This is a genomic window from Streptomyces sp. NPDC045846 (assembly GCF_056431605.1).
In genome coordinates this window covers 1-53,409 of record NZ_JBWKKJ010000016.1, presented here as the reverse complement: position 1 = coordinate 53,409, position 53,409 = coordinate 1, and the positions used below count along the sequence as shown (strand labels likewise).

61 protein-coding genes and 5 pseudogenes (1 of these 66 only partly in view) are annotated in these 53,409 nt (G+C 69.4%); 38 read left to right on the top strand and 28 right to left on the bottom strand.

Annotated features, from left to right (window positions below):
- A protein-coding gene (locus AC07F3_RS34705) for a LysR family transcriptional regulator (RefSeq protein ID WP_479118600.1) crosses the window boundary here: on the bottom strand, positions 1-853 show its 5' portion. The gene continues 92 nt to the left of window position 1, outside the view; the window shows 853 of its 945 coding nt (coding positions 1-853); the start codon lies at positions 851-853; the stop codon falls past the left edge of the window.
- 89 nt (positions 854-942) lie between these two features.
- Here AC07F3_RS34705 and AC07F3_RS34700 point away from each other — a divergent pair, with 89 nt between their 5' ends.
- Together AC07F3_RS34700 and AC07F3_RS34695 are read left to right on the top strand one after the other, a co-directional pair.
- Complete coding sequence (locus AC07F3_RS34700) at positions 943-1,863, top strand: zinc-binding dehydrogenase (RefSeq protein WP_479118599.1); 921 nt, start codon at positions 943-945, stop codon at positions 1,861-1,863.
- The gene (locus AC07F3_RS34695; RefSeq protein WP_479118597.1) at positions 1,860-2,852 is read left to right on the top strand and encodes an alpha/beta hydrolase family protein; all 993 of its coding nucleotides are present in this window, start codon (positions 1,860-1,862) and stop codon (positions 2,850-2,852) included. The genes AC07F3_RS34700 and AC07F3_RS34695 overlap by 4 nt, the downstream gene beginning before the upstream one ends.
- A 284-nt stretch (positions 2,853-3,136) precedes the next feature.
- On the opposite strand, the gene AC07F3_RS34690 is transcribed toward AC07F3_RS34695, so the two are convergent.
- A complete protein-coding gene (locus AC07F3_RS34690) occupies positions 3,137-4,018 on the bottom strand; it encodes an NAD(P)-dependent oxidoreductase (RefSeq protein WP_479118596.1) in 882 nt (293 codons plus the stop codon).
- A gap of 96 nt (positions 4,019-4,114) precedes the next feature.
- On the opposite strand from AC07F3_RS34690, the gene AC07F3_RS34685 reads away from it, so the two are divergent.
- The 5 genes and pseudogenes from AC07F3_RS34685 (at position 4,115) to AC07F3_RS34665 (ending at position 7,219) form a co-directional block, all read left to right on the top strand.
- Positions 4,115-4,477, top strand: coding sequence for a winged helix-turn-helix transcriptional regulator (locus AC07F3_RS34685; RefSeq protein WP_479118595.1), 363 nt, complete (start codon positions 4,115-4,117; stop codon positions 4,475-4,477).
- Positions 4,478-4,682: 205 nt separating this feature from the next.
- Complete coding sequence (locus AC07F3_RS34680; protein ID WP_479118594.1) at positions 4,683-5,246, top strand: TetR/AcrR family transcriptional regulator; 564 nt, start codon at positions 4,683-4,685, stop codon at positions 5,244-5,246.
- Positions 5,247-5,350: 104 nt separating this feature from the next.
- The gene (locus AC07F3_RS34675) at positions 5,351-6,295 is read left to right on the top strand and encodes an NAD-dependent epimerase/dehydratase family protein (RefSeq protein WP_479118592.1); all 945 of its coding nucleotides are present in this window, start codon (positions 5,351-5,353) and stop codon (positions 6,293-6,295) included.
- Between the two features lie 66 nt (positions 6,296-6,361).
- Positions 6,362-6,595, top strand: a pseudogene (locus AC07F3_RS34670) (NucA/NucB deoxyribonuclease domain-containing protein); the annotation flags it as partial.
- A gap of 120 nt (positions 6,596-6,715) precedes the next feature.
- On the top strand, positions 6,716-7,219 hold the full coding sequence (locus AC07F3_RS34665; protein WP_479118590.1) for a hypothetical protein: 504 nt from the start codon (positions 6,716-6,718) through the stop codon (positions 7,217-7,219).
- Positions 7,220-7,343: 124 nt separating this feature from the next.
- Here the strand turns inward: AC07F3_RS34665 and AC07F3_RS34660 are convergent, their stop codons facing one another.
- Positions 7,344-7,724: an Imm32 family immunity protein gene (locus AC07F3_RS34660; RefSeq protein WP_479118588.1), complete on the bottom strand. Its 381-nt coding sequence runs from the start codon at positions 7,722-7,724 to the stop codon at positions 7,344-7,346.
- A 280-nt stretch (positions 7,725-8,004) separates the two neighbouring features.
- Between AC07F3_RS34660 and AC07F3_RS34655 the strand changes: the two genes are divergently transcribed.
- Positions 8,005-8,796, top strand: a complete 792-nt coding sequence (locus AC07F3_RS34655) for a maleylpyruvate isomerase family mycothiol-dependent enzyme (RefSeq protein ID WP_479118587.1) — start codon at positions 8,005-8,007, stop codon at positions 8,794-8,796.
- Positions 8,797-8,902: 106 nt separating this feature from the next.
- On the opposite strand, the gene AC07F3_RS34650 is transcribed toward AC07F3_RS34655, so the two are convergent.
- Positions 8,903-10,159, bottom strand: coding sequence for a sensor histidine kinase (locus AC07F3_RS34650; RefSeq protein ID WP_479118585.1), 1,257 nt, complete (start codon positions 10,157-10,159; stop codon positions 8,903-8,905).
- The gene (locus AC07F3_RS34645) at positions 10,156-10,824 is read right to left on the bottom strand and encodes a response regulator transcription factor (RefSeq protein WP_479118723.1); all 669 of its coding nucleotides are present in this window, start codon (positions 10,822-10,824) and stop codon (positions 10,156-10,158) included. Before AC07F3_RS34645 ends, AC07F3_RS34650 begins: the two co-directional genes overlap by 4 nt.
- A 237-nt stretch (positions 10,825-11,061) precedes the next feature.
- Here AC07F3_RS34645 and AC07F3_RS34640 point away from each other — a divergent pair, with 237 nt between their 5' ends.
- The 4 genes from AC07F3_RS34640 to AC07F3_RS34625 all read left to right on the top strand — a co-directional run bounded on the left by AC07F3_RS34640 (position 11,062) and on the right by AC07F3_RS34625 (position 14,771).
- Positions 11,062-12,099, top strand: a complete 1,038-nt coding sequence (locus AC07F3_RS34640; protein ID WP_479118722.1) for a HAMP domain-containing protein — start codon at positions 11,062-11,064, stop codon at positions 12,097-12,099.
- The gene (pgsB, locus tag AC07F3_RS34635; RefSeq protein WP_479118583.1) at positions 12,099-13,295 is read left to right on the top strand and encodes a poly-gamma-glutamate synthase PgsB; all 1,197 of its coding nucleotides are present in this window, start codon (positions 12,099-12,101) and stop codon (positions 13,293-13,295) included. The genes AC07F3_RS34640 and pgsB overlap by 1 nt, the downstream gene beginning before the upstream one ends.
- Positions 13,292-13,771, top strand: coding sequence for a poly-gamma-glutamate biosynthesis protein PgsC/CapC (locus AC07F3_RS34630; protein WP_479118581.1), 480 nt, complete (start codon positions 13,292-13,294; stop codon positions 13,769-13,771). Before pgsB ends, AC07F3_RS34630 begins: the two co-directional genes overlap by 4 nt.
- A gap of 100 nt (positions 13,772-13,871) precedes the next feature.
- Positions 13,872-14,771: an NlpC/P60 family protein gene (locus AC07F3_RS34625; RefSeq protein ID WP_479118580.1), complete on the top strand. Its 900-nt coding sequence runs from the start codon at positions 13,872-13,874 to the stop codon at positions 14,769-14,771.
- A 111-nt stretch (positions 14,772-14,882) separates the two neighbouring features.
- On the opposite strand, the gene AC07F3_RS34620 is transcribed toward AC07F3_RS34625, so the two are convergent.
- The 3 genes from AC07F3_RS34620 to AC07F3_RS34610 all read right to left on the bottom strand — a co-directional run bounded on the left by AC07F3_RS34620 (position 14,883) and on the right by AC07F3_RS34610 (position 18,980).
- Positions 14,883-16,490: an outer membrane protein assembly factor BamB family protein gene (locus AC07F3_RS34620; protein ID WP_479118579.1), complete on the bottom strand. Its 1,608-nt coding sequence runs from the start codon at positions 16,488-16,490 to the stop codon at positions 14,883-14,885.
- A gap of 938 nt (positions 16,491-17,428) precedes the next feature.
- Positions 17,429-18,133: a restriction endonuclease gene (locus AC07F3_RS34615; protein WP_479118577.1), complete on the bottom strand. Its 705-nt coding sequence runs from the start codon at positions 18,131-18,133 to the stop codon at positions 17,429-17,431.
- Positions 18,134-18,500: 367 nt separating this feature from the next.
- On the bottom strand, positions 18,501-18,980 hold the full coding sequence (locus tag AC07F3_RS34610) for a hypothetical protein (RefSeq protein WP_479118576.1): 480 nt from the start codon (positions 18,978-18,980) through the stop codon (positions 18,501-18,503).
- Between the two features lie 76 nt (positions 18,981-19,056).
- Between AC07F3_RS34610 and AC07F3_RS34605 the strand changes: the two are divergent.
- Positions 19,057-19,149, top strand: a pseudogene (locus tag AC07F3_RS34605) (IS21-like element helper ATPase IstB); the annotation flags it as partial.
- Positions 19,150-19,300: 151 nt separating this feature from the next.
- Here AC07F3_RS34605 and AC07F3_RS34600 read toward each other — a convergent pair.
- Complete coding sequence (locus AC07F3_RS34600) at positions 19,301-19,537, bottom strand: hypothetical protein (protein WP_479118574.1); 237 nt, start codon at positions 19,535-19,537, stop codon at positions 19,301-19,303.
- 343 nt (positions 19,538-19,880) lie between these two features.
- On the opposite strand from AC07F3_RS34600, the gene AC07F3_RS34595 reads away from it, so the two are divergent.
- Complete coding sequence (locus AC07F3_RS34595; protein ID WP_479118573.1) at positions 19,881-20,231, top strand: hypothetical protein; 351 nt, start codon at positions 19,881-19,883, stop codon at positions 20,229-20,231.
- Positions 20,232-20,436: 205 nt separating this feature from the next.
- On the top strand, positions 20,437-20,568 hold the full coding sequence (locus AC07F3_RS34590) for a hypothetical protein (RefSeq protein ID WP_479118571.1): 132 nt from the start codon (positions 20,437-20,439) through the stop codon (positions 20,566-20,568).
- Positions 20,569-20,609: 41 nt separating this feature from the next.
- On the opposite strand, the gene AC07F3_RS34585 is transcribed toward AC07F3_RS34590, so the two are convergent.
- The gene (locus AC07F3_RS34585; protein WP_479118569.1) at positions 20,610-20,975 is read right to left on the bottom strand and encodes a nuclear transport factor 2 family protein; all 366 of its coding nucleotides are present in this window, start codon (positions 20,973-20,975) and stop codon (positions 20,610-20,612) included.
- A gap of 245 nt (positions 20,976-21,220) precedes the next feature.
- Positions 21,221-21,805 (bottom strand): TetR/AcrR family transcriptional regulator, encoded by a 585-nt coding sequence (locus tag AC07F3_RS34580; protein ID WP_479118568.1) that lies wholly within the window; start codon positions 21,803-21,805, stop codon positions 21,221-21,223.
- A 78-nt stretch (positions 21,806-21,883) separates the two neighbouring features.
- On the opposite strand from AC07F3_RS34580, the gene AC07F3_RS34575 reads away from it, so the two are divergent.
- The 3 genes from AC07F3_RS34575 to AC07F3_RS34565 all read left to right on the top strand — a co-directional run bounded on the left by AC07F3_RS34575 (position 21,884) and on the right by AC07F3_RS34565 (position 24,067).
- Positions 21,884-23,041, top strand: a complete 1,158-nt coding sequence (locus tag AC07F3_RS34575) for an FAD-dependent monooxygenase (RefSeq protein ID WP_479118567.1) — start codon at positions 21,884-21,886, stop codon at positions 23,039-23,041.
- 229 nt (positions 23,042-23,270) lie between these two features.
- Positions 23,271-23,543, top strand: a complete 273-nt coding sequence (locus tag AC07F3_RS34570; RefSeq protein ID WP_479118566.1) for a hypothetical protein — start codon at positions 23,271-23,273, stop codon at positions 23,541-23,543.
- 17 nt (positions 23,544-23,560) lie between these two features.
- The gene (locus tag AC07F3_RS34565) at positions 23,561-24,067 is read left to right on the top strand and encodes a DUF2867 domain-containing protein (RefSeq protein ID WP_479118565.1); all 507 of its coding nucleotides are present in this window, start codon (positions 23,561-23,563) and stop codon (positions 24,065-24,067) included.
- A gap of 192 nt (positions 24,068-24,259) precedes the next feature.
- Here the strand turns inward: AC07F3_RS34565 and AC07F3_RS34560 are convergent.
- The 3 genes and pseudogenes from AC07F3_RS34560 to AC07F3_RS34550 form a co-directional block, all read right to left on the bottom strand.
- A pseudogene (locus tag AC07F3_RS34560) lies at positions 24,260-24,397 on the bottom strand (protein-L-isoaspartate O-methyltransferase); the annotation flags it as partial.
- 19 nt (positions 24,398-24,416) lie between these two features.
- A pseudogene (locus AC07F3_RS34555) lies at positions 24,417-24,647 on the bottom strand (protein-L-isoaspartate O-methyltransferase); the annotation flags it as partial.
- A gap of 66 nt (positions 24,648-24,713) precedes the next feature.
- Positions 24,714-24,857 (bottom strand): hypothetical protein, encoded by a 144-nt coding sequence (locus AC07F3_RS34550; RefSeq protein WP_479118564.1) that lies wholly within the window; start codon positions 24,855-24,857, stop codon positions 24,714-24,716.
- 653 nt (positions 24,858-25,510) lie between these two features.
- Here AC07F3_RS34550 and AC07F3_RS34545 point away from each other — a divergent pair.
- The gene (locus AC07F3_RS34545; protein WP_479118562.1) at positions 25,511-26,689 is read left to right on the top strand and encodes a zinc-dependent alcohol dehydrogenase; all 1,179 of its coding nucleotides are present in this window, start codon (positions 25,511-25,513) and stop codon (positions 26,687-26,689) included.
- Positions 26,664-27,920, top strand: a complete 1,257-nt coding sequence (locus tag AC07F3_RS34540; RefSeq protein WP_479118560.1) for an MFS transporter — start codon at positions 26,664-26,666, stop codon at positions 27,918-27,920. Before AC07F3_RS34545 ends, AC07F3_RS34540 begins: the two co-directional genes overlap by 26 nt.
- Positions 27,921-28,245: 325 nt before the next feature.
- Here AC07F3_RS34540 and AC07F3_RS34535 read toward each other — a convergent pair whose 3' ends face one another.
- Positions 28,246-28,791 (bottom strand): helix-turn-helix domain-containing protein, encoded by a 546-nt coding sequence (locus AC07F3_RS34535; protein WP_479118559.1) that lies wholly within the window; start codon positions 28,789-28,791, stop codon positions 28,246-28,248.
- A gap of 65 nt (positions 28,792-28,856) precedes the next feature.
- Between AC07F3_RS34535 and AC07F3_RS34530 the strand changes: the two genes are divergently transcribed.
- From AC07F3_RS34530 to AC07F3_RS34520, 3 genes are all read left to right on the top strand, one after another.
- Positions 28,857-29,792 (top strand): alpha/beta fold hydrolase, encoded by a 936-nt coding sequence (locus tag AC07F3_RS34530; RefSeq protein ID WP_479118558.1) that lies wholly within the window; start codon positions 28,857-28,859, stop codon positions 29,790-29,792.
- 353 nt (positions 29,793-30,145) lie between these two features.
- Complete coding sequence (locus AC07F3_RS34525) at positions 30,146-30,439, top strand: hypothetical protein (RefSeq protein WP_479118557.1); 294 nt, start codon at positions 30,146-30,148, stop codon at positions 30,437-30,439.
- 23 nt (positions 30,440-30,462) lie between these two features.
- Entirely contained in the window at positions 30,463-30,702 is a 240-nt protein-coding gene (locus tag AC07F3_RS34520; protein ID WP_479118556.1) for a hypothetical protein, read from the top strand.
- A 1,257-nt stretch (positions 30,703-31,959) separates the two neighbouring features.
- Here AC07F3_RS34520 and AC07F3_RS34515 read toward each other — a convergent pair.
- A complete protein-coding gene (locus tag AC07F3_RS34515) occupies positions 31,960-32,424 on the bottom strand; it encodes a hypothetical protein (RefSeq protein WP_479118555.1) in 465 nt (154 codons plus the stop codon).
- 390 nt (positions 32,425-32,814) lie between these two features.
- Between AC07F3_RS34515 and AC07F3_RS34510 the strand changes: the two genes are divergently transcribed.
- The gene (locus tag AC07F3_RS34510) at positions 32,815-32,946 is read left to right on the top strand and encodes a hypothetical protein (protein WP_479118554.1); all 132 of its coding nucleotides are present in this window, start codon (positions 32,815-32,817) and stop codon (positions 32,944-32,946) included.
- A gap of 3 nt (positions 32,947-32,949) precedes the next feature.
- Positions 32,950-33,105, top strand: coding sequence for a hypothetical protein (locus AC07F3_RS34505; protein ID WP_479118553.1), 156 nt, complete (start codon positions 32,950-32,952; stop codon positions 33,103-33,105).
- 15 nt (positions 33,106-33,120) lie between these two features.
- Here the strand turns inward: AC07F3_RS34505 and AC07F3_RS34500 are convergent, their stop codons facing one another.
- From AC07F3_RS34500 to AC07F3_RS34490, 3 genes are all read right to left on the bottom strand, one after another.
- Complete coding sequence (locus AC07F3_RS34500) at positions 33,121-34,329, bottom strand: beta-ketoacyl-[acyl-carrier-protein] synthase family protein (protein WP_479118721.1); 1,209 nt, start codon at positions 34,327-34,329, stop codon at positions 33,121-33,123.
- Between the two features lie 8 nt (positions 34,330-34,337).
- Positions 34,338-34,631: a phosphopantetheine-binding protein gene (locus AC07F3_RS34495; protein ID WP_469843295.1), complete on the bottom strand. Its 294-nt coding sequence runs from the start codon at positions 34,629-34,631 to the stop codon at positions 34,338-34,340.
- Between the two features lie 96 nt (positions 34,632-34,727).
- Positions 34,728-36,332 (bottom strand): MFS transporter, encoded by a 1,605-nt coding sequence (locus AC07F3_RS34490; protein WP_479118552.1) that lies wholly within the window; start codon positions 36,330-36,332, stop codon positions 34,728-34,730.
- A gap of 143 nt (positions 36,333-36,475) precedes the next feature.
- Between AC07F3_RS34490 and AC07F3_RS34485 the strand changes: the two genes are divergently transcribed.
- Positions 36,476-37,723 carry a cytochrome P450 gene (locus AC07F3_RS34485; protein WP_479118551.1) on the top strand — a complete coding sequence of 416 codons (1,248 nt, stop codon included), beginning with the start codon at positions 36,476-36,478 and terminating at the stop codon, positions 37,721-37,723.
- 105 nt (positions 37,724-37,828) lie between these two features.
- Here AC07F3_RS34485 and AC07F3_RS34480 read toward each other — a convergent pair whose 3' ends face one another.
- From AC07F3_RS34480 to AC07F3_RS34470, 3 genes are all read right to left on the bottom strand, one after another.
- On the bottom strand, positions 37,829-38,302 hold the full coding sequence (locus AC07F3_RS34480) for a GNAT family N-acetyltransferase (RefSeq protein WP_479118719.1): 474 nt from the start codon (positions 38,300-38,302) through the stop codon (positions 37,829-37,831).
- Positions 38,303-38,503: 201 nt separating this feature from the next.
- Complete coding sequence (locus AC07F3_RS34475; RefSeq protein WP_479118550.1) at positions 38,504-38,719, bottom strand: hypothetical protein; 216 nt, start codon at positions 38,717-38,719, stop codon at positions 38,504-38,506.
- A 772-nt stretch (positions 38,720-39,491) separates the two neighbouring features.
- Positions 39,492-39,860 (bottom strand): VOC family protein, encoded by a 369-nt coding sequence (locus AC07F3_RS34470; RefSeq protein WP_479118549.1) that lies wholly within the window; start codon positions 39,858-39,860, stop codon positions 39,492-39,494.
- Positions 39,861-39,923: 63 nt separating this feature from the next.
- Between AC07F3_RS34470 and AC07F3_RS34465 the strand changes: the two genes are divergently transcribed.
- Together AC07F3_RS34465 and AC07F3_RS34460 are read left to right on the top strand one after the other, a co-directional pair.
- Complete coding sequence (locus tag AC07F3_RS34465) at positions 39,924-40,382, top strand: MarR family winged helix-turn-helix transcriptional regulator (RefSeq protein WP_479118548.1); 459 nt, start codon at positions 39,924-39,926, stop codon at positions 40,380-40,382.
- Positions 40,383-40,787: 405 nt separating this feature from the next.
- Positions 40,788-41,333, top strand: a complete 546-nt coding sequence (locus AC07F3_RS34460) for an RlpA-like double-psi beta-barrel domain-containing protein (RefSeq protein WP_479118547.1) — start codon at positions 40,788-40,790, stop codon at positions 41,331-41,333.
- A gap of 300 nt (positions 41,334-41,633) precedes the next feature.
- Here AC07F3_RS34460 and AC07F3_RS34455 read toward each other — a convergent pair whose 3' ends face one another.
- Together AC07F3_RS34455 and AC07F3_RS34450 are read right to left on the bottom strand one after the other, a co-directional pair.
- Positions 41,634-42,023, bottom strand: a complete 390-nt coding sequence (locus AC07F3_RS34455; RefSeq protein WP_479118546.1) for a nuclear transport factor 2 family protein — start codon at positions 42,021-42,023, stop codon at positions 41,634-41,636.
- Between the two features lie 80 nt (positions 42,024-42,103).
- Positions 42,104-43,342 (bottom strand): MFS transporter, encoded by a 1,239-nt coding sequence (locus AC07F3_RS34450; RefSeq protein ID WP_479118545.1) that lies wholly within the window; start codon positions 43,340-43,342, stop codon positions 42,104-42,106.
- Between the two features lie 100 nt (positions 43,343-43,442).
- Between AC07F3_RS34450 and AC07F3_RS34445 the strand changes: the two genes are divergently transcribed.
- From AC07F3_RS34445 to AC07F3_RS34430, 4 genes are all read left to right on the top strand, one after another.
- Positions 43,443-44,018, top strand: coding sequence for a TetR/AcrR family transcriptional regulator (locus AC07F3_RS34445; protein ID WP_479118544.1), 576 nt, complete (start codon positions 43,443-43,445; stop codon positions 44,016-44,018).
- A gap of 720 nt (positions 44,019-44,738) precedes the next feature.
- Positions 44,739-45,884 (top strand): serine hydrolase domain-containing protein, encoded by a 1,146-nt coding sequence (locus AC07F3_RS34440; protein ID WP_479118543.1) that lies wholly within the window; start codon positions 44,739-44,741, stop codon positions 45,882-45,884.
- Positions 45,877-46,215 carry a hypothetical protein gene (locus tag AC07F3_RS34435; protein ID WP_479118542.1) on the top strand — a complete coding sequence of 113 codons (339 nt, stop codon included), beginning with the start codon at positions 45,877-45,879 and terminating at the stop codon, positions 46,213-46,215. Before AC07F3_RS34440 ends, AC07F3_RS34435 begins: the two co-directional genes overlap by 8 nt.
- A gap of 52 nt (positions 46,216-46,267) precedes the next feature.
- Positions 46,268-46,597 (top strand): hypothetical protein, encoded by a 330-nt coding sequence (locus AC07F3_RS34430; RefSeq protein ID WP_479118541.1) that lies wholly within the window; start codon positions 46,268-46,270, stop codon positions 46,595-46,597.
- 173 nt (positions 46,598-46,770) lie between these two features.
- Here the strand turns inward: AC07F3_RS34430 and AC07F3_RS34425 are convergent, their stop codons facing one another.
- Positions 46,771-47,265 carry an N-acetyltransferase family protein gene (locus tag AC07F3_RS34425; RefSeq protein ID WP_479118540.1) on the bottom strand — a complete coding sequence of 165 codons (495 nt, stop codon included), beginning with the start codon at positions 47,263-47,265 and terminating at the stop codon, positions 46,771-46,773.
- Between the two features lie 206 nt (positions 47,266-47,471).
- Here AC07F3_RS34425 and AC07F3_RS34420 point away from each other — a divergent pair, with 206 nt between their 5' ends.
- Positions 47,472-47,693 (top strand): hypothetical protein, encoded by a 222-nt coding sequence (locus AC07F3_RS34420; protein ID WP_479118539.1) that lies wholly within the window; start codon positions 47,472-47,474, stop codon positions 47,691-47,693.
- Here the strand turns inward: AC07F3_RS34420 and AC07F3_RS34415 are convergent.
- Positions 47,683-47,862 carry a hypothetical protein gene (locus tag AC07F3_RS34415; protein WP_479118718.1) on the bottom strand — a complete coding sequence of 60 codons (180 nt, stop codon included), beginning with the start codon at positions 47,860-47,862 and terminating at the stop codon, positions 47,683-47,685. The two genes, AC07F3_RS34420 and AC07F3_RS34415, sit on opposite strands and share 11 nt — an antisense overlap.
- A gap of 146 nt (positions 47,863-48,008) precedes the next feature.
- Positions 48,009-48,101 (bottom strand): annotated as a pseudogene (locus tag AC07F3_RS34410) (MerR family DNA-binding transcriptional regulator); the annotation flags it as partial.
- Between the two features lie 126 nt (positions 48,102-48,227).
- On the opposite strand from AC07F3_RS34410, the gene AC07F3_RS34405 reads away from it, so the two are divergent.
- The 4 genes from AC07F3_RS34405 to AC07F3_RS34390 are packed head-to-tail and all read left to right on the top strand — an operon-like array spanning position 48,228 to position 51,776.
- A complete protein-coding gene (locus AC07F3_RS34405) occupies positions 48,228-48,638 on the top strand; it encodes a GntR family transcriptional regulator (RefSeq protein WP_479118538.1) in 411 nt (136 codons plus the stop codon).
- Entirely contained in the window at positions 48,635-49,534 is a 900-nt protein-coding gene (locus tag AC07F3_RS34400; RefSeq protein WP_479118537.1) for an ABC transporter ATP-binding protein, read from the top strand. Before AC07F3_RS34405 ends, AC07F3_RS34400 begins: the two co-directional genes overlap by 4 nt.
- Positions 49,534-50,232 carry a hypothetical protein gene (locus AC07F3_RS34395; RefSeq protein ID WP_479118536.1) on the top strand — a complete coding sequence of 233 codons (699 nt, stop codon included), beginning with the start codon at positions 49,534-49,536 and terminating at the stop codon, positions 50,230-50,232. The genes AC07F3_RS34400 and AC07F3_RS34395 overlap by 1 nt, the downstream gene beginning before the upstream one ends.
- Positions 50,229-51,776, top strand: coding sequence for an ArnT family glycosyltransferase (locus tag AC07F3_RS34390; RefSeq protein ID WP_479118535.1), 1,548 nt, complete (start codon positions 50,229-50,231; stop codon positions 51,774-51,776). Before AC07F3_RS34395 ends, AC07F3_RS34390 begins: the two co-directional genes overlap by 4 nt.
- 531 nt (positions 51,777-52,307) lie before the next feature.
- On the opposite strand, the gene AC07F3_RS34385 is transcribed toward AC07F3_RS34390, so the two are convergent.
- Positions 52,308-52,595 (bottom strand): helicase associated domain-containing protein, encoded by a 288-nt coding sequence (locus tag AC07F3_RS34385; protein ID WP_479118533.1) that lies wholly within the window; start codon positions 52,593-52,595, stop codon positions 52,308-52,310.
- Positions 52,596-52,869: 274 nt separating this feature from the next.
- Here AC07F3_RS34385 and AC07F3_RS34380 point away from each other — a divergent pair.
- Positions 52,870-53,409, top strand: a 540-nt coding sequence (locus AC07F3_RS34380) for a dihydrofolate reductase family protein (protein ID WP_479118532.1), incomplete at its 3' end; no start/stop codon positions are given.

Genomic DNA, 53,409 nt, shown 5'->3' with positions numbered 1-53,409 from the left:
CTCCCGCGCAGGCGGCGGTGAGGCTGGTCAGTCCCGGGTGCCCGTTGCCGGTGCGCCACAGCAGTGACCAGGCGTACAGCGGCGTGGGATCGACCAGGGGGACGGAGCTCAGTCCGGGGACCTCCGGCAGTGGCACATCCGCAGGTACCAGTGAGAAGCGTGACGGCTCTTCTGCCACCTCGGCAAGGAAGTGGGCAAGCCCCAGGTTGACGGTCGTCGCCGTGCTCTGGATTCCGAACCGGTCGGCGAACCGGTCGAGGAAGTCGAGCCGGTTCAGCGGGCCGGGCGCCCACAGCACGCTGCCGCGCAACTGGTCCGGTCGCAACGCCGGTTCGGCTGCGAGCGGATGGTCCACGCTCAGCAGGGCATCCACCGGCTCGAGACGGACGAGGCGGTGGGCAAGTTCGGCGGGCAGCGGGGGGTGGACGCGGCCGAAGGCCGCGTCAATGTCGCCGCGCAGCAGTGCCGCCGTCACCGAGGGCAGATCACGCCCGTGCCCCAACGTCAGCTCGCCGGCCCGTCCGGCGACCTGGGCCAGCGTCCGCATCGGCGCATAGAGGTGACCCCAGACGTCTACGCGCAACGGATCCTCCGTGCCGACCACTGCCGCGACAGCGGCGTCTGCGGCGGCCACGGTCCGGCGGGCCGGCAGGAGGAAACGCTGTCCGGCCTCGGTGAGGCGTACGCCACCGCCGCCGCGGCTGAACAGTTCGGTACCGAGCAGGGATTCCAGCCGCGCGATCCTCTTGGACAGTGCCTGCTGGGAGATGGCGAGGGTTCCGGCCGCCCGCCCGAAGTGCAGTTCTTCGGCGGTGCGCACGAAGGCACGTACCTGCGCCACGTCGAGATCCATGGCTCCCACCATAGGTGACAACCAAACGTTGTCGACTGTGCTCGTTCGTTGTTGGATCGCGGGGCGGCCGCGGAGGTTGCATTCTCCCTATGCAAAGACTGATTCCCACGGGGCAAGCGGCGCGGCCGGTCGCCTTCGCCGAGGTCTCCCAGCCCGTGCTGGAGCCCGGTGAGGCCCTCATCAAGGTCGAGGCGATCGCCTTGAACCGGGGCGAGACCTTCCTCCTCGAGCACCCCGGGCCGGGGTTGCTGCCCGGCAAGGACATCGCAGGGCTCGTCGTCCAGGCGGCGGCCGACGGCTCCGGCCCCGGCATCGGCACCCGCGTGGTCGGGCACCCGGCGCAGGGCGGCTGGGCCGAGTACGCCGCCGTGCCCACACACTCCCTCGCGGTGCTCCCGGACAGCATCGACAGCGTACGGGCGGCGGCTCTGCCTCTGGCCGGGATCACCGCCCTGCGGCTACTGCGTACGGCGGGTTCCCTGGCCGGCCGCCGGGTGCTCCTGACCGGCGCCTCGGGCGGCGTCGGGCACTACGTCACCGAGCTGGCCGTCGGCTCGGGAGCCGAACTGACTGCGGTGACGGCCACGCCGGTACGCGGTGAACGCCTCGCCGAACTGGGTGCGACGGTGGTGCACGAGGTCGCGGCGGCTCAGGGACCGTTCGATGTCGTGCTGGAGTCCACGGGCGGGCCGGATTTGCCCATCGCCCTGGGGAAGGTGTGCCCGGGCGGCACGCTCGTCTGGTTCGGCCAGGCGAGCCGCACCCCGGCGACCCTCGATTTCTTCCAGCTCCTCGGCGGGCCCGAGCGCGTCACGATTCAGCACTTCCACTACGCGGGCGCCCCGTACGACTCCGATCTCGCAGCCCTGGTGAGGCTTGTGGAACAGGGCCGGTTGCACCCGGAGATCGGCCGCGTCACCGACTGGGCACATACAGCCGACACCCTGGTCGACCTGCGAGAGCGCCGGATACGCGGCAAGGCCGTCCTGCTGACCGGAGGAGCACGATGAGCGCCACAGAGTTCGCCGCCGCCCAGTGGACACGCGCCACCGGCGCGGGCGTGGACCCTCACGAGTACCGGCGCGTCACCAACGGCCTTGCTTGCGTCGCCGACTGGGGGCCGTCCTTCGTGCGCACCGGACACGACCACCTCCGGCGCGCGCAGGACGCGGCATCACCACTTTCGGAGGGTGAGTACCTCCTTATGGCGGCCCGGTGGTTCCATCTGGCCACCCTGGCGCCGTACCCGGAGGCACATCGTGCCGCCGCCGCGGCGGATCACGCTTTGAGCCAGGCCCTCGCCGTGCTCGAACCCGATGCGCGGCGGGTGAGCGGCGAGGGATTCACCGGCTGGCTACGCGGCCCCGCCGACGCGCCAGGGACCGTGGTCGTCGTCCCCGGCCTCGACTCGGCCAAGGAGGAGTTCCTCGATCTGGTGTCCGCGCTGCTGGCCAGGGGGCTTGCGGTGTTCGCGATGGACGGCCCTGGACAGGGCGTGCTCGCGGCCACCACGACCTTCGTCCCGGACTACGAGCGGGTCGTGGGGCGAGTCATCGACGCGCTCGGAGTCGCACGCATCGGGCTCGTCGGCCTGAGCCTGGGCGGCTACTTTGCGGCCCGGGCTGCGGCGTTGGAGCCGCGCGTGGCGGCCCTCGCCACCGTCAGCGGTCCCTTCCGCCTCGACTGGGAGCAACTGCCTCCGCCCGTACGGGACATCATGGCCGCGCGTACCGGGAGCGCCGACGCTGCCCACGAGTTCGTACGCCAGGTGGATCTCGCCGCCCTGGCATCGCGCATCACGGCCCCGCTGCTGGTCGTGGACGGCGACCAGGACGTCATCCCCGGCGTGACGAACGGGGAGCCCCTGGCTCGTCTGGCACCGCACGGCAGCTACCTGACCGTCCCGCACGGCGACCACCTTCTCGGCAACGCGCGGCCCGACTGGCTGCCCCACCTCAGCGACCACCTCGCTCACACCCTGGCAAGAACACCGGCATGAACCGCTTCACCACAAGGCCGCTTCACGGCGCTGTATTCTGCCGGGTCCCACTGACATGCTCAGGGTCGCTTCATCCATCGGAGTTCACCCCCGCTGCATACCCAACTCCCGCAACGCGTCCAGCTGCTCCTGGTTGAGCTTGTCCTTCCACAGCGGTGTTGGGGATCCATACGCCCGGCTTCACGGTCCCCGGCTCCATCTCGCCGTCGACCGCGACCTCTTCGGCGTGGGCGCGGCGGACCGGCCGGGCCGCGCCTTCCCGCTCGGCTCACTGTAAGTACTGGTCAGTGCACGAGCAGGTCGATCACGCCCGTCAGGTCCTCCTCGCCGCTGGCCTCGGCCAGGCGGCGGTGCATCAGCTCGAAGTAGGGGTTGAGCAGTTCCGGGCTGACGCCCTGCTGCTCGGCGGTGCTCAGGAAGGTCGGGGTGCCGGCTGCCTGCATGGCGAGGGTGGAGACGACGCCCTGGGTGTAGTCGCCGCTGCGTAGCTGGGCGGCGGTCTGGTGAACTGCCGGGGCCATCGCGACGAGCCAGTCGGCGAGCAGCGGGGCAAGCGCTGCGGGGTCGATGTCCTCCTTGCGGATCAGGGCGAAGGCGTGTGCGGCCCCGGCGAACATCCCGTACATGGCGCTGAGCAGGGCCACGTCGTGCAGGGCCGCGAAGCCCGCGTCCTCGCCGACGTAGGTGGTGCCGGCCGGGACAGCCAGGGTCTCCTGGTGCCGCTCGAACAGCTTCCGCGAGCCGCTGTAGAAGACGTAGCCGCCGGCTTCCGGGACGCCGATCATCGGAGGGACGGCCATGATCCCGCCGTCCAGGTAACGGGCGCCGCGCTCGCGGGCCCACTCGGCGCGGGCGCGTGCCTGGGCAGGGGTGCTGGTGGTCAGGTTGACCAGGTCCCTGTCGGACAGGTCGGTGCCGGCCAGCACGTCGTCGATAGAGGTGTCGTCCAACAAGCAGACGACTACCAGGGTGTTCGCCGCGACCGCCTCGGCGGCGCTGTCCGCGACCCGTGCCCCCGCGGCGGTGAGTGCCGTGGCTCGGGCCGGGGTGCGGTTCCAGACGGTGAGTGGGTGGCCGGCGGCAAGCCAGGTATGGGCCAGCGCGGTGCCCATCGCGCCGAGGCCCAGCATCGTGACGGGAGTCTTTTCAACAGTGTTGTGTGCCATGCCGATTAGGCTGGTCGCAGGCCCGGAGGTGATCAAGTACGCACTTGGTAGTGGGTGGTTACTCCGGGGTGAGCGAGCAGGTCAGAGGGGTGGGGCATGACGACGCTGAACCGGCCGGGTGCACCAGACGGCCACGTCTGCGGGATCGACGCCGCGATGGAGGTGATCGGCGGCAAATGGAAGGTGCTGATCCTCTGGGCGCTCCACGAGCACCCCTGCCGCCGCTTCGGCGAACTGCGTCGACTGCTTCCCGGTATCACCGAGAAGGTGCTGGCCTCCCACTTGCGTGAGCTGGAAGCGGACGGCGTCGTACACCGCGTCTCCTACGACGAGGTGCCGCCCCGCGTCGAGTACTCGCTAACCGAGGACGGCATGCGCCTCAACGACGCACTCCAGCCGCTGGCCGCCTGGGGCCGCGAGCGGCCGGCCACTCCAGGGCTGGAGGAGCGGTCAGGCTAGGGTCTGTCAACCGGCGCGGCCAGTGCCACGTCACCGCTGCCTGCCGACGAGCAAGGGTGTGGCCGGCCGGTGCTGCTGGCTCGCGTGGTCCTGTCTCGGGCTCTCTCGCCTGGTGGTCCTGGCCCGGCAGGCTGTGCGGGTCGGGAGTCTGGCGGGAAGCGCCGAAAGATTTGACGCGGAAAAGTGTGAGTGGTTTATTACTCATATGGCGACGACGAGACGGGTGCTCAGCACCGCGGAGGAACGCAGGGAGGCGGTGCTCAGTACCGCGGTCAGCAGCTTCGCGGCTCGTGGCTACTACGGCACCAACACCACCGAGGTGGCGAAGAGGGCGGGCATCTCGCAGGCCTATGTCTACCGCCTGTTCCCCAGCAAGGAGGCGTTGTTCGTCGCGGTCGTCGAGCACTGCTTCGACCTCGTGCGGGACAGCTTCGCCAGGGGGGCGGCCAGGGCACGCGGCAGCGAGCCGCACGAGGTGCTGACGGCGATGGGCGACGAGTACGCCCGGCTCATCGCCGACCGGGACCTGCTGCTGGTCCAGGTGCACGCCCAGGCGGCTGCGGCGTCCGAGCCCGCGGTGCGCGAGGTGGTGCGGCGCAGCTACGCCCGGACCGTCGAGTACGTGCGCAGCGTTTCCGGCGCGGACCCCGGCGCGGTCCAGAACTTCATGGCCAGGGGGGCGTTGTGCCACCTGGTGGTGGCGATCGGCGCCACCGAGGTCGACGCGCCATGGGCGAACACTCTCTCGGCGGGCCTGCGCCACTACTGAGTTCCCTCACCGATCGAGTCTTCATTGCGAGTACGGCCGCGTTACGCGGCCTTTCTTTTGAGCCAAGTGTGAGTGGTTAACCACTCAATTTTGGAGGAGAAGCCATGTCCCAGGAACTGCACGTCGTCCTCGGCGCCGGACCCGTCGGCCTGACCCTCGCCGAGCGGCTCGTCGCCCAGGGCAATCGGGTGCGCACGGTGAATCGATCCGGCGGTGGGGAGCAGATCGCCGGTTCGGTGCGGGTCGCCGCCGACGTGACCGACCGGGCCAAGCTCGCCGAGATCGTCGAGGGCGCCGACGTCGTCTACAACTGCACGCACGTGCCGTACCGGCTGCAGCCGCAGGTGCTGCCCGTGATCCAGGACGCGCTGCTCGACGTGGTCGGCCGCAGCGGCGCGAAGCTGGTCACCGTCGAGACGCTCAACCAGTACGGCCCGACCGGCGGCGTGGCGATGACCGAGCGGACGCCGCTCGCCGCGCCGGGCCCCAAGGGCAAGACGCGCGCCGCGATCACCGAGCGGTACCTGGCTGCCCACGAGCGTGGGGACGTCCGCGTCGCGCTCGGCATGGCGGCCGACTTCTTCGGCCCGCGCGTCCTGCTGTCCTCGCTGGGCGTCTCGGTGTTCCCGGCCGCGCTGGCCGGCGCGACCAGGCTAGGACTGGGCGACATCGACCTGCCGAAGAGCTACACCTATGTGCCTGACCTAGCTGCCGGGCTCGCGTTGCTCGGCTCCGACGAGCGCGCACTTGGCAGGCTGTGGCACCTGCCCGTCGACGGCCCGTACACGACCCGGCAGATTCACAGCATCATCGGCGACCTGACCGGCGAGCCGACGCAGATCACGGTGCAGCGCGAGGCAGAGCCGTTCGGCCCGTTCGACGAGGAGTTCATGGCCGAGTACCGCGAACTCTTCTACTGGCACACCGAGCCGTTCGTCATGGACGACTCGCTCTACACCAGCACTTTCAGTGTCCGCGCCACCCCGATGCGCGAAGCGCTCGCCAAGACCCTCGACTGGTTCGCCCACTCCGTCCAGGAAGGACAGTGACCGTGCAGACCCTCTACACCACCGAAGTGACCTCCAGCGGCGACGGCCGAGGCGGTAGGGTCCGCTCCTGCGACGGCCTGGCCAAATTACCCGTCGAAGGGAGAAGAGTGTGATGAATTCCCCTTCGCCAGCACACTGGAAGGCGCAACGCTCGACGACAACTTCTCCGTCGAGGCCATCCCGGGGCCCGACAACTCGTCCGGAGGCGGTGTCATGAACGCCTTCTACAGCTACCGCAGGATCATCCCGGACGACACCGACAAAGTGAACGACCCCTTCTTCGTCGACGTCGGCTTCTGAACCCGAAATCCGCCAGGCCCCGGCGGACCGAGGAGCCGCAAACCCCAAAACTGTACAACCGTGGCGCCCGGGAAAACTCCGGGTGCCACGGCGCCCTATGGAGCCCAGGAGCCAACTGCAGTGCACCTCAGCAACCCGCCGCACCCCGAACGGATCGCCACCGCGCAAGGCGAGATCCTCGCCGAGCACAACGTGTTCCGGCTCGACGACATCGGATCGCTCCTCGCCCTCGACGAGGACCACGAACCACCCACCCCCCAAGACGAGCTGGTGACGAGAGCCTACGGCGCTGCCATCTTCCGCAGCGCCCTCTCCCACCACTACCCGCAGGTGGACCTGGAGCACTGGTCGGCACGCCCGCCAACGCCAGAAGGCAACTGGGAGGAACACGCCGAGGTCCACCTGGACATCGACGGCGGCCGACTCGGCCTGTCCTCCGGCGTCTCTCGGTTGCCCGGCCCGCACCAACTGACGGTAACCCGCGGCCCTTTCACCCTGGAGGCGTGGTGTCTCGGACGCGGAGCCGTACGCACCGCCACCACCCCAGTCCCGCACGGCGTCGAACGATGGCTGCTGAGGCTGTGGCCCACCACTGGCAGCACAGACGCCAGCCCCCCTGCCTGATACCTGCGTCGGCCGCGAGGCGGCCCAGGCCGCCACATCTGCTGCTCCCAGGAGGAGCCGAGCGGCGCGTCTGGCGCAGCTCAGGCCCACAGGCTCAACCGCGGTGCGGCCGAGGGCTCGTGGCTCACTTCATGAATGCAATCACCAGCGGGTCCGACTCTGGCGCGACGTAGTCGTATGTCGGGGAGTCGACGTGGCAATGATCGCTTGCACCCGCCTCTGAGGCGAAGCCCTCAAGGTTATCGGCGAGGAGGTCGAGAGCTTCCCGCCCTCCCTTGATCCTCAGGACCTGGGCTTCCGTGACGATCGAAACGGTGGACCGCTCCGGATCCTCCCGAACCGCGATCTGCGACAGCGACCTCTCGTAGGGGGAGGGGCGCGGGTTCTCCGAGAGACCAAAGCTTCCGGCTTTCCCCCGCAGCAGCTGCCCGAACGCCAGCAGTCCTTGACGCGTCCCGGAGAGCTCGAGCTCTTTCGTTTCCCCGCTGTACAGAACCTGCAACATCACATCCCCTCCAGCCCGCCGATCGTACCCTCCCCATGGGGGCCACGGAGCTGCACCGGCGTGACCAGGAGGACGCCGGTCATCTCCGGCCGCCCGATGGCCGGCGTCGAAGAATTCTTGGTGTGAAGTCGGGTGGGGAACTCCCTTGGTGTCGAAGGGGGTTCGGTGTCGGCGGTGGTTCGGGCGGATGGTTCGGACGGCGGCGTCGGCGGGCACCGGAGGCAGGTGGCGGCCGGGTAATTCGCTTTCGGCCGTCGGAGTGGGGTGATAGACAGCCGTTGTGCACAAGAATCTTGAATTCCCTGACCTGCTGCGACTGATCGACGAGCGGGCGACGGCCTTCCGGGCCGCGATCGCGGCCGCGCCCAGCCTGGACGTGCAGGTGCCGACCTGTCCCGAGTGGACGCTGTTCGACCTGGCGCAGCACCTGGGCTCGGGCCGCCCGTTCTGGGCCGCCGTCGTCGAGGCCGGTCCGGCCGACGCCCCGCCGGCCGAGGCCGTGGCGGCGCGCGCCGAGGCGCAGGCGCCCCGGGAGCGCGAGGCGTTGGTGGCCTGGCTGGCCTCATCGACGCAGGAGCTGCTGGACACCCTGCGGGAGGTCGGCCCGGACGCTGAGTGCTGGACGTGGTGGGGCGCCTCGCAGTCGCCGCGGACCAGCGGTGCCGTCGCCCGGCACCAGCTCCAGGAGATCGCGATGCACACCTATGACGCCCAGCTCACCGTGGGCGTCGCGCAGCCGCTGCCGGCGGAGGTGGCGCTGGACGGCGTCGAGGACTTCCTGTTCACCTGCTGCGCGTGGTCGGGCGCCTGGCCGCATGAGCCGGCCGTTGTCGACTACCACGCCACCGAGGGCCGCTCGTGGCGCTTCACGGTCGAGGCGGACGGCGCCCGCGCCGTGCGCCTCCCCGCTGCCGGCGAGGGCGAGGGCCAGGCCCCGGCCGATGCTTGCGCCCGGGGCACGGCCGGTGAGCTGGTCCTGTGGTTCTACGGACGCACCCCGCTGGACTCGGTGAAGATCGACGGTGACCGGGACATCTTCGAGCGGCTCTTCGCCTGGGACCCGAACGCGTAAGGCGTTGCCGACGACGCGGGTGCCGTTGAACGTACCGGCGCCGGACTCCCGTCGCGGTGGGCGAGGTGACGCTCGTGCGGAAGCGCCCTGGATCCGCGGGCCAGGGCTACTTGACCCGACTGGGGATCCGCAGGATGAAGCGGGCACCACCGCGTGGGCTCGGCTCGACGGTGAGGGTGCCGCCGTGGGCATGGGCGACCCAGGAGGCGATGGACAGTCCCAGGCCGGTGGATCCCGACCTGCTGTGGAACCGTTCGAAAAGTGAGTCGGCGAGGGCCGTGGGTATGCCAGGCCCGGCGTCGTCGACGGTGACCGTGCCCTCCGGCGTCACGCAGACGTCGATTTGGGAGTGTCGTCCTGGAGCGTGGCCGTAGGCGAGCGCGTTGTCGAGCAGGTTGGCCAGGGCCCGGCGCAGCAGGTCGGAGTCGCCCTCGACAATGACTGGTTCGGCCAGGACGGTGACCTGGTGCGCACCAGTTGGGGTGTCGTCAACAAGAGCCTCGACGAGTTGGTCGAGGCGCAAGGGCTCGCGGGTGATGGTGGCAACACCGGCCACCAGTCTGGCTCGGGTGAGCAGTCCGTCGATGAGGTCGCCCATCCGACTTGCCAAGTGCACCGTGCGGTCGAGTGCCTCGGTGCGCAGGGCATCGTCATGGCGGGCCGTCTCGGCGAGAGCGCGCAGCGACGCGGCGGGGGTGCGCAGGTCGTGGGCGGCATCGGCAAGGAAGGCTTCCTGCTGGTGGAGCGCGATCAGTGCGGGGCGTACCGCCCTGCCGGACAGCAGGTGGCCGGCGATGGACGACAGCGTCACCAGGGCGGCACAGCCCGCCGCCAAGAGGGTTACCAGATGGCGGTGTTCGGCCTCGCTGTCGGCGGTGTCTATGGCGGCGACGACCACACCGCCCAGGGCCTTGTCATCCGGGCCCGGGAACGGGGTGGCGAGCAGCCGTGCGTGGTCACCGTCCGGTGTCTGTGTGTCGGCCCAGGCATCCGATCCACGGCGCACCGCGGTGGCGGCGACCGCCTGGATTGCGGAGGGCGCGACAATGGTGCACGGCTGATGCGGCGGACGCGCCACGGTCAAGTGGCCGGCGGTCCCGGACAGTACGGTCAGGGCCGGGCAGTCGGTCTCCATCGCATCGAGCAGGGGCTGGAGGTTGAGACGGCCGGCGTCGTCGTAGTCGATCAGACTGACCGCGTGGTCGGTCTGCAGGCCCATCGTGGTGTCGAGCTGGCGGTGTGCGGCCGCGCTGTCGCTGTGGATGGCGAAACCTGCCAGAGCGACCAGCCCGACGGCGCTGGCCAGAGAGAACAGCGCGGTGAGCCGCCAGCGCAGGCTACGGATCCGGGCCGCGGCAGTCATCGGCCACTGTCGGCCGACGCCAGCCGGTATCCCACACCACGGATGGTATGGATCACCACCGGCTCGCCCAGTTTGCGGCGCAGTTGGGAGACAAGGACCTCGACGACATTCGAATTCGGCTCGGCCATCTCGTCCCAGCACCGCTCGATCAGCTCACCCCGCGGCACTGCCTGGTCCAGGTGGGCCGCCAGAATCTCCAGAACGGCGAACTCCTTGCGGGTCAGGACCAGAAGCACGCCATCGCGGCGGACTTGGCGCCGCGCCGTGTCGATCTCGAGGCCCGCGACCCGGTGAACGGGCGCGCGGACGATACCCGCGCGTCGGCACAGACTGCGCACCCTGGCCACCAACTCGGGTACCGCGAACGGCTTCACCAGGTAGTCGTCGCCACCACTGCTGAACCCCTCGACCCGGTCGGCGACCGTGTCACGGGCCGTGAGGAACAGCACCGGTACCGTCCGCCCGGCCCGGCGCAGCTCGTGTACGTAACCGACCGCATCGCCGCACGGCAGCATCCGGTCGAACACGACACAGTCGTACCGGGTGACGAACAGGGCCTCATCCGCAGCCGGCAGGTCTGCCACCTCGTCGACTGCCAGCCCGTCCCCCCGCAGTGCCGCAGCCACCGCGAACCGCAGATCAGCGTCGTCCTCGACCACCAGTATGCGCACGGCCGACACAATAGCCGCCCGCGCCTCATCAAAACTTCAGGCTCTTCCCAGGATCCTGCAACGGCACCAACACCGGTGCAACGGGAGGGGATTGAAAGTGCGACCTCAAGTCCAGAACATGTGCAGCTTACGCCGGGGTTCGACGCGGTGAGCAGGAGTGCCGCAGCCCGCTCGGGCCGCACGCGCAGGCTCGCCTCCTCGGTATGGGTTCCCTGGACCTGCGGCGTGCTGATGCTGCTCACCGTGGCGGGGACCGCGCTGGCCCTGGGCGGCCGGGTCAACCGGGGCGTGACCGTCCCCGCGGCCATACTGGACAACCAGCAAAACGTCACGGCCGCCGCGGCGCAGCACGTCAGGCGTGCGCTGCACGCCGGCGAACTGGACCTCGCCCAGCTCGCGGACGGGCTCACCCTGGGGTCCGACACGGCCAGGTTCGACAGCCAGGTCAAGGACTTCAAGCAGCGGTACGGGCGCTACCGCAGTGTCTACGTGCTGGACTCGGCGCGGCGCGTGCTCGCCCGCGCCGGGACCACGGCGCATCCAGACCAGGTGCCTGTCGCTCCGACCCGCGCCGGCAGCAGCGACGCGACCTCCATCGACAAGGTGCCGGTGGTGGTCCAGTACGCGCCGTTCAAGTACGGCAACAACAGCAGGGCGGTCGCCGTCGCCGAATATGACCTCGCCAAAATGCAGCACGCATTCGATGCCGTCCGACCCGCCACCGCATGGGTGGTTGATGCCCAGGGAGAGGTGCTCGCATCGACGGCGGGCTTCACCGCGTTCCAGCTCCTGGCACGTGACGAGCTGCGCCGTGCGGCGCGCATGGACAAGCCGGTCGTGTCGATGGGTGACGGCAGTTCGGATGCCCGCGACATCGTCGCAGCCGCACCGGTGCACGGTGACGCGAAACACCCCGGACCACCGTGGCGTGTGGTGACCGCGCGCAGCGTCGACACCGTTCTTTTGCCCCAGACTCAGGCGCGCGACCAAGCCATCCTGCTGGCACAGACGTTGACCGTGGTCACCCTCTGCGTGTTCGGCTGGCTGTACGTGGTGTGGCTACGGCCTCTGCGCCGCCTCGTGCGCGATGCGGAGCGCGTGGCCGACGGCGGACTTCACGACGCCATCGAGGTGCGCCGATACGACGAACTGGGCCTGGTCGCCCGCGCACTTGAGCAGATCCGCGCCGCGATAGCCGCTGATGCCTCGATAAAGGGCGGTCCCGACCGGACGCGGGTGGCTGCCGGAGCGTCCCGGAAGGTGCCGTGATGGCCCACTATCTGTACGGCGTTTTCGCGCTGGCCCTGCTGGGTCTCTTCCTGGCCGGTGTGGTGGAGCGGCGCCGTCACGAACGCAATCTGGAGCGCATTCCGGTGCGGATCCTGGTCAACGGCATCCGCGGCAAGAGCTCCATCACCCGCCTCACCGCAGGTGCTCTGCGCGGCGGGAACCTGAGGGTGGTGGCGAAGACGACAGGCACGGCGGCCCGGTTCATCCACCCGGACGCCACCGAGGAACCGGTCTACCGCAAACACGGGATCGCCAACGTCGTCGAGCAGATCGGCATCGTCCGCAGGGCAGCAGCGGCGCGCCCGGACGTCCTCGTCATGGAGTGCATGGCCGTCCAGCCGGCGCTGCAGGAGATCAACCAGAAGGTGCTGGTTCGTTCGACGATCGGGGTGCTCTGCAATGTTCGCGAGGACCACCTGGAGGAGATGGGGCCGACCCTGGACGATGTCGCGCGGTCGCTGGCACGCGCCATGCCGGACGGCGGGGTGTGTGTGACCGCCGAGCGCGACCGGCGTGCCCTGCTGCAAAGGGAAGCGTCCCGTCGCAGCTGCCAACTCCGCGTTGTCGAGCCTGAGTCCGTGTCCGACGAGGAGATGGCCGGATTCGGCTACACCACCTTCAAGGAGAACGTGGCCATAGCGCTGTCGGTCGCGGCCGAACTCGGTGTGGACCGGGCATCGGCGCTGCGCGGTATGTACGAGGCCCCGCCCGACCCCGGAGTGCTCACCGTCCAGGACTACCGGACGCAGGACGGCACCGTGAGACTGGCGAACGTCTTCGCCGCCAACGACCCCGAGTCCACGGTCATGAACGTCCGTCAACTGGTCGAGTCCGGCCAGATCGAGCCGCCCTTCATCACCCTCATCAACTGCCGCCCCGACCGGATCGACCGCAACGGCCAGATGGGGCGCATCGTGTCCGCACTCGACACCGACACCCTGGTGCTCATCGGGCACCCGACCAGATCCGCGCGGGATGCCGTGCCGGCCGACTGGCCGGGACGGATTCTGGACCTCGGCGGGCCCCAGCGGGATCCGGCCCAGATCTGGCGCGCCATCAGCGACCAGGTCAACGGCACGGCCTCGCTCGTGACGGTGGGCAATATCCATGGCCAAGGAGAACGCTTGCTGGAGCACGTCGGATCCCTCGCGATCGGGCAGGGGAGCGACCGGTGAACGCTCCGCTGTCGGCCGAGGTCGCGACCCTGGGCCTGGCCATCGGGCTGCTGTTCGGCCTTGGCTGCTATCTGGTGACCAACCTGTCCCCGGGCGGCATGATCACGCCGGCCTGGCTGGCGGTCACCCTGGTCCAGGACTGGCGCCGGATCCTGCTGATCGCCGCGGTGACCTGCCTCACCTGGGCCGCTGCCGCCGCCGCCCGGAAGGTCGTCATCCTCTACGGCAAGCGCCTGTTCGCCAGCGTCGTCCTGCTGGGGGTGTTCCTTCAGATGACGTTCTCGCTCTTCCTGCTGAAGGAGTATCCGCTGCTGTTCACTCATCAGACCCTCGGCTTCATCGTCCCCGGACTGATCGCGTACCAGTTTCTTCGGCAGCCGGTCCTGGCCACCGCCGCGGCCACCACCGCCGCCACCGCACTCACCTACACCGTCCTCGCCAGCGGACTCCTCCTCCACCTGGCGGACTCGCCATGACAGGAGACCGGCGGACGACCCCCGCGACCGCCCAAACCCTGTGGTGCAGACCGGAGTTGCTGGTCGGCATTCTGGTCCTCGCCCTGTTGCGCTGGCCTCGGTGGTGTTCGTGGTCGGCAGCGGTGGCGACACCCCGCGGTTGGAACGGCTGGCCGGAACCCTGCGCAGCGTCGTTCGCGACGACCGCGGCCGAACCTTGGCTGTGCTGACCGAGGGCGCCCGCACGGTGGTGTTCACCGGCCCGCAGCGCACGTTCACGGAACCGGACACGACCGCGGCCACCGTCACCACGAGCGCCGTCGTCCGCCTCGCGCCGCAGCCGTGGCACTGGGATGCACGGCACGAGGAGTGGTTCCAGGGCTGGCTCGCCACCGCCCTGACCACCAGGGAGCCCGACGTCCTGGACATCGCGACACAGTACGTCCGCGGCGCAGCCGACCAGCGCGACGGGAAGGGCATCCGGTTCGCGGGCCAGGCTGCCTACGGCCCGATGGGAGACGACGACGAGCGACGGGCAACCGCCGACTTCACCGACTACCTCGGCATCGGCTGGACATTTGCGAACGGGCGCCATCGCGAACCCAGGAGCGACTTCTACGGTTCGCTGGACTGCTCCGGCTTCGTCCGCACCGTCTACGGGTACCGCTCCGGCTATCCGCTGGAGTTCGGTCGGCCCACCGGCCGGGCACTGCCACGCCGGGCCGTCATGATGGCCGAGGACGGTCCCGGCGTCACCGTCGTCCCCAACACCCACCGGCAAGCCACCGACCTTGCCCGGCTTCAGCCCGGGGACCTGGCGTTCTTCAACGCCAGCCCCGAAGCCGGACGCCAGGTCGACCACGTCGGCATTTTCCTCGGCCTCGACTCCACGGGACACCACCGCTTCATCTCCAGCCGAAAGACCGCCAACGGCCCCACCATGGGCGACAAGGGTGGCGCGTCCCTGCTCGACGGCGCCGGCCTTTACGCCCGTGCCTTCCGCTCCGCAAAGCGACTGTGACCAGTGCCGAAGGCGGTGTCAGTGATCCGAGTAGGCTCTGCGATGCGGTAGGGGTCGGCCCGCGGACGGGAGAGGATGCTCAGCTGTCCCGGTGCTGCGGGCGTGCCCTGGCTAGTGGTTGGTGCCGGCGCGCTGTGTTCGCGGGAGGCTGGGTGGTTGGTAGGCGATGATCCGGCTGCCGGCGGCGACGTACACCGTGTGATTGGCGATGGAGACTCCGTTGCTGGCCAGCGCGGCCACGGCGTCGATCGCCCCGTCGATCGCCAGGGACCGGCGGAGGATCTGAAGGCCGGTCCGCGCGTCGTAGGCGTCGAGGAAGCCGGTGGAGTCGGCCGTGTACACGACTCCGTCCGCGGTGGCGGTCGGTTGGTAGTGGATGCCGTCACCGACGGGTGAAAGCCATGAGGCGGTGCTCGCGTCCGGTTGGAAGGCAACCATCAGTGTGCCGGGGGACACATCGGCATACACCTGGCGGGCCGCAGGGTCGTAGGCGGTGGAGCCGCCGTTGCACACCAGACAGCCGACGCCGAGCAGGATCCGGCGCTCGGCTTGCATCGAGTCCGCCCGGACCACGTGATAGACCCCGGATTTCTGCAGCTCGCCGATGAGCAGTGCGCCGTCCGGGCCGCGCAGCAGGTTCGGTGCGGCACCGAAGTCCAGGTCCTGCTGCAGGCAGGCCACGCTGTCGCGGGCTTCCTGGAACGGGGGGAGGAAAGGCGGGAAGGCCGGGAGCGTGGGATCCTCCGGGAGGAGCATGCAGGTGGGCCGCGCCAGATCGCGCACGATCGGGGCGTACTGGTCGATCAGCCCCTTGTAGGAGGCGACGATGGTGCCGAAGGTCGGCCTGGTCTGGGCCAGATCGATCTTGAGGATGGCGTTGGTCCGCGGATTTTCGTGCTGCTTGCTGAAGGGGTTGCCGGTCCCGACGTACGCGTATCCGGTTGCCGTGTCCACCGCGGGAGTGCTCCAGATCCCGCCGCCGGCGTCACCGGCCAACTGGTCGGCTTCCGGGATGGTGTTGTTGTGCTTGAGGAGGCGGCCGTCGGACTCGCGCAGGATGGTGAACCCGCCCTGGGCGGTGGGTACTCCTTCCGGGCCGGAGAAGCCCACGATGACGGCCCCCTGATACACGATCGGGGTGGCGTGGGTGTAGGCACCGGGCTGCGAGTCCAGCGGGGGGCTCTGCCACAGCCGGCTGCCGGTCTTTGCATCCAGCGCCAGTACGTATGGCCCCCCGGACTTGTTCACCGCCACGAACACCTGCCGCTGGTCCACGGCTGCCGTCGAGACCACGACGCCGGCTCGGGCGCCCGTCTCGTTGACGGTGAGATCGATGTGGGTGCGCCACACCAGGTGGCCGGTGTTCGCGTCCACGGCGGCGACGTCGCCGGCGGCATCCCCCATGTACACACATCCCTGTGCGACGGCCGGTGTGCCGGCGATGTCCTCATAGCCCACCACCTGTGAACGGTTGCCGGTGTCGTAGACCCAGCGTGGTGTGAGGGTGGCGGCCTTGAGCGGCGGCAGGTCGTGTTCGTCCTGCTGTGTGCGCGTGTTGGCGTAGTCCCGCCCGTACATCGGCCAGTCACCTCCGGGCGCCGCCGAGCCCGAGCATCCCGCTGTGCCCGGTGCCGCCGCCCCCAAGGGGGCCAGTGCACTGCCGAGAATCATCACCGCGACCGCGGCTACCGTCATGACCGGCCTGGCGAGTTGTCGCATGGCGGACCTCCTGACTCGAAGTGGGGCTGAGCACGATGCGGGGGCCCTCGGGCCGCGCGGCGTCGGAGACCGTGGACGTGCCGCCCGACGCCTGCTCAGTGCGGACGCCGTCCCGGCGGACGCCGTCGGCTCCGGTCGGCCTCGCATACCGGCGCACCGCGTATGCGCACGGCCGGACAGGTGCGGTGGACGCCGGCTGATGCCGTCCCGGCCGCAACTGCGACGGTGACCGTGCTCGTGGGGGTCAACGATGCCGAGTCCATTACTGGCGGCTCCCTGCCAAAGGGTCTTTCCTTGCGCCGCACGCACGAGCCGGGATGCGTACCGCAGATCGGCGCAGCAGGGCACCCAGGACCACCAGCGTCAGTCTCCTGCCGGCCGCCCATTGCACAGCAGACTCGACTGAGGACGGCGTATGTAGGGAGTCTGCGCCGAGCAGCCAGATCTGCCCATCCAGAGGAAAGGGCGCACAACAGCGCTCAACGGAGTGCACCCCGGCGCAGCGCCGCGCACCGGAGCCCGCGCGTGACAACAGTCGTGTACCGAGGGCGGCGTGCAAGAAAGAGCAGCTGCGCCAGTCGTGATCGGCATCTTGGGAGGGAGGGACGAACGGTTTTCCCGCGCAGAGCACGACGGCCGTGATCCAGCTGCGGACGGCGGCGCAGACACAGAGGCCGCCTATGACGGTGTCGCAGCCGCGGCCGTCCGCGACGACGCTGATCGAGTGGCGGACGGTGGACCCGAGGACTGGAACCCGCATCCCGCCTGAGCGGTGGGGTGGGCCCGGGGCGCATGTTCCGTCACCGGCGCGAGCCAGCCACCCGCCCCGGCGAGTGGACACCGTTCCTCGCCCCCGACGGCGCGGACCACCCGCTGCGCGCACCGCACGGCTACGTCAGCGAGTGCAACACTCTCGCCGTTGCCGCGGTCCCGGCACCTCACCGCGCGGGGAGCTCCCACGGAGCTGGGCCCGTCCCGTTGTTCCAGGCGCCCAGCGACGTACCGTCGAAGCAGAGGATGGCGCACTGTTCTGCATAGCCGAGGGCGGGGTCCGTGAACTCGCTGGTGGTGACCACCACGGCCAGTTCGGCATCGTGCACCGCGTAACAGGTGCCGCCGAAGCGCTGGAGGTCCTGGGAGCCCACCTTGTGGCCCGGCGCGTAGCACTTGCACTGGACGACGAGCCTGCGGCCGTCCGGCGTGGTGGCCAGGACATCCGCGCCGAGGTCGCCCGCGCCGCCCACCACTTGGACGTCCGAGCAGCCGTCGCGCTCGCACAGCCGCGAGATTGCGTCCTCGAAGGCGAACGGGTCGATGTCGGCGCAGTCGGCGGCCTGCGGGGCGCCGACGGTGGGCGGCAGCACGGGCGCCGGCTGCTCCGGCGCCGTGACGAGCGCCGCTCTGCGCGCCGCACGGCGCACCCGGCCGATGCGTATCGCCGCGGTGGACAGCAACAGCAGGGCGAGCAGCGCGAGGACGGCGCCCAGCGGATCCGTGCGCGGCGCGACGGCTGTCCTGAACATCAGCGCCACCCCCCAGACCACGAGAGCCACCAGACCGAACCCGAGCGAGGTGGTGCGCAGACTGAACGCGTGACGCCGACGCTGTGCGACGGCGGGGTGACGGCGGACCGGCATCGTCATGGGAGGGCTCCTTCGGACTGCGGACTCGTGGCAAGGCGGACGGACAGCGAAGCAACCTCACACCCAGCAAGATCACTTCCGTGTCCATCTGCCCGCCCGCACCCCATCCACGCAGCCCCGGACAAGGCCCCATCAACCACCGTGCTCCGTATGCCGGGTGGTGTACGGGGCGCGGCGAGTGAGTCGGGCCGGCCGCGAAGGCCAGGCCGAGCGCTCAGTGGTGAGCGGGGGTTGGTTCGCCACGCTGGAACGGGAGTTGTGGCTCGGGGCGGTGCCCCGCGGCTGGCCGAACCGAGTGGTGGACCCGGTCCCGGGTGAGCGTGCTGATCTCCGTTGCCTGGTGGCGCTCAGGCAGGAGGAGCGACGCTCAGGTGGGGTTGTGCGACGGCGCCTGGGGCCACAGTTGCAGCAAGTACTGTTCCGTTCCTTCGTGCTGGGTGAGATCGGCGTGCGGCGTTGAGGTGGCGGCGATCTGCTGCGCCTGCTGGCGTCCGCGGAAGGAGAGGCGTGCGTGGTGGTCGCCTTCCGGGACTGGGATGTCCCAGGCGCCCCTGGTGCGCTCCGAGATGACGAGTAGTCCGGTGGGGAATTCCATGCGCAGGTCGCGGTGTCCTTCCCAGGCCTCGGGCAGCGGGGGTTCCGCGTCCCACGTCTCGATGCGGAGCTTCACCTTGAACTGTGACTGGGCGGGCACCACGATCACTTCGTAGCCGTTGCTTGCAGCAACATTGAGGGACGCGGGGGTGATCAGATCGTTGTCACGCACGTCGAAATCCGCGTCGTACAGGTCGAATCCGCCGTAGTCCGGCATCACAAGGGTTTCGTACGAGGCCAGCTGTTGCGTCAACTCTCACTCTCCAGCTCCGGGACTGTGGCCATTGTGTGTGCCGTTGCCGAGGATCAGCTCTGGGCTTTGATGGAGTTCCGTCGCTTCGAACGAGGCTTTCACCCGCTGGAGCAATCCCTTCACCGACCCAAGGCTCTGCGTGGCCATCATTGACCGATTCACCTTCGGCAGCTTGCTGTCCTGGCCCTGGACGTGCCCATCGAACGCGTAGTCCCGGCCGCCGCTTCGAGGGCGGCCCTTCCTGGAGACGGGGCGGATCGCGAGCGGCGGCCGGGACGCAGAACCGGGGCGTGCAAGCCCGGCCCAACAGCCCCACTACTTCAACCGTCACGCACGCCGGCCACCCGCAGCGGGTGCGCCGAGCCGCCCCGGCCACCGCCGCCCACAAAACCCGTCTCCTTCGCGGACCACACCTCGCAGACCACGGTTGTGCCCAAGGGCGGCTTCGCGGCATGTGCCGAGACCACGAACAGCACCGGCGACCACGCCCCCTGATCGCCGCCGGCGCGCGCGTCGGCACACTCGGCGCAGCCGGCTTCGTCGCCCTGCTCCGCCACACCGCCTGCCGCGACCGACCCCGGCCTTTGGGCCAGTGCTTTGGGGATTTGGCCGTCGACGATCTTCGGCGTGACTGATTCCCGGCTCGGGCGTACTCGACATGCCGGAGATATCCTGCTGAGAACAGAAGATGAACTTGGTGGCGACACGAGAACATAATTCCGGTTACTGCCATTTGGCGAGTTTCAGCCCTATCGTGTCCCTCGGTTGCGTGGTCACACTTGAGCATGCATGCCACCAGAAGCCTGACCCCTACGTCAGCGCGTGGACCGGCTGGTGGTACACGGCGCACCGCAGGTGCGACAGCGACGGGGAGGACCTATGTCCCATCGGATCAGCACCATGTTCACCCTGTCCATCGCCGGCCTTTTGGCCGTGGCAGGTGCGGCATCACCTGCCACGGCCGGGGGAGTTGCCCACGGCGACTTCTTGTACACAACCGCTCATGGGCTGCAGATCGGGCTGCGCAATGTTCCGACGGACAGGTGCAACGTCCTGGTGAGGGACGGCGCGACGAACGGCACCAACGCAACGGACAAGACTGCGCACATCTACGCGACCTCCGACTGCCACCAGCAGGTGGCGGTCGCTGCTCCGGGAAACCCGGGGCGTGGCACAGCATGGAACACGCCGGGCTTCGAGCCCACCGCGCACTCGGTGTGGTTCGAGTGCGACCGTCCCAGCGTGTGCTGAGCTTGTCCCTAGAGGACGATGGCTCCATTTTTGCGCTAGTTGGATGAGAGGCACCCGAACTGGCTTTATCGAGCAGTAGCGACGTCGCTTGCCGATGGGGTTGGGAGGCGCCCGGATCCACAGATGGGTGATGTCGACGAGTCTGGGAGGCACCGACGTTCTTGCCAGGGCAGCATCGACGTCCTCCTGGTGAAAGGTGCTGGTCATGCCGCGGATGTCGAAGGTCGAGCTGTGCGCGGCGATCCGGCGTGACCACCGTGGCAGCATGTCGACGGGGGAGCTTGAGCGCAAGCCCGGTGTGACGTGGCGGACGGTGCGGAAGACGTTGGACTCCTGACTCGACGGCCGCCGCCCTGACGGGCAGCGGGCCGTCGTCGCTCAGCTGGTCAAAGTGGCTTGGTGGAAGTACATGCACCAACCCGTTTCCGTCAGACGCCACAGGGAGCTTCGCCATGTTCGGCGGCCGCTGTTGTCAGCGAAATACGTCAAGTGAACGACGCCCGGAGCGAGCAAGACCCCTGACATCTCGCTGACTTTGACCGGCGACTCCGGATCAACTGAGCCAGCACTCGTCACGGCGAGGATCGATGTCGCGTCCCACCGGCGGCCAGATGCCCCGAACTCGATGAACTCAGGGTCCAGCAGATCCGAGACAAGGGCCCGCGAAGCGCGCACCTCAGGATCGAGAAGCTTCAGCTCCGCATCAGTGGCCGCTTGAACAGCTCGCTCACTCTCGTCCGCCATGCCCGAACCCTACGGCCACGTGCCATCGCTTCTGATCAAGATTTCTGGGCTGCTTGATCACAACTGCCGTCCGAGCCGATGCACAAGTGCTGTCACGAGACGTCCACAGAGCCTCACCGCCAAGGAACACGGATCGGCAGCACCGTCGTGCGCACGCTCACCGGCCTTGGCGCCGCCCTGCTCGGCGGCAGCGCGGGGGGCCGAGAACCGGGTGACGAGGGGAAACCGGCCTCCCAGCACGTCTCCTAGAGCGGACCGAGGAGCGCCGCGTCGATCATCCGCCGGGTGACGGCGGTCAGTTCGGCGAGGTCGGGGGCAGGACGGGATCTCGCGAGGGCGCCTGCGAGGCGGTCGTACAGCAGTCCGTCGGTCCAGGCCACCAGCAGCTCGGCCGCTTCGCGGGGGTGGGCCGCGCCCAGCCCGGCGAGGAGACCGGCGGCGCGGGTGCGCGCGCCGAGCCCGGCCCGGTGGAACTCGCTCTCCAGTTCCGGGTTGCGGGCGGCTTCCAGGCTGAGTTCGAAGCGGGCCAGCTGCCGTTCGCGTCCCACGGTCAGCCAGCGGTGCAGGAGCGCCGCGAGTGCGGCCGCGGCCGCGTCCCGGTCCGGCAGCGGGGGCGGCCCGTCGTCGAAGTCACCGATGTCGAGGTCGGCGAGGCGCTGGTAGCACGCGCCGATCAGCGCGGTCCGCGTACGGAAGTAGTACGACGTGCTGCCTGCGGGCAGCCCCGCGGCGGAATCGACCGCGCGGTGGGTCAGACCGCGCAGCCCGGCGGCGGCCACGGTGGCGATCGCGGTGTCGGCGATCAGTGTTCTGCGGTCAGGGGTGGACATGCCTTCACTCTACAGATGTAGAGTGAAGGCATGCCTCTACGGATGTAGAGGGCTCTGGGTGGCCGGGAGGGGAAAGCCATGTCGAAGCGTCACGTGGTCTTGGTCGGAGCGGGGATCGGCGGTCTCACGGCGGCGCTGGCCCTGCACCGGCGCGGCTGGCGGGTCACGGTGTGCGAGCGGGCGCAGGGGCCAACGGCGGCCGGTGCGGGCATCGTGCTCGCGCCCAACGCACTCCGCGCGTTCGACGCGATCGGATTCGGCGCCACCGACTGGGCGGGCGAGGCCGTACCGGCCGCGATGGGCCTGCGCCGTCCCGACGGCGGCTGGCTCAACCGGGCCGACACGGCCACGATGGCCCGGCGATACGGGCGCCCGCCGCTCGCCGTGCACCGCTCGGACCTCGCGGCAGCCCTGGCCGCAGCGCTCCCGGCCGGCACCATCCGGTACGGCGCGGCCGTGACCGCCGTGGACGATACCCACGACACGGACGGCACCCCGGTCGTCCGAACCTCGGCCGGCGACCTCACCGCCGACGCCGTCCTGGCCGCCGATGGCATCCACAGCCCCCTGCGCCGCCGGTTCTTCCCGGACCACCCCGGCCTGCGCTACAGCGGCGAGACCGCGTGGCGGACCGTACTGCACGCCGACGGGATGCCGCGTCCGGCCGCGGCCGAGACCTGGGGCCGGGGCGAACGCTTCGGTGTCGTACCGCTGGCCGATGGGCGGGTGTACCTCTACGCCACCGCCACCGTCCCGGAAGGCAGTGGGCCGACCGACGTCCGCGCCGAACTCCTGCGCCGCTTCGGCACCTGGCACGACCCGATTCCCGCGCTGCTGGAGCGGATCGACCCGGCGACCGTCCTCCAGCACGACCTGTACGACCTGGCCGCACCGCTCCCTCGCTACCACCGCGGCCGGCTGGCCTGGTTCGGCGACGCCGCTCACGCCATGACCCCCAACCTGGGGCAGGGCGGCTGCCAGGCCATCGAGGACGCCGTAGTCCTCGCGCACCTGCTCGATGCCGACGACGTACCGGCAGCCCTGGCCGCGTACACCGACGCCCGGCACGCGCGGACCAACGCGATCCTCGTACGCGCCCGCCGCGCGGGCCGGGTGGCCGGGCTCACCCACCCCCTCGCGGTCGCAGCCCGCAATACGGCTCTGCGCGCCACCCCCGAGCGGATCTCGCGCCGCGCCCTGGACGCCCTGTTCGACGGCTTCCGCCTCCCGACCTGAACGTGGCTTAGCCGACGGCTTGCTGTTTGGCGCGGGCGCGGGTGGTGGCGAGGCGGGGGAAGGCCCGTGAGGACCTGTCACGGCTGGTGATTACGCGGGAGACCGTCACGACGGTGCTGGCTGAGTTGTTCGGCCGCGGAGAGGGACGTCGCGTTGGGCGTATCGGCGGAGCCGGAGCCGGAGCCGCGCGGGGCGGGGGTGATGATGGTCGCCTTGGCGGGAGGGTCTGGTGACAGCGGGGTTGCCGGACGTGTACCGGGACATCATGGAAGTCATCGCCGACGCACCGGGCCCGCTGCAGGCCAAGCAGATTGTGCCGAGGATCGGGCTGCCGGTGACGGCCGGGAAGATCGAGGGCGCGAGGGTGAAGCTCAAGCGTCTGGTGGAGCGGGGGTGGCTGGACGAGGACGTGCCGGGACGGCTCGGCCCCGCTCGTCGCGGGCCCAGGCACCGGCCGGTCCAACTCCCGGTGGTCGGCGCGGCGTTCTGCGAGATCAAGTAAACCAAGGGGCGTTCAGAATGACTTTCAAGGAACCAACCGTGCGCAGGAACGCGCTTCCGGTCGCGGAGGCCGCTATCGCGAGCCTTGGTGGGTGTGATCACGTCGACGCGGTGGCCGTGGACCTCCCCGTGGGAACCACCGCGGTGGACTTCACCCACTCCGTGCTGTCGGCGACCCCGGAGTGGGTCCACAAGCTGCTCGAGTTGCGCGACGCGGCAATGACGCCGTTCGGGCTGCAGACGCAACAGCGGGTCGCTGCCGACCAGGTGACGATCGAGCCGGGCAGGCATCTCGGTCCGCTGCGTATCCTCACGGTCTCCGACGAGGAGGTGCTGGCGGGAGACAACGACAAGCACCTGGACTTCCGCACCTCCTTCGCCGTGCGAACGGGGCCGCGAGGGCCGGAAGGCGTGTGCACCACCGTGGTCCACTGTCACAACAACGGGGGGCGCCTGTACTTCAGAGCGATCCGGCCGTTCCACAACCTCGTCATACCGCGCGTCGTGGCGCGAGCGGCCGCCTGACCCTACTCGCCGTGGACAGGCGGTGGTTGCCGGCGCGCCGCCGCACGCCCTGACCCGTCTCGGTGCCAGGTAGTGGAGGCGCTGGACACATCGCCACTCCTGCACTCTGACAGTCAGCGTGGCCGAGGCGCCGTCATCGGCGACGGTGAGGGCCACATGTCCCAGGTGTCCCCAGGGGGTGACGATGCGGCCACCGGGGCGGGTCTGGGCGACCCACGCCCACGGGACGCGCTCGACGGCATACGTGGCGATGACACGGTCGTAGGGGCCGCCTGCGGCGCGCCGGACGAACCGTCCCGGGCACGACCTGCACCCCGGCACCCACCGCATCCAGGCGCCGCCGCGCGGCCGCCGCGAGCTGCTCATCGACCTCGACACTCGTGACCGGGCCCAACCTAGCCCGGCGAGCCAGCAAGGCGGCGTTCCAGCCGGTTCCGGTGCCCAGCTCCAGCACCCGGTGCCCCTCCTCCAGGAGCAGCGAGTCGAGCATGTCGACGACGACCGCGGTGCACGACAGACTCGAGGAGGGCAGACCCTCGTGGACCTGGGTGATGGCGGCGGCGTAGATGTCGCCATACACCTCGGCCGCCCACCCCTGTTCATCGACGGCCCGGTCGACGGGCACATACGCCTCGCCGTCCCACCGTCACAGCCGCCCCGGCGCGAACACCCCGCGGTCCAGGGCCTGGACCGCGGCGCGGGTCCACGGGGAGCGCTCGGGCCACGCCCCGTGCTCCTCCATCGCAGCCATCAACTGCCTCAGGCCGGGGGAGGGTGGGAGCGTCGTCATTTCCTGTGCTTTCCATCGCTGGGCGGCGGATCGGGATCCTTCCCGTCGGAGTTCCCGGGAGGCGGCTTGCCCTGGGACGGATCGGCCGGCGGCTTCTCATGCTTCCCTAGACATACGCCTTCCTCGCAGCGGACCGGACGCCCTCCATCGTGGCGCAGACCCCGCGTGCCCGGGTCGATGGCCTGGCAGGCCCCCGCGCACTTCATCGAACGCCTTGACGGCGGGTCGTCATGTCCCGTTCTTTCGCGTCGGAACGGAGGAGTTGCGGCGGAGTGCTCGGAGAATGCCTTCCTGGTGTTCTGCACGGGCGTCAGCAGCCCGTTGCCGGGGTGGCGAGGAGCGGCCCGAGGCGGCCGCACAGTCTCCTGCCTCCCGATCGTGCATCTAGTCGGCGGACCGCCACACCGTCGCGCTCCTCAGGAGGTTCGGCGCCGGCATCGAGGAAGACTGAACGGCCAGGGAGAGCTGCCGCACTACAGTGCAGCGCCCTGGGCTGGTTGATCTGGAGCACCGTGTCTCTGGGTAAACCGCGCCACCTTCACGGAAGGCCCCCGTCGGCATGAGGCCGCAACGGCACACCTACGCGCCGGGCCGCCCCGCAACCTACCAAAGTGACGTAGATCGCTGTTGCTTGAGTGGTTAACGGGTAGCCGATGGAGCGGTACGGCAATGACCAACAACCTTCACGGGGGAGGCTGTTCATGCAGGCTTACCTGATGCCCGGTCCGGGCGCACTCGTCCGGACCCACTTACCAGACCCGGTGTGCGGCCCGGACGAAGTCGTCCTGGCGACGGAGGCCGTGTCCATCTGCTCCACGGACATCTCCTATTACCGCGGTCATCTCATCCCCGAGTCGTGGCCGATCATCCCCGGCCACGAGTACGTCGGCCGGGTCGTGGCCGTCGGCTCGCAGCTGCAGGGCACCGTCGAAGAAGGGCAGCGCCTCACGTACTGGGGCCAGACCGACTTCGGCGGATTGGCCCAATACCGGGCCCTGCGCCCGCTGTTCCCCTCCGACGGCGCGGAGCGGGAAAGTGTCTGGCACACCGAACGCAACTTTTACGACGCTGATCAGGCCGCCGCCGTCATCGTCCCGCCAGGTCTGCCTTCCGGCCTCGCGACACTGACCGAGCCCTTGACCTCTGTTTTGCGGAGCCTGCTGGTCAACCCGCCCCGACCCGGTGACACCGTGGTCCTCCTCGGGTGCGGGCCCAGCGCCCTGCTCGCTCTGCAGGTCCTCATCCATTGCATGGGCGTCGGCCACGTGGTCGCCATCGACCGCAACCAGGAGCGGCTCGACCAGGCCCTGAAGCTCGGCGCTGCCGAGGCGTTCAACACCGTCGAACAAGCCAGTGAACTGGAGGCGTTCGTCGCCGAGCACAAGGACCACTTCGCCGACTACGTCTTCGACGCCCTGCCCCACCTGGAAGTCGACGCGCACGGCTACGACGTGCGCGAACTCGCCATGATGCTCGCCTGGCCCGGCGCCAGCTACGTCGTCTACGGCGCTACGGCCATGCCACAGAGCGTGAAAACCTGGCTCATCCTCGCCAAGGGACTGAAGGTCCAGGCCGCGCCGTTCGACGTGCGGGCATTTCCCATGCGCCGCACCGCACACGTGGCACGCACTGCCCTGGGGCTCATCGAGCACAGCGGCGTCGACATCGCGTCCCTGCTGACCGGCACCGTCGACTTCCGCGACGAGCAGGCTGTTCACGATGTCTTCCGTGCTTACGGTCAGGGCCGGTCCCTCAAAACGTCGATCAGCTTCACCTCTGACACCAACCGTCCGCAGGGGGGTAGGAGTGACATCCCAACCGGGCTCTCCTGAGTCCGCCAACCGCACCAGTTCCACGTCCGGCGCAGCCCCTTCGCGCACGGAGGTCCTTCGGGCACGGATCGCCGTCTACGGGTTCTTCTTCATCCTCGGTACGGGCTTCGGATCCTGGGTCGTACGCATCCCCGACGTGCAAAGCCGTCTGGGCATCAGCAAAGGCGCTCTGGGCGCCGCCCTGCTGGCTGTCACCGTGGGCTCGCTGGTGGGCATGCCGCTGGCCGGCTGGCTCGGCACGCGTTTGAACGGCGCCCACGTCCTGAGGATCTCCGGCCTCGTGCTGGCTGCGGCAGTTGCCCTGCCGCCCTACGCGAACAACTGGTGGACGTTGTGCGCCGCCTTGATCGTCCTCGGCCTGGGCAACGGCGCCCTCGGCGTGGCGATGAACGTACAGGGCTCCGTCGTCGAACGGCACTGGGGCCGACCCGTGATGTCTTCCTTCCACGGCGTGTTCAGCGTCGGTGGCCTGGTCGGCTCCCTCACCGGTGGTGCGATGGCTGCCCACGGCGTCTCCGCCCGTGTGCATCTGACCGCCACCGCTGCGGCACTGGTGCTGATCGGCGCAGCAGCCGGCTTGGGGCTGCTTTCCGCTCCGCCTGATCCCGACAACCGCACGAAGACCTTCGCACTGCCCACCAAGGCAGTCCTCGCCGGAGGGGCCGTGGCTTTCTGCGTCCTGTTCGGTGAAGGGGCAGTGAGCGACTGGAGCGCCGTCTACCTCAAGAACGATTTGAACGCACCCGCCGTGGCCGGAATCGGCTATGCCGCTTTCGCCGCCGCCATGGCCGCCGGTCGACTGGCCGGCGACCGCCTGGCCGCAGCCTTCGGATCGCGCCGGCTCGTGGTGCTTGGCGGGGCAGTCGGCACCGGAGGAATCCTCGCTGTGATCCTTGTGCTGCAACCGGTCGCCGTCATCGGCGGGTTTGCCCTGATGGGACTCGGGCTGTCCGTCGCCTACCCGCAGGTGGTCAGCGCAGCCGGCCGGACCGGAGCCACCGCACCCGAGACCGCGATCGCGGCCGTGTCCACCATCGGCTACTTCGGTTTCCTCATCGGGCCGCCCGCCATCGGAGGACTCGCCCAAGCCGTGTCGCTGCGCTGGTCGCTGCTTCTGGTCGCCGTGTGCGCAGCAGCCATCATCCCGCTCGCTCTGCGTGCGTTGGCGACCCCTGCCCCGCTCTTTCACAACGACGGTCAACGCGCTCAAGCACCCACGCGTACCCCCTGACCCGGTGGCCGGCGGCCCGCTCCATCCTGTGCGGGCTGTCGGCCGACGCACCCGTTCACGATGGGCGGGCGATGCCGTCTGGCCAACACGCCCCCCGCCGCAAGGAGCTCTGACCCGCCGGCCCGCCCGAGAAGACATCCGTGCGCGGACGCCATCTCGTCCGGTGCTATCGGCCCGGCCCCCAGGCCGCATCCGGAAGATTGTGCAAGTCCGTGGTCTTCGCGATCTGCACGGGCAGCGAGAGCACCACCATGATCACGACTGGGCGCGCCGTGTTGGGCAGGGCGTTCGGGGCGGGTGGCGCGCTTTTTCGGTCCCGGGCGCTTTAGTCGTCTTCGTGGGGCGGTCTCTCCAGTGGGAACAGGATCGGGCTCAGCAGGTGGAGGCTGCGGCCGGGTGCGGGCTTGTTGTGTCTCTTGGACCTGATGGCGCTGAGGATCTCGTCGATCAGTTCGGTGAGTTCGTCCTGATCGAGCCAGAGCGGTATCTGCGTGTAGCCCACCGAGTCGGCCGTCGGGTCGGCGTCGTCCCGGTCGAGGTAGGCGTTGAACTCGGCATGCAGGCTGGCCAGGGCTGCGGTGAAGCCGTGCCGGTGGTCCTCCACGGACATGGACGCGGCCTCATCGGCATCGATCACCGCACGCTCGCGGCGCAGCCGATAGTGGCGTTCGACGGCGCCGTGCACCCGCTGCTCGTCGGTGACCTCCAGCAGTCCGGCGTCAGCGAGCAGACCTACGTGCCGGTACACGGTGGTCTTGGGGATGTCGGGAAGGCTGCTGCACAGGTCGGAGGTGGTGCGCGTGCGCCCGCCGGACATGGCGTGCACGATGCGCAGCCGCACCGGATGCAGGAGCAGGTCGAGCTTGTCCACTGGAACACGATCCCATATCTGATACCGTTCCCAAAGTTGGGAATGCAGCTGGAGGAGAGTGAGCCATGACTGAGCAGCCCTCACAAGCCCGTCCCGAGACGGCCGGCGACGCCCCACCTCCGCTGGGCCGGTTCTACGAGGTCGACGGCCGGCGCCTGCTGCTGCACCGTGCAGGCAGCGGCGGTCCGGCCGTGGTCTTTCTGCCGGGTGGCGGTGGAGTCGGCCTCGACTACTGGAACGTCCACGAACGAGTCGCCGAGATCACCACCAGCGTGGTCTACGACCGGACGGGGACGGGATGGAGCGATCGCGTCGCAGAACCATGGGGGTGCGCCGAGGTCACCGGCGAACTGCGTCAACTGCTGCGCGCCGCCCAGGTGCCCGGCCCCTACGTTCTGGTCGGTCACTCCCTCGGCGGCCTGTATGCCCGCTTCTACGCGACGCGCCACCCTGAGGAGGTCGCGGGCCTGGTCCTGATGGAGACCGACCACGAGGACTACAGCGCATACATGCCCGGGGAGTTGAACCGGATGCGGGGCACATGGGACCCGGACCAGGAACTGCCCGACGGGCTCCCGCAGGAGGCCGTCGGGCTCTATCGCCGCCTGCTCGGGCAGATGATGACGGACTGGCCGCACGAGATCCGCGAACCGCTCATCGACCGCCACGTCAGCCCGGAATGGATCATGGACGGATACAAGGTGCTGCCACACCGCAGCCGTTTCCTCGACGAGATGCGGCACGCCGGACCGCTGCCCGACGTGCCGCTGATCGCCCTCACCGCCATGGACATCGACGACTTCAAGAAGGCCGTCCTGATCGGAGAATCCGAGAAGCTGCTGCACGAGGAGATCGACAGCAAGCGGCGGCTCTACACGGATCTGGCCGCGTCGGTCCCCCACGGCGAGAACCGTCTGGTTGAAGGCGCTGGGCATGCCTCCATCCACTGGCGCCGCCCCGATGCCGTGTTCCAGGCAGTCAAGGACGTGCTCGGACGATGACCACGTCTCCTCTTACGAGGGCGTCGCCATCAGACCCCCGTGAGGCGAGGTTCCCGACATCCTGGACATGGCCAGTCAGATTCTTCTTCTCGATGGGGGAGCGGTGGGCTGGAAGCTGCCGCCGACCCCGGTGTCGCGCAGCCGGCACCTCACCGTTGTCCAGGCTGCGACAGGCCCGCTGGACCGAGACGGCGGGTCTGGCCGCGGTCGGCGATCGCGAGGACATCACCACGCACAGCACCAGGACCAGAAGACGTCGGCAGCCAAGTACCGAGGCGCAGCCCGGGGATCGTTCGTCGTGGACGGCGTGAACGCCTACGTCGCAGCCGAGTGGGACCTGAACCCATTCGCGGGTGACCCTCACGGGCGGTTCCTACTGCGACCCGCACACGAAATTCCTGCGCATCGACGCGGCCGGCCAGAGCGCACAGAGCATCCGCGAGGAAGGCAGCCAGTACGCCCAGCCGCCAGAGTTCGTGGCGCCGTTCCATGACCCGAAGTCAGACGTCACCATCCGTCTCACGGTCGGCGGCGACAGCTGGAAGCCGGACAGTACCGGGACCTCCAGAGAAATCCGGCTGTCCCCTTCAGGAGCCGCGTGCGGCGCGAAAACCGGGGAGAGACTGCACGAGCGCCCGTGTCCCTGATGTGCGAGCGTCGTTCCCCAGGAATGAAGAAGATCGTTTCTGCCGCTGCGCTCGCTGTCGCGGGCCTTGCCCTTGCTGCTCCCGCTCATGCCGACAACGGCGACAACTTTGGCGGTGGAGTCAACGCGGCCCACAACTGGAACTTCGCTGCCTCTGCGGTCTGCAGGCAGGAAGTCGCCGTCGTGCCGGTCCTTGGCAACGTCGTTTCCGACCACGTCAACCACTGTTCCAACGGGAACGTCATCGACCACGCGGGGCGGTAACCGGCTGCAGTTCCCTGGTTCGGGCCCGAACCAGGGACACCGGGGGCTGGGGTCGTGTGCCGTTGCTCTGGGGCCGGGCGGCTCGGGGTGTTGCTGGCGGCCGAGGATCGGGGAGCCTCTATCGGTTTGTGCGTTGGCCGTGCCGCCGTCAGTGACGGACCGTCAGGCCTATTCGACGAGCTACCGTAGTCCGTTCAGCTGGTCCTGAGTGAGCTTGTAACGTCGTGCACGGGTGTTTGGTACCCATACTCCTAGTCTTACAAGGACGCTCTGTTCTACCCAGGGCTCCAGGCCCGGCCCGTCCGGCGAGCAGCCCCGGGCCGACGCCGGCGACCAGGCACCCGCCCCCCGCTGTGCCACCGTCCGGCCCCGCAGCCCGGCACGCAGTGCGCGGTACACGCGGCCGGAACCCCACGCGCCCCCGCCCGCCGCCCGCTGTGCCGCCGTCCGGCGACCATCAGCGAGCGCGGCCGGATCGGACCGTGAGGGAAAGATCAGACAATCCTCACGACATCCGACACGGGGATGTCGATCCTGGTCGCGTCGCCGAAGATGTCCACCGTCAACTCGACACGGCCTCGAACATGGTCAACAGCCACGACGGGGCTCTGTGAACGGTCCACCGGTGACTCGCACGTTGGTCCCGACCTTGATGTCCGTCTCGTGCGTCACACCAGCTCCCTTCGCGACGCTACGGCAATCAGCCACTGCCGACAGAATCCAACCTACCTTCGGCGCAGGGGCCGAACCGCGCGGGGCAGGCTGCGATGTGGCCACTGGCTAAAGCACAAGCTGAACGCTGTAATTCTCCGCGAGCAACAGGTGGGACATATCAGGATCAAGTCCGTGTTCGCCGCCCAGGACGCCCTGGCATCGAGGGCCTACGACGACAAGAAGTAGGCCCTGGACGAGGGCCACCTGCGGGACCTGCGCCGCCTCGTGCCGACCCCGGCCGAGGCCGCCAAGGTGAGACTTCTGCGCTGGATTGTGGACCGCCGCGCTCGGCGCCCTGATCATCTCGATCGTGTCCTGGGCGATGCACGTCTGCCTCTCCGAGGCAAGGACTGAGCGTTGGCCATCTCCTCTTGCCGGGTAGCGCAGTCCGGTTACCTCGCCGCGCTTGGCCAGCTCCCAGGGCAGGCGCCACACCCAGGCTCTGCTCCGCCTCGCCCGACGCCGGGCCGACGTCCGCTTCGCCATGCTCCGCGACGGCACGTTCTACGAACCGGGACCGGCCAGTTCCAGACGCTCACTGCGTCATGCATCGCGCGGTGACCGAGTGGAGTCCGCCTCCAGAGCAGCCAGCAACTCAGCGAATCGGTCCTCCTGCGAGGCTCCCCAAGCCAGCTCGCTCAGCGCATACGCGGTGGTCTTGAAGCCGTCTTGGTGGTGGAACTCCACACCCCACGCACCAAGCCTCACAGAGGTCACCTCGTCCAGCCCCAGGCGGTGGGTCCCCCACGGATTGACCGTCACGATCCCTTCAGGACAAATCTGAAGCCGGACCCGGAGAATCGCCCACCAGAAGAACAAACCCACGCCGACGGCCAGCCCTGTCCACAGCCCGGCCAACCGTGCCGCCTCGACTCCCGGAGAGGAAACCCACTCCGCCCAACAGGAGAGAGCCTTCACCCCCACAACAGCCGGGACTACATAGCCCGCAACGCGAGCCGCCCCGCCAATACGCCACACCGACACCGAGTCCCCACCCTGGTCATCCACGACCGCATTGTGAGCCACACAGCTCGACCAAGGACATAGGGGGCACCCCCCAGGCCCGGGCCCGCACCACCCCCAGGACGCCGAACAGCCCGGCACGTAGCGCGCCACGCACGGCCGGAACGCCACGCGCCCCCGCCGCCCCGCCCCCGCCGGGGGTTCAGAAACTTCTGTCCGGCCTTGCGCTGCCCGACCCGTGCGGCGAAACTGTCGCGGCTGGGCTCCCGGCAGGCTCGGGTCGAAGAACCAGTGACGGGCCGCCCTGTTGGGCGGCGCTGAGAATGCCGACGAGTCCGGCGCTGTACCTACCCGGCGTCCTCAACGGCTTCATAGCTGGCACCGGCCTTTCCCCCGACACGCCGAGATCAGTAATCGCCCAACGGGCACCGTGCTGTGGCCACGAGATTCGACAAGCTCGCGGTCCGCTACGAGGCGCGGTCCGTCACGGTCGACTCCCACACCGGTGGGCTGCTGGTCGACTACTGCCGTGGAGCCGGAATCGACATCGTCGTGCGAGGGGTCTGAGGCGTGGCCCACCTCGACTACGAGACGCCGATGGCCCGCCTGAACCATGAACTGGCCGGAGTTGAAACGGCCTTCATCGCCGCGGACCCCACCCTGGCGCACATCTCCTGCAGCCTCGTCACCGAAATGGGTCGCCAGTACAGTACTTCGGCGGCTTGACCCGCAGGGACCGGTTCAGCAGCGTTGCAGGACCAGCGCCGCGTTCTGGCCGCCGAAGCCGAACGACGTGGTGATCATCGCCTCGACGCGGGTGGGCCGGGCCTGCTTCGTCACGATGTCCAGGTCGATGCCGTCGTCGAGCCGATCGAGGTTGGCCGTCGGGTGGATGAGCTGATGGCGCAGGGTGAGGGCGCCCACCACGGTTTCGATGGCACCGGCGGCGCCCAACGCATGGCCCAGGATGCTCTTGGTGGCCGTGACCGGCGGCGCCGTACCGAACACGCCGTGCAGGGCGTGCGCTTCGACACGGTCGTTCAGCAGGGTCGATGTGGCGTGCGCGTTGACATGCCCGATGTCCTGGGGCGACAGGCCGGCGTCCGCGAGGGCGTTGCGCATCGCGCGCTGCGCGCCCACGCCCTCGGGGTGGGGTGAGGTGGCGTGGTGGGCGTCGCCGCTCGCCCCGTACCCGGTGAGCAGGGCGTAAGGGCGGGCCCGGCGGGCGCGGGCATCGGTGGCCCGTTCGAGGACGAGGACGCCCGCGCCCTCGCCGAGGACGAACCCGTCCCGGTCGGCGTCGAAGGGCCGGGACGCGCCGGCCGTATCGTGGGTCCGCGTGGAGAGTGCGCCCATGCGCCAGAAAGCACTTGAGGTGACGCGGCTGACGCTTTCGCTGCCTCCGGCGATGGCGATGTCGCACATGCCCGTCCGCAGCAGGAGAGCGGCCGTGCCGATGGCGGTCGCACCCGACGCGCATGCCGTGCTGGTGCACAGGTTGGGACCCTCGGCGCCCAGCGTCATGCCGACGTACCCGGCGGCCATGTTGGGAGTGCTGCGCGGGACGAGGGTGGGCGGAATCGCCTGGAAGCGCCCTTCGGCCAGGGCGGCGCTCGCCTTCGGCGTCATGTCGTGCGAGCTGCTGCCCACGCCGATGACGACGGCCACCCGGGGTGCGTCCCAGGCGCTCTGGTCCAGGCCCGCGTCGGCGACGGCCTCGCGGGCGGCGGCCACGGCGAATCGGATGAACGGGTCGGTACGCCAAGCAGGGCCGGGCGCCGCCGCCTTGAGGGGCGCCGCGGGAACCCGGCAGGCGAAGGCGACGGGCAGACCGTCGAGGTCCGGGTCGGGCGCGGAGGTCGGTACGCCCGCGCACAGACGCTCCCAGGTGTCGGGGACGCCCACGCCGGCCGCCGTGACCAGGCCCAGGCCGGTGACGGCGATGTGCATGTCGTAGGTCACCCCGTGACCAGATCGCCGGAACCGACGACGGGTGCCTCTGCCACGGCCTGAGTGACGATGCGCGCGGCCTCGTGATACGGGGTGTTGGGGGAGATGGGCAGGTCCAGGCTGGAGATCTCCTTGTGCGTCTGCGCTTCGATGGCCACGAGGAGTTCCAGAAGTCCCAGTGAATCGAGGCCGAGTTCTTCGAGGGTTGCGTCCTCGGTCAGTTGGCTGGCGGAGATCTCGAACTCCTCCACGACGATGGTCTTGAGAGATTCTTCGGTGAAGGCGGCTTCTGAGGTGGTCAAGGCGGCCTTTCTGCTGGTAGGTACCGTGCGACGCCCCCTGTGATATCGGCGTCGCAGGCCCGGCGTGCCCCGGGACACCCGCCCGCTCGCCATAATTCACTGCACTGGCGGACCACTTGGCGCCGCCTCGGCGAAGGCGCGGCCCGGGAGTCGGAACAGGGTGACGAGGAAGGCCACCAGCGTCACGCCGGCCGCGGCGAGCGCGGCATGCGACATCCCGTGCACGAACGCGTCCGCTGCCGCTGCGCGAAGCCGCTCCCGTGCTCCCGGCGGCAGCCGGCGCGCGATCGCCGCGGCGGACAGCACGTTGTCCGAGGCACTCGCGATTGTGGGCGTCAGTGGCGCTTGGCCGCGCGCGAACGTGTCGTCGAGACGAGTGGTGTACGCGCTGGAGAGAAGTGAGCCTTGTACGGCGACCCCGAGCGCGGCACCGACCTGGCGGGTGGCGTCGTTGACCGATGAGCCGAGGCCAGCACTGGAGTGCGGAACGGCATTCATGACACAGGCGGTTGTGGCCGCGGCGGTCAGTCCCGCGCCGGCGCCGCTCAGGACCAGGAAGACCAGGAGGCGTCCGTAGCCGGACTCGGCGGACGTGTAGGACAGGAACCCGAACGCGCCCACGACGGTGATCAGCCCCAGCAGCACCGTGGCCTTCTCACCCCGGCGGGATGTGACCCACAGCGACAGCGCGGCACCTGCCATGAGCCCGGCAGGCAGCGGGAGCACCCGCAGCCCTGCCTGCCACGGCGTGCAGCCCAACACCCCCTGGAGATAGAGGGTGACCACGAACAGGGCGCCGAACAGGGCGAACGACATCATGGCCAACGCCAGGGCCGCCGTGCTGACCCGCGCCGGACGCACCAGAGCCAACGGCAGCACCGGCGCGGCACTGCGGTGTTCCACGACGATGAACCCGGCGAGCAGCAGGACTGCCACCGCGTAGGCGCCGAGCGTGAGCGGATCCGTCCAGCCGCGGCCGGGGCTCTCGATGACGGCCCACACCAGGACGAGCAGCCCAGTCGCCGAAAGGACGGCGCCCGGCACATCGAAGCGGGGACGAGGTCGGGACGAGCGGGACGGATCGGCGGGAACAAGCGCTAGCGCCAGGGCGATGGCGAGGACGGCGATGGGAATGTTGACCCAGAAGGCGGCACGCCAGGACGTCGTCTCCACGAGCTGGCCGCCGACGACGGGACCGCAGGCGCCGCCCAGACCACCGACCGCCGCCCACAGGGCGATCGCACTTCTTCGTGGCGCGGGGTCGGGAAAGAGGTCGGTGATGATGCACAACGTCGCCGGCATCAGGAGGGCGGCGCCCACGCCCATGCCGGCGCGGGTGGCGATGATCTGGCCGGGGGAGTGGAAGAGGCCGCCCGCGGCCGAGGACAGAGCGCAGACGACAAGACCCGCGACGAACGCGCGTCGGCGCCCCAAGCGGTCGGTGAGCCCACCGCTGGTCAGCACCAACCCGCCCAGCGCCAGCACATAGGCGTCCACGATCCACTGGGTCTGCCGCATGCTCGCGTTCAGGTCGTCCCGCAGGTCGGGGACGGCCACATTCAGCACGGTCAGATCCAGCCCGAGCAGGAAGAGTCCCAGGCACACGGTGAGCGCGGCCCCCCACCGGCGCCGCTCCGACAGCCCTCCCACCTCTTCCCTCAAGTCCCCGGGGCAGCCTTCGACCGTCACGAATTCAGCCATGGAGCCAGCGAACCATCGACCGCGCGACGCACCCGGGCACCACATGCCGCCAAAGGAATGGCAGACAGATACCGACGAATGCCGGAGCTCGGATCGACGTGGCTCGACAGCGGTGAGGACGGTGGCCCTTACAGTCACACCTCATGCAGAACACGCGCATCGCAGACCCGGTCTCCTGGTCCGACCTCATCGCGCAGCAAGTGAACTGCGACACGGCGAGCGACGCCTATCGAGCCGACCCCAACGCGTTCACCGAACCTCTGCGCAGCAGATCCGGCCCCGTTCACCGCACCCCGTCGGGCGCTCTGGTCCTCCTCGGCCACGCCGAGTGTGCCGAGGTGCTGCGCGATCCCCGGTTCGGACACGGCGCCGCCACCGCTCGTGACATGACCGCCTACGGTGTGCCCGCCCGGTCCTTCCTCCTGACCGACCCGCCCGACCACGACCGCCAACGTGGCAGGGTCAGCGGCGCCTTCACGGCTCGGGCCGGCGCCCGGCTCGCCCCCAAGATCGAGCAGTACACACGCGAACTCACCGCCAAGGCATGGCAGCGGCGGGAAGTGGATGTGGTCACCGACCTCGCCCAGCCGCTCGCCGCCTCGGTCCTCTCCGACGTCCTGGGCCTGCCTCCCGGCCATGAGCACGACTTCGTGGACATGGCGGAACTTCTCGTGCGTGGAATGGATCCGCAGCAGGCCGCCGTCCCCGACGCCCGGGCCGCCATCGCCCGGGCCCGTACCGACTTCGTCCGCACCTTCACCCGACTCCTGCGCCGTACGCCCGACGGCCGCGGTACCAGCGTCATCGACCAACTCGCCCGGGACGTCGCGCGGAAGGACGATCCCGTCAAGCTCAGCGAGGCCGTCGCGACATGCGGACAGCTCATCGCGGCGGGCTACGAGACCACGGTGGGGCTGATCGCGAACGGCCTGTACACGCTGCTCACCCACCCCGAGGAAAGCAGCGTCCTCGACACCGCCCCGGCGGACGCTGACGTCATGGCGACGGCCGTGGAGGAGCTGCTGCGGTTCGAACCGCCCGTCCACATCGCCGTACGCACGGCTCTGACCGATGCGCGGGTGGGCGAGACGGCGGTTCCCCGGGGCACGATCCTCACGTTGATGCTCAACGCCGCCAACCGCGACCCCCTCGTCTACACCGACCCTCACCGCCTGGACCTGCGGCGCGGGGGCCGGAACCTGGCGTTCGGCCTGGGGGCCCACTTCTGCCTCGGCGCACCCCTGGCCCGGCTGGAAGCGCACCACATGCTGTCGGCCCTGTGGTCCGCGAGACCGGTACTGGTCGAGGAGCGGGTCACCTACAACCTCGGCTTCGTGGCCCGCCGTGTCGAGCGGTTGCGTGTCCGCTTGACGCGCTGCCCGGTGCCGTAGGCGTGAGACCGGTCAGACAAGGCTGTCGTGCCGGGCTGCGTTGCCGGTGGGTCTGGTGAGGCGGTAGACGTAGTGGGCGCGGCTGTCGGCCGCGCTTGTCAGGGGTCAATTCGGCTGCGCCGACCGTGACAAGCCCGGCCTTTTCGAGGGCGCGCCACGATGGGCGGTTCTCCGCGTGGACGCAGACGACGACGGCCAACGCGTCCGGGTAGTCGGTTCATGGGGCCGCCACGATCGCCCGAATGACACGCGGACCGAGCCCCTGCCCACGCGTCCGGGGTCGCCGAGAAGGTAGTCGATGGTGACCGGCCTATCGCGAACCTCCACTTGGCCCGACAGCTCCACGAGACACTCGGGGTAGTCCGCGTACCGGCACCGCTCGACCAGGCCGACCGGCACCCCGTCCAGCAGGATCAGCACATCCTCCGACGGCTCCTCGCCACGCGCTGTTGGTCCGAAGTCCCGTGCGACCGCCTCCGGTGAGGTCTCATGACGCCACCAGCGGGCCACGTGCGACTCCATGAGCCAGCTCCGTACCAGCGCGAAGTCCCCCTCGGTAATCCTCCGCCAAGTGATCACCACGCCTCCTCGCCACCGCACACCGGATCACCAGGAGACCCTGCCTGTAGCGGCTCATCCAGCTGATGGAGGTGGATACGTGTACGCAGGAGTCGTCTTCTCCGTTTTTGGCGCAGGTGTCGACTTGACGGGACCGGCTGCCCGCCCAGCGCCCGCCGCTGTCGCCCTGATCTGCTACCGCCGTCTTTCCGGGCGGGGTGCTCACCTGTCCCCGATGTCCTGGGCCCGGGTTTTGAAGTCTTCGACGAGGTCGCGGTGTTGGTAGACGATGTCGCGGCGCAGTCGGCTCTCGGTGATGAGTCTGGTCACGGTGAGTTTGCCGGGGGCCGAGTACAGTGCGGTGCCGGTCAGCAGCCGCTTGGCGGCGGCTTGGATGACGGAGCGTTCAGCCGCCCGGTCACGGGGTTTGCGGTTCACAACACCCTCCCCCCTCCGAACCGGCCCCGACAGGATAGTTGGCGCCCTGTCTCCTGTCTCCTGGCCGTCGAGGGTTATCCGCCCGGCGCGCGGTTTCCGCCGCGGCGGAAACCGTTCATAGCGGTGGGGTCTTCGCCGGGTTCCGGGCGGACGGGCCCGACTGCCCTGCCCGCAGGGCTGCTGCCGCTGCTCGACGGCGCCTGCCTTGAGTAGCACGGCAGTGCCACCGGATCCATACGATCCGGGCCCGGGCAACGAACCCTGGGGCGAACGGGCGCAGCCACGGAGTACGACCGCCGGGACGCGCGGGACAGCGCGACCATCCGGCTCACAGCGATGCGCACCGGGGGTGCTCTCCGCCGGGGTGTGCCGTGAGCCTCACCGCCATCGGGCCCCTTCGGGCTGCTGCGAAAGCGGGTGCTGATGGCATGCAGCGGACACGGCGGTAGGCCGGAGGATGCCGCCGTGCCCGCTGCATGCCCGGAGACACTGACGATCACCCCGCCGACCAACGACCCCTGCCTGCCCTCGGACGCTGGGACCAGCGCCTGCACCGCCCCGGAAGGGAATCCCGATGGCCGGCCCGCACCACACCCTGACCGAGCCCGCCAACGACGCCGCCTGCCGGTCCTGCGGCTGCCGACCATGCGGGCCCAGTTCGCCGACACCGTTGCCCGTGCCGAGCCTGGGGAAGAAAGGGCAAAACCTGTGGCTGGGAGCCGCACCGTCATGCACGAGCCCGGGACGCCACCGCTGCTGATCGTTTGGCCGATCAGGCGCGGTCGTGGAGTGTGACCTGGTAGCCGTCGGGGTCGGCGAAGGTGAAGGTCCGGCCGAAGGGGCCGTCGACCGGTGCGGAGACGATGGTGTGACCGTCGGCGACGAGCGCATCGTGGATGGCCTGGACGTCGGTGGCGTGGAGCCAGATCGCGGCGCCGATGCCGGGCTGAGCGACGGATGCGAGGTCCGTGCCGGGAATGATGTCGCGGAGTGCGAACGCGATCGGCTTCGTTTCGAAGACGACGGCGTGCGGAGGTCCGGCCGGCGAGCGGACGAGGCCAAGGTACTGCTCGTAGAACGCCTGTGAAGCGTCGAGGTCGCGCACTTGGAGCGAGATGAAGTCGGGGCCGGTGGCGGGCATGGTGACACTCCTTCTTTTCGTGTCAGTTTCCTGACATGCATCAACCTATGTCAGAATGCTGACATGAGTCAAGAAGATGTCGGCGTCGACCTGGAGACGTCACTGGGCTACCTGCTCAAAGAAGCGTCGAGCGCCCTCCGCGTGGCCATGGAGGAGGTGCTGCGGCCGCTCGGGATGAGCGTGACGCACTACTCCTGCCTCGAGCTGCTGGCGCAACGACCGGGCTTGTCGAACTCCGAGCTCGCGAGGGGCGCGTTCGTGACACGACAGACGATGAACGTGCTGCTCCAGGCCCTGGAACGAGACGGCTACGTGACCAGGCCTGCACAGCCAACTGTCGGGAAGGTGCTTCCCACGCGGCTCACGCCTCGCGGCCGACGAAGCCTCGAGAAGGCGAGCGCAGCCGTCCGCTCCGTCGAGGCCAGAATGCTGGCCGGCCTGACCGAGACCGAGCAGTCAGACGCGTTCCGGACCCTGGAGAGCATGATCCATTCCCTGCGCGATGCCAACGAGGGTGCATAACTCGTTCCGCGGCGCACGTCTCGTCGCGTTCGGACAGGAGTACAGCCGAGCCTGAAATCCGTGCCAGCGATCTCCAAAACCGACGGACCCCGGCTGCACCCCCTACTGCGATGAGCTGGCTGTGCCGGTGATGGGAGTTCACCGCCGTGGTCAATCCATGCGGAGCGGGTGGTGAGGCGGGGGTGGATGCGGTGGGCCGTTGCAGGGCATGACGGCAGGGCTGGCCGCGGGGACCGTCGCCGCGGCGGTGGGGGTGGCGCTGTGGAGGAAGTGACCTTCGACGTCAACCGGGCGCGGAATGCGGGTTTGTGTGAGCACCCGCTGCTCTCGCGGGATCTCCCCGGCGTTCAACGGGTGCTGACTGGACGTTAGCTCAGCATTAGCGGCCTTCGTCATCGTGGTGCGATGAGCACAAGAACCGCCATCACCGCGGCAACGGCAACGGTCGTTCTGGCCGTGGGGTCCGCAGCCACGATCACCACCGCCACTGCCTCCCCTTCACAGGACACCGGCCCCGCTGTCACTGCGGCCGGCTCCACGGGGCAGCCCGTCAAGCCCGCCGCGATGACGACCACTCCCGCTCCCAAGCCGCCGACGACCACTCCCGCCTCCAAGCCGACCAAGCCGACCAAGCCGCCGAAGGGCGCGTTCACCGGGATGGCAAGCTGGTATGACCAGAACGGCGTCGCGGGGGCGTGCGGAGAGCGCATCCGGGACGAGGACATGGCCGTCGCCCTGGACTACAGGATGTACGGAGACCTCTCCAAACGCAGTGCCTACTGCGGGAAGGAGATCGTCGTCACCTACAAGGGGAAGTCGGTGACCTTGCGGGTCGTCGACGCATCTCCCACCACGCCGAATCAGTACGGCCTCGACCTGACGCGCGGCGCGTTCAAGGCGCTCACCTCCCAGGAAGAGGGCAACATCAACGTCACCTGGCACTTCAAGTAGAACCGGCTGGCCCACGGGCCGGCCGGGCCCGCAACGCCCCAGCCGATCCATACGGTTGGTACCGCGGCTGTCCGGCAGCGCGTTGTGACCGGCGATGAGGTGGCCTGCGTCGTACTCGACCGCGGCGGCCGTTCGTGGCTCCAGCAGGGGTGTACGCGGAGTGGCTGGGGTGAGAGAGGCAGTCGCCCGACACGGTGCGCTTCCGGGCAGAGGCTCGCGTCCTGGTGGGCCATGGTGCGGACCCGGCACGGCTCGTGCTGTGCATTCGTCCGGGCCCGCACCGGGAGCCGTGGCCCCGGGCTACCCGGCGAGCTGGGCTTGGAAGGCGGCGTGGTTGAAGTACGCCTTGGCGTCCTGGATGAGGCCGTCCTCGCCCAGTTCGTAGATGTTGATGCCGGACCAGTTGACCGGCTTGCCGTCCAGGGCGATGGCGGCGCCGCGCCAGGAGACGGCGACCCGGTTGCCGACCGTGTGCGCCTCCAGGGGGGTCAGCCCGAGGAAGGGCTGGAAGTTGGGCAGCACGGAAGCGATGAAATCACGGATGGCGGTGCGGCCGGTGATGGGCGGTGTGCCGACTGGGTCGTGGAAGACACCGTCGGCGGCAAAAGTTTGGGCCCAGGCGTCGGCATCGCCTTGCTGGGAGGCACGGAAGAACTGGAGGACCGCCAGTGGCATGGCCGGGAATGACATGAGAGTTCCTTCGCATCGGAGGGTGGGGAGCGCAGGGTTCACGGCGGCCGGAGGCGCCCGCGCGGTGGGCTGGCTGCCGCTCATCTCGCAGGCGTCCCGGGCAGAGCTGCGTCGGGGATCGGCTGCCGACGCCCGGCGAAGAGGCCGGCGAGCGCGAGGAGAGCGAGTACTCCCATGAGTGCGCACACGCCCAGCCAGCCCAGCTGGGCATAGGCGCGGATCCCGAGCCAGGAGCCGGCGCTGCCACCGAGGAACGAACAGGTCATGTACGCGGTGTTGAGCCGGCTGCGGGCCTCGGGCCGCAGCGCGAAGATGCGGGCCTGGTTGGCGACCTGGCTGCACTGCACCGCGATGTCGAGCAGCAACAGCCCGGCCGCCAGGGCCGCCAGTCCGGTCGAGGAGCCAGCCGTGCCCGCGGCCAGAACGGCCGCCGCGGCGAGGGTGACGAGGATGCACCACAGGTTCACCCGGTCCGCGCCGTGCCGGTCCACCCACCGTCCGGCGGCCGGGGCACAGAACATGCTGGCCGCGCCGATCAGGGCCAGTAAGCCCACTATCTGCGTATCCAGACCGTAGCGGGGGCCGGTGACCAGCAGGGCCAGCGCGGTCCAGGCGGCACTGAAACCGCCGAAGAGGGTGGCCTGGAAGAGCGCGGAGCGCCGCAGGTCCGGCTCGGTGCGCAGCATCCGTATGGTGGCCGCGAGCAGGGCGGTGTATTGGTCCCGTGTGGCCGGGGCGACGCAAGGCAGGGCGGTGTGGAGCACGATCGCCAGGAGCACGGTGAGCGTGGCCGCGACCAGATACGGCGCGCGCCAGCCCAGTTGTCCGCCGAGGGTGCCGCCGAAGGTGCGGGCCAGCAGGATCCCGCCGATGAGCCCGCCCTGCAGCGTCCCGATGACGGCGCCGCGCCGGTCGGCCGCGACCAGTCCGGCAACCATGGGCAGCAGCAGTTGGGGCACCACGGTCGCCATCCCGACCACGGTGCCGGCCGCGAGGAGTGCGCCGGTTGCCGGGGCGAGACCGGCGGCCAGGAGAGCCAAAGAGGTCACGGTGAGCAGCACGGTGATCAGGGGGCGGCGCGGGAGCCGGTCGCCGAGCGGGACCAGAAGGAAGATCCCGACCGCGTATCCGAGCTGCGTCACGGTAGCCACGGACGCGGCTGCATTCGCTGTAATGCCGAAGCTGTGGGCGATGAGCGGCGCCAGGGCCTGCGGGAAGTAGACGTTTGCCACGCTGACCCCGCAGGCCAGGGCCAAGACCAGTGGCAGTCGTCGGGGCAGCGCCGATGTCGGAGACGGCGGCGGATCAGGGCAGGGCATCGCAACTCCAATCGAACGAACTAGATGGTTCGGAAGGTGTTGAGAGAGTCGCAGACAGCTCCGCGATCAGTCAAACGAACCAGTTCGTTACCATCGGGGCATGGCGTACGACTCGAAGGCAACCAAAGAGCGGATCCTTGCGGCAGCGGCCGCGGAATTCGCCCAGCACGGCGTCGCTGGCGCCCGCGTGGACCGCATCGCCACCCAAGCCAAGGCCAACAAGCGGGCCATCTACGACTACTTCGGCGACAAGAACAAGCTCTTCGCCGCAGTCCTGGAACACCTCATGGCCGATCTCGCCCAGGCCGTCCCGCCCGGCGACGAGGACCTACCCGCCTACGCCGAGCGGCTCTTCGACTACCACCGAACCCACCCCGAAGCCTTGCGCCTGCTCATGTGGGAGGCACTCGAACTCGGCGACCAGCCCGTCCCTGGCGAAGAGGCCCGCACTCGGCACTACGAGGACAAAATCCGCGCCACCCAGACCGACGCCACGGATGGCGCGGCCCGCGACCGGCTGTTCCTCACCCTCGGCCTGGTCGGCTGGAGCCTGGCCATGCCCCAGCTTCGCCGCATGATCCTCGGACCCGACCACACCCTCGAACAACTCCGACCCGCCATCGCCGAGGCAGTCCGCGTCCTCCCCGGACACCGCGAAACCCCTCCGCGGAACTGACACCTCGGACAAGAATTGCCACCACCACGCCTCGCACGCACCGGAAAGAGGCATCCCGCGAATCCTGCCAAATCTCAAATCACCTCTCAGCCCGCAGGAACAGCTGGCCGTCCGCCGGAGCAGACGTGGCCACGAACCGACAGCTCAAAGGGCTGTCAGCAGAGGCAACTTACCGACTGCCATCACATCAGACCCTCATCGTCAACAACATGCCGATCAGCTCATGACCAGGGGCATGTCCATGGGGAGCCTCTGGCTGAGAGCGCCGAGAACCAGTGTGCCCAGGCAGCACCTCACCGCCCGGTGCTGGCCGCGGTCTGCTCATCCCCACGCGTGAGCGCCGCGAGGCGGCGCTGGAATGCCTGTTGTGCCTTGCGCGGCCCCTTCGCCGTGCGTCCGGCCGCCAAGTCGCAGGCGGCGCCTGGCCAGGCTCCACGCCCCAGCGCGTTCAGCCGTCTCTGCTGCCCGGACCCGAAGGCCATCGGGCCTCTTGCAGGACCGCGAAAAGATGAGGGGGGTAGCCATACCTGCAAGCGGGTGGTTGGCGGTATCCCGGGCTGGTCCTTGATCGAAAAGACTGGGTCCCGAATCAGCCGCCGCCTTACCTACCGCAGGAGGTTTTTCGTGTATGAGCACGCGCATGAAGTAGACGGGCCACGTTCGTTGGGGAGCGCTGGTCGCAGGCGCTGGAAGCGCCGGCTGAGAGGTGCAGGCGTTGGGGTGCTCGCCACGGTCGTGATGACCGCCCGGCTGGCCCTTCCCGCGTCGGCTGCGGATACCGGGGACGTGTCGCCGGTGGGCAGTGGGCACGAGGCCACCCAGGCGGCTTTGGACTCGGTGGTGAAGGACGGCCCGCCCGGCGGGATCGCGCGCGCCGAGCGGGGAGACACTACCTGGACGGGCCGTGCAGGCATCGCGGATGTGACAACCGGCCGACAACCGCGGGCTGATGACCGCTTCCGGGTCGGCTCGATCACCAAGACGTTTGTGGCCACGGTGATGCTCCAGCTGGAGGCGGAGGGGAAGCTCAGCCTGGATGACACCGTGGAGCGCTGGCTGCCGGGGCTGGTGCAAGGCAACGGCAACGACGGCAGCAAGATCAAGATACGACAGATCCTCAACCACACCAGTGGCATCTACAGCTACACCGAGGACGCCGACTTCAAGCGGAAGGAATTCGGTACCGACTTCCTCCAACACCGCTTCGACACCTGGACGCCTCGCCAGATCGTCCGGCTCGCCATGACCCACCGGCCCACCTTCGCCTCCGGCGACAGCTGGGGGTACTCCGACACCAACTACATCCTCGCCTCCATGGTGATCCAGAAGGCCACCGGCCACTCCTACGCCCGCGAGATCGAACAGCGCATCCTGCGCCCTCTGCAGCTGGACTCCACCAGCCTGCCGGGCACCCGTGCCCGCATGCCGGCGCCCAGCGGCCGCGCCTACTCGAAGCTGACCGGGGAACTCGCCGGTCCGGGAGAGCCGAACAGCATGACGTACGACGTCACCGAACTCAACGCCTCCTTCGCGGGAGCCGCTGGAGAGATGATCTCGACCAACCGTGATCTCAACCGCTTCTACCGGGCCCTGTTCTCCGGCCGGCTCCTGAAGAAGCCTCAGCTGGAGGAGATGACGACGACCGTGAAGATCGAGAACATGCCGGCCTTCTCCTACGGACTGGGCCTGATGAAGCTGTCGCTGTCGTGCGGCGTGGAGGTGTGGGGGCACAGCGGCGGCATCCAGGGCTTCATCTCCCAGTCCATGGCGACAGCGGACGGCCAGCATGTCGTGTCGCTGAACTTCAACGGCGACTGGAACGTCCACGAACAGCGGGTCGTCGACGCAGAGTTCTGCGGTGCCTGAGCGTCGGCAGCACCCCGTGCGGCGGTTCACCTCACACATCCAGGGTGCCGAGCGGCGCGATGAGCGGACGATCAAGGCCGAGCCTCATTGCTGCCCTCACTCGCTGGCCAGTGAGGCGCTGGAGGCGCGTGCGGTCACCGGCGGCAGCGTGGCGCTGCTGCGCTCGACCCTCACCGTTGAGGCCCTGTCCCACTACGCCGACCCGGTAACCGCCACCACGGCCGCGGCGGCCATGAACGGTCTCACCCTGCGCGGCCTGGCCGGCAGCACACCCCCCGACCGCGCGGAGATCGAAGCCGTCCTCGGCCACATCCTCCGAGACCGTCCATGACCTCCACCCGTCCGCCTGAAACGTCAGGAAGCCCACCAGGTTGGATGGGTCCATGGTGAGACAGAAGCGGGCGAAGAAGGGGCGGCCTCCGCTCGGCATGCCGAGGGGCATCGTCCTGCTGGCGACGCCGGAAGGCTGGCGCCACCGTGTCCTGACCGTGGACGGCGGGATGTATTGCGGGCGCCTCACCGGCGTTCCGGTCACCGCCGACCCGGCCGAGGCACGGATCGCCGCGGCGGCCATGGTTGTGGGACTTGCGCAGGATTTCCACGACGCGCGCGTCGACGTGTCCTGGGGCCCGCCTCGGGAGGACGGGGCATGGATCGCCCAGATCACCGTCGCCGCGCCCCCACCGGACGTCCTTGGTCGAACCGCAAGCTGAGAACGGGGCGGTCCAGAACGGCTGCGACGCTGTGATCACACCAGCCGCGCTGTGATCGTTTCACTGCGGCGGTTGGGCAGGAGGGCGTCATCCGCCCTCCTCTGCGTCGGCGAACCGGCAACGCCACCACAGGATGCGCTCCCGAGCGCGGGCCTGTCGCCAATCCAACGACGTCAGTCTGCCGTGGCCTTGCCCGTGTCCTTGCTCAACAGGGCCCCGCGGGGCCGGAACCCCGCCGCGGAGTAGAAGCGAATGGCTTGCTCGTTGTGCGCGAAGATGCCGGCGTACACCAGCACGACACCGCGGTTCGCGGCGGCTTCCTGCGCCGCGCTCAGCAGAGCGGTTCCCACCCCCCGGCCGCGATGCTCATCCAGTACAACGGTGTGGAGCTCGGCCGCGCGCCGGGGAACCAGAATCTGATGGTCAGGGGGATCCGCCAGCTCTACCATCTCCACCATGCCCGCCACCTCGCCCGCGACCTCGGCGACCAGGATCAACACGCCGGACTCGGCGGCCAGCGCCTCCTCGAAATGCCTGCGCACGGCCGCGCCGTCGGGCACGCGGTAGATAGCCGGGGCGAGTTGCACGTGCTGCTCAGCGTTGGCGAGACGCAGACGGACAAGTGCGGCGGTGTCCTCCCGCCCCGCAACCCTCACTGAGATCGACACGTCCGCCAGCCTGCCGGACTGCCTGCCCCCGCGCAAGAAGCACCGGACAGCTCATTGCTGTGAGAACGACGCAGCTTCCGTACCTATGCCCAGTGTGTCGGCGAGGGGCACGCGCTTACGGACTGGCTGCCGGAGCCGGACCGAGGTTGCCGACGGCAAGAGGGGGCCCAGCCGCCAGAACGTCCTGCACAACCGGCTCCCAACGCATGGCGTTCGACCTCCCAGTGATCGCGGGGACATCGACCCCGACGAGAAGGAACGCTCCGAGGCGCGCCCAGCGGCTCGTCTGGGGCAGTGCCGCCGAGCCGCCTCAGCGGCGGGTCAACGGCCCGGCATCAGGTGGCATCGTGGGCCTGTCGTACGAGAAGGTCCGTTACCGGCTCGCCCGGGTGTCGGGCGAGCCGGACGAGCCGTCGGTCAGAGTGTGAAGGGGGTGGCGGCGGGCTTGCGGGTGGGGCGGAGCTGGCCGCCGAGGACTTCGGCGGGCAGCGCGAAGCTGTAGCGGCTGTGGAAGTTGATATGGGCGAACTTCAGCGGGGAGAGGCGGGCGATGTCGGCCTCGCTGACGTGAATGCCCTCGGCGCGCATCTCCTCGATGGTCTTCTGGAAGACCGACCGTGTTCCACAGGACGACGATGTTGAGCATCAGTCCCCGTGCGCAGACCTGGTCTTCCTGGCCTTCGCGGTGGGACTGCCGCAGCTCGCCCTTCTGTCCGTGGCAGACGAGTAGCCCGGTACCCGGCCGCGGTCCGCGCGGACGGCTGGACCAGACCGATTGCGTCGTAGTGATGCAGCGTCCGGACGATCACGTCGGCCGGCTCGGCCAACTGCCCCACGGCCGGGCGCTCTTCCTCGCCAGTGGCGATGCGGCATCACGCCGAATGAGAGGGCCAAGCGCCCGCCCCCGCGTGCTCGCGCACTGGTTCATGGGTAAGGTAGTGAACCAGTAGAGCAATGGAGGCATGATGTCACTGCTTGACGGGGACGGCCCGATCTTCGCCCAGATCGCTGCCGAGCTAGCGAACCAGATCGCCGACGGAACGGTGGGCCAGGGGGAGCGGGTCGCTTCCAGCAACGAAATCGCGGCGTTCTACCGGGTCAACCCAGCCACGGCGGCGCGCAGCCTTACCGTGCTCGCGGAGCAGGGCCTGGTGGAGAAGCGGCGGGGTGTCGGCATGTTCGTCGCGAAGGGCGCGCGGGACCGGCTGGTGCACGAGCGGCGGCGCCACTTCGCCGACCGCTACCTACGCCCGCTGGTGGTCGAGGCGGCACGGCTCGGGATCGGCCTTGACGAACTGCTCGGGCTGGTACGCGAGGAGTTGGACTCGGTCGAGGTGACGACGGGAGCGAAGACAACGGGGGCGAAGGCGTGACCCCGGCGATCTCGGTCACCGGCCTCAAGCGCCGCTACCGCGACCACCAGGCTCTGACCGGTCTGACCTTCGAGCTCGACACGCCATGCATCACCGGGCTGCTGGGCCGCAATGGCGCTGGGAAGAGCACGCTGCTGCGCATCCTGGCCGGCCAGGAGTTCGCCACCGCCGGACGCGTGCGGGTCTTCGGGGCCGAGCCGCTGGAGAATGACGCGGTACTGCGCCGGATGATCCTCGTGCGCGAGGACCAGACCTACCCCGACCTGCGGGTCCGGCACGCGATCCGGGCGGCGTCGCTGCTGTACCCGAACTGGGACGCCGAACTGGCCGGCATGTTGCTCGACGCCTACGAGCTGCCGGTGGCCCGGCCGATCAAGAAGCTGTCACGCGGCATGCGCACCGCCCTCGGCATCACCATCGGGCTGGCCGCCCGCGCCGAACTCACCCTGTTCGACGAGCCGTACGCCGGGCTGGACTCGGTCGCCCGCACCCTCTTCTACGACCAGCTGCTCGCCGACTACACCGCCCACCCGCGGTGCATCGTGCTCTCGACCCACCTCATCGACGAGGCCGCCGAGCTCCTGGACCGGGTGCTGGTCTTGGACCGCGGTCGGCTCGTCCTCGACGCGCCCGCCGATGACCTGCGGGGCACCGCCACGATCGTCACCGGCCCGGCCGGCAGCGTGGACCGGCTGATCGCCGGCCGCACGACGCTGAACCGGCGCTCGATGGGTGCCCAGACCACGGCGGTGGTGGTCGGCCGGCTCGACGAACGCGACCGCGAACTCGCCCACCACCTGCACCTGCGCCTAGAGCAGGTCACGCTCCAGCAGCTCGCGGCCTACGCGGCCGAGCACCACGACCGAGCCGACTTCACGGCAGCGAGGACATCCTGATGCGCTCCGCCCCGATCGTCGCCGTCGTGCGCTACCTGCTCCTCGACCGCGTCACCTACCTCGTACTGCCCTGGGCATGGGCGGCTTTCAGCTTCGTCCTTGACGTAGTGGTCCTGCGGCTCGTCCCGGCCGGACACGCCGACCACCGCTGGGTGGGAGGTCTGGTCGCGGTTCCGCTCGTCATGCTCGTCGTGGGCGCGCAGTCGGTCGCCCGCTCGCTGCCGTTGGCCCTCACCCTCGGGGTGAGCCGGCGCACCTACTTCCTCGGCGCCACGGCACTCGCCCTCGCCATGTCCGTGGGCTTCGGACTCGTCGTCGCGATCGGCCGGGCCCTCGAACGCGCGACCGGCGGCTGGGGCATCGGCATGGCCTACTTCCGCGTCCCCCACCTGCTGGACGGCGCCTGGTACCTGTCGTGGCTCACGGCGACGACCATCTTCGTCCTCATGTTCATCTACGGAATGTGGTACGGCCTGGTCTACCGCCGCGCTGGACTGCCCGGCACCACGGCCTTCGGCGCGGCGCAACTCGGCGTGCTGGCTGTCGCCGCGCTCGTCGCGACGTGGGCGCACGGCTGGACGGGCATCGGCCACTACCTCGCCACCGCCACCGCCACTGGCATCACCGGCGTTCTCGCCGTCGCTGTGGCCGTCCTGCTCTCCGGCGGCTTCGCCACGATCCGACGGATGACGATATGAGCCCGGCAGGAGCGGTGGACGGGGGGCGCCTGGCGCAGGCCAGGCAGGACGACGGGCGGATCGCCTCGCTGGACCGGCGGGTGTTCGCCGTGGCGGGAGTGGCCTTCGCTGTGCTGATGGCGCTGTCCCAGCGCTACGGCTTCCATCGTGACGAGCTGTACTTCCTCGACTGCGCCCGGCACCTGCAGGCGAGCTATGTGGACCAGCCGGTGCTGGCGCCGCTGATGGCCAGGTTCTCGCTGTCCCTCTTCGGGGTCTCGGAGGCGGGACTGCGGCTGTGGCCGGCGCTGGCCGCCGCGGGCACGGTGGTCGTGGGCGCCCTGACCGCACGGGAGTTCGGCGGCACGCGACGCGCGCAGCTGCTCGCGGCGATCGCCACGGGCACCATGCCCGTGCTCCTGGGCAGCGGGCACGTCGCCAACACGACATCGTTCGAACTGCTGGCCTGGGCGGCAATCGCCTGCGTGGTCGTGCGGATCGGCCGCACCGGCGACACGCGGTGGTGGATCGCAGCCGGAGCGCTGGTCGGCGTCGGCGCGGAGTTCAACCACCTCGCGGTGATCTTCGCAGCCGTCCTACTGATCGCGGTGCTGCTCGGCCCGGCCCGGCGGACCGCGGCCGACCGCTGGCTGTTTGCGGGCGCGGCGATCGCCGTTCTGCCAGTGTTGCCCGACCTGTGGTGGCAGGCACACCACGGCTGGGCCATGTTCGAGATGACACACGCGCTCAACGGCGAACACGGCGGCCCGGCCAACATCGTCACCTGGATCGTGGGACAACTCGGCATGTCCTGCCTGGCGATGACGCTATTGTGGCTGGCGGGCCTGCGGTTCTTGTGGCGCTCAGGCCAACCGCTCTGGCGTTGCCTGGTGATCGCCTACGCCGCCCTGTTCGTCCTTTTCGCCGTAACGACTGGGGCACAGGTCTACTACCTGGCCGGACTGTACGTGTGCCTGCTGGCGGCCGGTGCGGTCGACCTCGACGGCTGGCTGCACGCCCGCCCGGGGCGGCTGCGCGACCTGACGATCGCAACCGCCGTCTCGGCCACGCTGTCAGTCGTGGTCGTCCTTCCGGTGCTGCCGGCCTCCGCCACAGCCTGGACCTACGGCATCAGTCCGATCTCCGGGGAGACCCAGGGGTGGCCCCAACTGGTCGGCACCGTACGGCAAGTATGGGATGGACTCCCGGCTGAGCAGCGCGCGAACGCCGTCATCTTCGCCGCGGACTACAGCGAGGCCGGCGCCATCAACGAACTGGGCCGCGGAGCCGGACTGCCCACCGCCGTCAGCTCCCAGAACACCGACTGGTGGTGGGGCCCCGGCAATCCGAATGCCACAACCGTGGTGGCTATCGCCCCCGGCCCCGACCACGCACCCGGATATGAGACCCACCTCCGCCAGTACTTCCGCACCGTCCACGCCGTCGCCACCCTCCTCACCCCTGGCGGCACCCACACCATCGAATCCGGCGGCCATGTCTACGTCTGTACCGACCCCGTACGCCCCTGGGGCACGATCTGGCCCGAGCTGCGCAACTACGCGTGAAACTCACCGAGCTGGAAGCACTCCGGCGTCGTGATCGTTCGCACCGGTAACCGCACCCACTGCTCCGCGCGAAGCTGTCGCGGAACCCCCTGACGCTTCCAACTGGCTGACCGGGCTCAAGACGGGGCGCAGGGGTGCGGCCGTGGCGTGGCGGGGCGGAGGATGCGGGGCTGGGCCCCACCTGTGACGTCGCGGGCGTGTCCGGGGAACGGCTCGGGGTTACCTCCACGGCCGTGGGGACCAGCGGACGGGCCAGCCGGTGGTCGCCCCGTACGCCTGCCTGCGTGCTACTCGACCAGTGGACCGAGAAGACACCGGCATAACGCTCCCCGGTGCGTGAAGGCTTGCCCGGCTTTTCGACCAGGCGGTGCCCCCTGGCCGGGCCCCCGCGTTGAACTGGGTGGTCCGGCGGGCCGGTTGCCCCGTAGCCTCCCCGTCGCCGAGAGGTTGAGGTGTAGGCCCGTCCCTGGTTGAAGCCTCCCGGGGACGGGCCTGTGCCGTGCGCGGCCGGACATGCGGCTACCGGCACGCTCAGCTGATGCCGAGCTCGCGCAGTGCGTCCTGCTGCTCTGCGGTGAGCTTGTCGCGCCGGGTTTTGATGTTGGAGGCCCATACGCCGAGTTTCACGGTCGCCGGTTCTGTCCCGCCGTCGATGGTGATCTCTTCGCTGTGGCTGCGGGGTACAGGTCGGTCGCCTTGTCGCTCGACCCCCTGCGCGAGCGCCGTGAGACCGCGCTGGAATGCCTGTTGCGCCTTGCTCGGCCCCTTCGCCGTGCGTCCGGCCGCCGAAGTCGCAGGCGGCGCCTGGTCTGGCTCCACGCCGAGCGCGGTCAGCCGTTCCTACTGCTCGGGAAGAAGCTCGGGCGATGGGGCCCGGTGAGTTGGTGGGTCTCGGCGTTCACGTTCATGACCGCGGAGGAGCAGAATCATGACCCCCCGATCCGACGACATCGCCACGGCCAGCGAAACGGGACTGCTCCCTGAGCGGGTTGGAAAAAAGGTTGTGGGCCGCTGTCGATCCGGTCGCGTCCCGTTCGACGCAATGATGTCCGGCGGCTCGCCGCGATGACGCGACAACCCGACGAGGAAACACGTGGATCAACTGCTGAGAGTCATGAACTTCAACGTCTCGAGTGACGGGATCGGTGCCGGTGAGCACCAGAGCCTCGAGAGTCCCTTCGGCCACGACCATCCCGAGCGGTTGTTCGCCTGGGCCGGAGCCACAGCGAGCTGGCCCATGCGCACCGACCCCGGGGGAAGCCGGGGCCTGGACGACTACTTCACGCGGGACTTCGCCCGCAACATCGGTGCGGAGATCATGGGCCGCAACAAGTTCGGGCCGCAGCGTGGTCCCTGGCAGGACCATGACTGGCGGGGCTGGTGGGGGCAGGAACCCCCTTTCCGCACGCCGGTGTTCGTCATGACCCACCACAAGCGTCCATCGTTCACGCTTTCCGACACCACGTTCCACTTCGTCGACGGCGACCCGGCCACCGTCCTCGGGCTGGCCAGGGAGGCGGCACAGGGCAAGGACGTCAGACTCGGCGGCGGGGTCACCACCATCCGCCAGTTCCTCGACGCCGACTTCGTCGACACCATGCACGTGGCCGTCTCACCGGTAAAACTCGGGACC

Excerpts from the sequence above, each read along its gene's own strand:
- AC07F3_RS34575 (WP_479118567.1), top strand. The coding sequence starts at position 21,884 with ATGTCGAAGCGTCACGTGGTCTTGGTCGGAGCGGGGATCGGCGGTCTC.
- AC07F3_RS34405 (WP_479118538.1), top strand. The coding sequence starts at position 48,228 with ATGATGTCACTGCTTGACGGGGACGGCCCGATCTTCGCCCAGATCGCT.
- AC07F3_RS34690 (WP_479118596.1), bottom strand. The coding sequence starts at position 4,018 with ATGGCACACAACACTGTTGAAAAGACTCCCGTCACGATGCTGGGCCTC.
- AC07F3_RS34395 (WP_479118536.1), top strand. The coding sequence starts at position 49,534 with ATGCGCTCCGCCCCGATCGTCGCCGTCGTGCGCTACCTGCTCCTCGAC.
- AC07F3_RS34680 (WP_479118594.1), top strand. The coding sequence starts at position 4,683 with ATGGCGACGACGAGACGGGTGCTCAGCACCGCGGAGGAACGCAGGGAG.
- AC07F3_RS34675 (WP_479118592.1), top strand. The coding sequence starts at position 5,351 with ATGTCCCAGGAACTGCACGTCGTCCTCGGCGCCGGACCCGTCGGCCTG.
- AC07F3_RS34580 (WP_479118568.1), bottom strand. The coding sequence starts at position 21,805 with ATGTCCACCCCTGACCGCAGAACACTGATCGCCGACACCGCGATCGCC.
- AC07F3_RS34465 (WP_479118548.1), top strand. The coding sequence starts at position 39,924 with ATGAGTCAAGAAGATGTCGGCGTCGACCTGGAGACGTCACTGGGCTAC.
- AC07F3_RS34565 (WP_479118565.1), top strand. The coding sequence starts at position 23,561 with ATGACTTTCAAGGAACCAACCGTGCGCAGGAACGCGCTTCCGGTCGCG.
- AC07F3_RS34545 (WP_479118562.1), top strand. The coding sequence starts at position 25,511 with ATGGAGCGGTACGGCAATGACCAACAACCTTCACGGGGGAGGCTGTTC.
- AC07F3_RS34450 (WP_479118545.1), bottom strand. The coding sequence starts at position 43,342 with ATGCCCTGCCCTGATCCGCCGCCGTCTCCGACATCGGCGCTGCCCCGA.
- AC07F3_RS34640 (WP_479118722.1), top strand. The coding sequence starts at position 11,062 with ATGCTGCTCACCGTGGCGGGGACCGCGCTGGCCCTGGGCGGCCGGGTC.
- AC07F3_RS34490 (WP_479118552.1), bottom strand. The coding sequence starts at position 36,332 with ATGGCTGAATTCGTGACGGTCGAAGGCTGCCCCGGGGACTTGAGGGAA.
- AC07F3_RS34530 (WP_479118558.1), top strand. The coding sequence starts at position 28,857 with ATGACTGAGCAGCCCTCACAAGCCCGTCCCGAGACGGCCGGCGACGCC.
- AC07F3_RS34660 (WP_479118588.1), bottom strand. The coding sequence starts at position 7,724 with ATGTTGCAGGTTCTGTACAGCGGGGAAACGAAAGAGCTCGAGCTCTCC.
- AC07F3_RS34685 (WP_479118595.1), top strand. The coding sequence starts at position 4,115 with ATGACGACGCTGAACCGGCCGGGTGCACCAGACGGCCACGTCTGCGGG.
- AC07F3_RS34620 (WP_479118579.1), bottom strand. The coding sequence starts at position 16,490 with ATGCGACAACTCGCCAGGCCGGTCATGACGGTAGCCGCGGTCGCGGTG.
- AC07F3_RS34500 (WP_479118721.1), bottom strand. The coding sequence starts at position 34,329 with ATGCACATCGCCGTCACCGGCCTGGGCCTGGTCACGGCGGCCGGCGTG.
- AC07F3_RS34420 (WP_479118539.1), top strand. The coding sequence starts at position 47,472 with ATGGCGTTCGACCTCCCAGTGATCGCGGGGACATCGACCCCGACGAGA.
- AC07F3_RS34485 (WP_479118551.1), top strand. The coding sequence starts at position 36,476 with ATGCAGAACACGCGCATCGCAGACCCGGTCTCCTGGTCCGACCTCATC.
- AC07F3_RS34585 (WP_479118569.1), bottom strand. The coding sequence starts at position 20,975 with ATGGCGGACGAGAGTGAGCGAGCTGTTCAAGCGGCCACTGATGCGGAG.
- AC07F3_RS34455 (WP_479118546.1), bottom strand. The coding sequence starts at position 42,023 with ATGTCATTCCCGGCCATGCCACTGGCGGTCCTCCAGTTCTTCCGTGCC.
- AC07F3_RS34445 (WP_479118544.1), top strand. The coding sequence starts at position 43,443 with ATGGCGTACGACTCGAAGGCAACCAAAGAGCGGATCCTTGCGGCAGCG.
- AC07F3_RS34390 (WP_479118535.1), top strand. The coding sequence starts at position 50,229 with ATGAGCCCGGCAGGAGCGGTGGACGGGGGGCGCCTGGCGCAGGCCAGG.
- AC07F3_RS34695 (WP_479118597.1), top strand. The coding sequence starts at position 1,860 with ATGAGCGCCACAGAGTTCGCCGCCGCCCAGTGGACACGCGCCACCGGC.
- AC07F3_RS34550 (WP_479118564.1), bottom strand. The coding sequence starts at position 24,857 with ATGACGACGCTCCCACCCTCCCCCGGCCTGAGGCAGTTGATGGCTGCG.
- AC07F3_RS34430 (WP_479118541.1), top strand. The coding sequence starts at position 46,268 with ATGGTGAGACAGAAGCGGGCGAAGAAGGGGCGGCCTCCGCTCGGCATG.
- AC07F3_RS34460 (WP_479118547.1), top strand. The coding sequence starts at position 40,788 with ATGAGCACAAGAACCGCCATCACCGCGGCAACGGCAACGGTCGTTCTG.
- AC07F3_RS34520 (WP_479118556.1), top strand. The coding sequence starts at position 30,463 with ATGAAGAAGATCGTTTCTGCCGCTGCGCTCGCTGTCGCGGGCCTTGCC.
- AC07F3_RS34590 (WP_479118571.1), top strand. The coding sequence starts at position 20,437 with ATGCCGCGGATGTCGAAGGTCGAGCTGTGCGCGGCGATCCGGCGTGAC.
- pgsB (WP_479118583.1), top strand. The coding sequence starts at position 12,099 with ATGGCCCACTATCTGTACGGCGTTTTCGCGCTGGCCCTGCTGGGTCTC.
- AC07F3_RS34700 (WP_479118599.1), top strand. The coding sequence starts at position 943 with ATGCAAAGACTGATTCCCACGGGGCAAGCGGCGCGGCCGGTCGCCTTC.
- AC07F3_RS34595 (WP_479118573.1), top strand. The coding sequence starts at position 19,881 with ATGTTCACCCTGTCCATCGCCGGCCTTTTGGCCGTGGCAGGTGCGGCA.
- AC07F3_RS34615 (WP_479118577.1), bottom strand. The coding sequence starts at position 18,133 with ATGACGATGCCGGTCCGCCGTCACCCCGCCGTCGCACAGCGTCGGCGT.
- AC07F3_RS34650 (WP_479118585.1), bottom strand. The coding sequence starts at position 10,159 with ATGACTGCCGCGGCCCGGATCCGTAGCCTGCGCTGGCGGCTCACCGCG.
- AC07F3_RS34470 (WP_479118549.1), bottom strand. The coding sequence starts at position 39,860 with ATGCCCGCCACCGGCCCCGACTTCATCTCGCTCCAAGTGCGCGACCTC.